This is a genomic window from Mangrovactinospora gilvigrisea (genome assembly GCF_001879105.1).
Classification (GTDB): Bacteria; Actinomycetota; Actinomycetes; order Streptomycetales; family Streptomycetaceae; genus Mangrovactinospora; species Mangrovactinospora gilvigrisea.
In genome coordinates, this window is sequence record NZ_MLCF01000045.1 from 1 (window position 1) to 48,958 (window position 48,958).

Consider the following 48,958-nt stretch of genomic DNA (forward strand, 5'->3'; position numbering starts at 1 on the left):
GGGCGGGGCGGGGGGTGGCGAGGGGGAGCAGCGCGGAGAGGCGGAAGCCGCCGTCCTCCTCCTGGCGGGCCGTCAGGAGACCGCCGGCCGCGCGGATGCGCTCGTCGAGGCCGGCGAGGCCGCGGCCGCCGCCACCCGGGGCGGCCGCGCCCGCGGCGGGCGGCGCCGGGTTGGTGACGGCGACCAGCAGCGCGTCCGCCTCCCAGGTGAGCGTCACGGCGACGGGGGCGGCCGGGGCGTGGCGGGCGGCGTTGGTGAGGCCCTCCTGCACCAGGCGGTAGGCGGCCTCCTCCACCTCCGGGGCGACCGGCCGCGGGCCGCCATCCGTCCGCAGCTCGACCCCGGCGCCGAACTCCCGGGCCAGAGGCGGGATGTCGGCGAGGCCGACGCGCATCCGGGCGACGGCCCGGTGGAGGTCGTCCACGGCCCGGCGCGCGGTCTCGGCGAGCCCGCGAGGGCCGGCGGCGCCGTCCGACTCCGTCTCCAGCGCGGCGGCCTGCACGGCGAGGACGCCGAGGCGGTGGCCGAGGGCGTCGTGCAGGTCCCGGGCGATGCGCAGCCGCTCGCGGGAGGCCGCGGCGGCCCGCTGCTCGGCGAGGAGGCGGGCGTGCTGGGCGAGGAGCCGCCCGGCGAGCAGCGGCAGCACGAGCAGGACCAGCCAGCTCATCACCGTCCCGGTGACGGCCCGGCCGTCGGCGGCCATCGCGAGCCGGGCGCCGAGCCCGGCCGAGGCCGCAACCGCGGCGAGCACCGCGCCGCGCCGGGATGTCCCGGCCCGCCCGAGGCGGAACGCCGTCCACGCCGGCAACGCCACCGCGGAGACCGCGAGTTGGGCGGCGACGAAGCCGGCCGTCGGCCGCACGGCCGCCACCAGGGCGGCCACCAGCGCGGCCAGCCCGGCCAGCGCGGCGCCCCAGACCGGGATCCCCCACGGCCCCACCGCGACCAGCGCGCCATCGACGGCCCCGACCAGCAGGGGCACGATCACCCGACGTCGTCCCATGGGGCCAGCGTACGGGCCGGGTCCCGGTCGTCGGCCGCCGTCGCCCGCCGGAGCCCGCGCGCCCTCCAACGTCAACGCCCCCGTCAACTTTCGGCGGCCGACACCGCGTCGACCGCCTCCTAGCGTCGACGTGGTGATCGAGTTCCAGCACCTCACCAAGCGCTATGCGCGCCACCGCCCCGCCGTCGACGACCTCACCTGCACGGTCGCCGAGGGCAGGGTCACCGGCCTGGTCGGGCCGAACGGCGCCGGCAAGTCCACCGTCCTGCGGACGCTCCTCGGCCTGCACCGCCCCACCGCCGGCCGGGCCCTGATCCGCGGACGCGGCTACGCCGAACTCCGCGCGCCGCAGCGCGAGGTCGGCGCCGTGCTGGACGCCGGCGCCCGCACCGCGCACCCCGGCAGGCGGGTCCGCGACCATCTGCGCTGGCTCGCCCGCGCCGGCGGGCTGCCGGCCTCCCGCGTCCCCGCCGTGCTCGCCGCCGTCGACCTGGACGGGGAGCGCCGCGCCGGAGCGCTCTCGCTCGGGATGACGGCCCGTCTGGCGCTCGCCGCGGCCCTGCTCGGCGACCCCGCGGTGCTCGTCCTCGACGAGCCGTCCAACGGCCTGGACCCGGCCGGCGCCCACTGGCTGCGCGGCACCCTGCGCACGCTCGCCGCGGAGGGCCGCACGGTGCTGGTCTCCAGCCATGCGATGGGCGAACTCGCCCGCACCGCCGACCATCTGCTGGTGATCGCCGGCGGCCGGCTGCGCGCGGACGCACCCGTCGCCGACCTGGCGCCCGACGGCGATCCGGAGACGCTGGAGGCCGCCTTCCTCCGCCTCACGGAGGCCCGATGACCACCCGCGACCTGCTGGCCGCCGAATGGACCAAGGCCGTCACCCTCCGCTCCACCCTCGCCTGCGCCGCCCTCGCGCCGCTGCTCGCCGCCGCCCTCGGCGTCCTGCTGGGGCACGAGTTCGGCGGACACGCCCTGCGCAGCGGGCCCGCCGTCGACCCGCTCTTCCCCTGCCTCTACGGGCTGACGCTCGCCCAGATCCCGCTGGTCGCCCTCGGCGTGCTGCTCACCGGGGGCGAGAACCGCTCCGGAACGATCGGCGCGGCGCTGCTCGCCACCCCCCGCCGCGGCACGCTGCACACCGCCAAGGCGCTCGCCGTCACCGCGATGGCGACGCCGCTCGCCGCCGCCACCGTCGCCGCCTCGTTCCTCGCCGCCCGCGCCGGCCTCGGCCGCCGCGCCCCGGCCTGGACGGATCCGGCGGTGCCGGCCGCCCTCGCCGGAGCCGTCCTCTACCTGGTGCTGATCTGCCTGCTGGGCGCCGCCGCCGGCACCCTGCTGGCCGGCACCGCCGCGCCGCTCGGCGTGCTGCTGCCGCTGCTGCTGCTCGGCTCGCAGGGGCTGGGCAACATCCCCGGCCTGCGCGCCGTCACCCAGTACCTCCCCGACCAGACCGCGCAGCCGCTGCTGCACCTCGCCGGGCCGCAGTCCGTCCCCAACTTCCACCGCGACTACGGCCCCTGGACCGGGCTCGGCCTCACCGCCGCCTGGACCGCGGCCGCGCTCCTCGCCGCGCGTCTCGCGCTGCGCCGCCGCGACATCGGCTGACGCCCACCCGGCGTCCGCCGCGGCTCACCCGCCGCCGGCGTCGGCATCCCGCCGCTCGGTGAGGAACCACCGCCGGGCGGAGGCGAACCACCACACCGCGGCGAACCCGAGCACCACCGCGACCGCCACCGGCGCGTAGTTGAAGTTCGACGCGGTCACCGGCGACGCCGTCGGCAGCATGAAGAGCACCGTGATGACGCCGACCCACACCACCGCCGCGATCCCCACCGGCCGGCTCCACCGCCCCAGGTGCCAGGGCCCGCGCCGGAACTCCGCCCCGCGCCGCAGCCGCAGCAGCGTGGGGATGGCGTAGGCGATGTAGAGGCCGATGGTGGCGATGGACGTCACCGCCGCGTACGCCGTGGAGTTGATGAGGTAGGGCAGGCCCAGCACCAGCGCCCCGCAGGCCGCCAGCCACACCGCGTTCACCGGCACCCGGCTGAGCGAGCGGGTGCGCCGCCACACCCGGGAGAACGGCAGCGCGCCGTCCCGCGAGAAGGCGTAGATCATGCGGCTGTTGGCGGTCACCGAGGCCATCCCGCAGAACAGCTGCGCCCCGATGACGACGAGCAGCAGCAGCTTGCCGCCGGTGGCGCCGAGCGCGTCCAGCAGGATCTGCGCGGGCGGCACCCCGGTCGGGGAGGCGAGCGTCCTGCCGTAGTCCTGGATGGCGAAGGTGAAGCCGAGCAGCAGCACCAGCCCGGCCACCCAGGACACCCAGATGGAGCGGACGATGCCGCGCGGCCCGCTGCGCGCCGCGCCCTGCGTCTCCTCGGTCATGTGCGCGGAGGCGTCGTACCCGGTGAAGGTGTACTGCGCCATCAGCAGCGAGATGAGGCCGACGTAGACGCCGCTGCGGAAGCCGGTGTTGTTGGCGGTGTGGAAGAGCACGAAGGAGAGCGACCGGTGGCGGTCCGGCACGATCGCCAGCACCGCGACGATCAGCAGCACGCCGAGCACGTGCCACCAGACGCTGACGCCGTTGAGGAGCCCGACGATCCGCACCCCGAAGCTGTTGACGAGCCCGTGCAGCACCAGGATCGCGGCGAACAGCAGCATGGTGTGGCCGGGCGTCGCCGAGAGCCCGAACTGCAGGTCGAGCAGGGCGTTGAGGAACTGGGCGGCGCCGAAGTCGATGCCCGCGGTCACCGCGACCTGCCCGAGGACGTTGAACCAGCCGGTGAACCAGGCGAAGGCGGCGGCGCCGCGGGCGCCGTGCTCATGGCCCGGGGAGAGCCGGTGGGCCCAGAAGTAGAGGCCGCCGCTGGTGGGGTAGGCGGAGCAGATCTCCGCCATGGCGAGGCCGACCAGCATGGTCATCGCCCCGACGCCGATCCAGCCCCAGGTGATGGCGGCGGGCCCGCCGGTGTTCATGCCGTAGCCGTAGAGCGTCAGGCAGCCGGAGAGGATGGAGATGATGGAGAAGGAGACGGCGAAGTTGGCGAAGCCGGTCATCCGGCGGGCCAGCGTCTGGACGTAGCCGAGTTGGCGGAGGCGTTCCTCGTCGGTCGGCTCGGCGGCGGCGGTGCCCGCGGTGGCGGGGTCGGGTCCGGGCGGTCGTAAGGCCATGCCCGATGGATGCCCGCGGGTTGTCATGAATGTGCCGAGAGGTGCATCACATTCCGGACAGCGCACCCGTCCCGGGCGATGGCGCCTACGTCCCGCTGCTCTGGTAGTGCCGGATCTGCGTCCGCCACACCAGGTAGGCGAGGGCGATCAGGAGCGGCCCGGCGAGCGGCGCGCACCACGCCACCCAGGGCGCGAGCGCCAACTCCCCGGTGCGGTGCAGCAGCACGTTCGCCGGGAGATAGGCGACGAACGCCACCGGCACCACGAACGTCAGCACGATCCGCGTCACGCTGGGGAAGATCTTCAGCGGATAGCCGCCGAAGTTGTTCATGATGCCGTCGATGAAGAGCCGCAGCGACTGGTTGGAGAGCATCCGAAAGGACAGCGACGCCGCCGCCAGCTGCAGCGAGCCCTCCACCAGCGCCCCGCCCACCACCGCGAGCGCCAGATACAGCAGTGCGCCCGGCGAGGTGTCCAGATCGACCTGCGAGGCGCCCGCGACCAGGATCGCCACCCCGGTCAGCAGGTCCCCGATGGTGGCGAGGTAGACCTCCCTCGACAGCAGCTGCATCAGCGGCCCGGCCGGCCGGGTCAGATAGCGGTCGAACTCCCCGGTGCGGATGGTCAGATCGAGCACGAAGAGCTGGCTGGTGGGGATCATCCACAGGCCGTGCGCGGTGACCCGCAGCCCGTAGAGGAAGGCGATCTCCCCCAGCGACCAGCCGCCGATCGCCCCGAACCGCCCCACCAGGACGGAGACGAACGCCAGCCCGACGCCCTGGTAGGCGATCCCGCCGGCCAGCGTGAGCAGGGTGTTGGAGCGGTACTGCAGCTGCGCGCGCAGCGCCGCGCCGAGCAGCAGCCGATAGGCGCGCCGGCGCGGGATCGGATTCGCCGCGGTCGTTCCGTCAGCCATCGGGTCAGCCTCCCTGGACCACGACGCGCCGCAGGGCCCGCCACCACATCAGCCGAAGCAGCATCAGCAGCACCGCACACCACAGCAGTTGGACGCCGAGCGTCGCCCACACCCCGGCCTGCCCCAGATACACCGCCACCGGCGCGTACGTCGTCGCCTGGAACGGCATCCACTCCGCCAGCACCCGCAGCCACCCGGGCATGAACCACAGCGGCACCAGCGCCCCGGCGAGGAACTGCTGCACGAAGCGGTGGATGACGAAGATGCCGGACGTCTCCAGCGTCCAGAACGCCACCATCTGCACCAGAGTCGTCAGCAGCAGCGAGATCAGCACGGCCGGCAGCAGGCTCAGCAGATAGCCGAACGCCGCCCCCACCGAGGCCGGCGGACGCGCCCCGCCCACCAGCAGCGCGAACGGCAGCGCCACCACCGTGAACGGCAGCTGGGCCGCGACGGCCCCGGCCTGCGCCCACACCATCTGGGAGGGGAAGCGCACCGGACGGGCCAGATCGACGGCGACCGTCCCCTCCCTCACCCGCTGCGGGATGAACCCCATCCCGCCGGAGTTGAGCAGCCAGTTCTGCACCAGCGCCAGCGTCACATAGGCGATCTGGGTGGCCAGCGCGATCCGGTGCCCGCCGTTGCCGGTCGCCGTCCCCGAGGCCGGGTAGACCGCGTCCCACACCAGCCGCAGCATGTAGATGTTGACCAGCAGCCCCAGCAGCCGGAAGAGGAAGTCGCCGCGGTAGACCAGCTGGGTGCGCAGCTGCACGCGCGCCACCCCGGCGTAGGCGGCGAGCCGCTGCCGCGGCGCCAGTCCGTCCACACTCACGTCCCGCTGCTCTTGTAGTGCTTCAGCTGCCCGTACCAGAACTTGTAGGCCGCGGCGAAGAGCAGCGGCCCCAGCAGCGGCGCGCACCAGGCCAGCCAGGGCGCCACCGACAGCTCGCCGGTGCGGTGCAGCAGCACGTTCGCCGGCAGATAGGCGACGAAGGCCAGCGGCAGCAGGAAGGTGAGGGCGAAGCGCATCACCGAGGGGAAGATGGTGAGCGGGTATCCCCCGAAGTTGTTCATGATGTTGTCGATGAAGTTCATCCGCAGCGCATAGGTGGCCTGCAGCCGGAACGACAGCCCGCAGAGGCCCAGTTGGAGCGAGCACTCCACCAGCGCTCCGCCCGCGATCGTGGCCAGCAGGTAGAGCACCGCCGTCGGCGACCAGTCGATCGGCGCCGCGCTGCTCGCCGCCACCAGCACGCCGACGCCGCCGATCAGGTCCCCCAGCGGCTGGATGTTGGTGCTCCAGTTGAGGAACTGGGTGAGCGTGCCGGCCGGCCGGATCAGATAGCGGTCGAACTCGCCGCGCTGCACCATCCAGTCCATCGAGTTCAGCCGGTTGAAGGGGATCGTCCAGGCCGCGTGCGCGGTCAGCCGCACCCCGTAGAGAAACGCCAGTTCGCCCATGCCCCAGCCGCCGACATGCCCGAACTTGGCCACCACGGCCCAGACGAACGCCAGCCCGACCCCCTGGTAGAGCACCCCGCCGATGAGCGTCAGCACCAGATTGCCGCGGTACTGCAGCTGACCCCGCCAGGCGGCGTGCAGCAGCAGCAGGTACTGCCGGTGGGCCGGCACCGGGTTCGACGCGACGGTCGCCATCTCAGCCTCCCTGCACCGTGACGCGCCGCAGCGCCCGCGACCACACCAGCCGCAGCAGCAGCCAGAGCACCAGCACCCACACCGCCTGCACGCCGATCGCCCGCAACGCCCCGCCGAGTTGGCCCAGGTAGACGGCGATGGGGGTGTAGGTGGTGCCCTGGAACGGCAGCCACTGCGAGATGCCGCGCAGCCAGCCGGGCATGAACCACAGCGGCACCAGCGCCCCGGCGAGGAACTGCGACAGCATCCGGTAGACCATCAGGATCCCCTGGATCTCCAGCGTCCAGAACGCCACCATGCCCATCAGCGAGCCCAGCAGCAGCGAGATCAGATAGCCGCCGAGCAGCGAGAGCGCGTACAGCCCCGCGGTGCCGGCGGACGAGGGCGGCTGGGCGCCGCCGACCAGGATCGCGAAGGGCAGCGCCAGCAGCGCGAAGGGCGCGTTGCCGAGGGTGAAGCCCACCTGGCCGAAGAACATCTGGCCGTTGAAGCCCACCGGCCGGGCCAGGTCGACGGCGACCGTGCCGTCCCGCACCCGCTGCGGCACCATCGACACCTGCCACGGGCTGAAGAGGCTGAACTGCACGGTGGCCAGCGTGGAGTAGGCGATCTGCGCGCCCAGGGTGACGGCGTGCCCGCCGGTGGTGGTGCGCCCGTCCGACGGGAAGACGGACGTCCACACCACCCGCAGCAGGAACACCTGCATCAGCAGACCCAGCGAGCCGACCAGGAAGTTGCTGCGGTAGGCCATCACCGTGCGGGAGAGCACTCGGGCGATCCCGGCGTAGGCGCGCAGCCGCCGGCCGAGGTCCAGCCGCTGTGCAGGGAGCGTCGCGTCGAGGGTCACGCCACCGCCTCGCGCGCCGCGTAGATGCGGTGCACGACGCCCTCCAGCTCCGGCTCCACGATGGACAGGTCGGTGACCTGGTGGTCGGCGAGCACGGCGGCTATCACCTCCGCGGAGGCGGCGGTCTCCGGGTCGAACAGCAGCGCCACGGTGCCCGGTTCGGCGTCCTCCTCGGGCGGCGCCTCCTCCACCCCGGGCATCGCCACGCCCCGCCAGCGGGCGCCCTCCGCCAGCTGCACCACCAGCCGGCGGCGCGGCGCGTAGCGGGCCTTCAGCTTCTCCACCGAGCCGTCGTAGAGCACCTTACCGCCGTCGATCAGCACGATGCGGCGGCAGAGCTTCTCCACGTCGTCCAGGTCGTGGGTGGTGAGGATGACGGTGGTGCCCTCGTCCTTGTTGAGGGTGGCGATGAAGGCGCGGATCCGCTCCTTGGCGACCACATCCAGCCCGATGGTGGGCTCGTCGAGATAGAGGATGCGCGGCTCGGGCAGCATCGCGGCGGCGAGGTCGCCGCGCATCCGCTGGCCCAGCGACAGCTGGCGGACGGGGGTGTCGATGAACGCGGCGAGGCCCAGCAGCTCGGTGAAGCGCTCGATGTTGGCCCGGTGGCGGTCGCGCTCCACCCCGTAGAGCTTGCCGATCAGCTCCAGGGAGTCGCGCAGCGGCAGGTCCCACCACAGCTGGGTGCGCTGGCCGAAGACCACCCCGATGTTGCGGGCGTTGCGCTCCCGCTCCTTCCACGGCACCACTCCGGCGACCTCGACGCTGCCCTGGGTGGGCTGCAGGATCCCGGTGAGGATCTTGATGGTGGTGGACTTCCCGGCCCCGTTGGGGCCGAGGTACCCGATCAGTTCGCCCTCGTCGACGGTGAAGTCGATGCCGTCCACGGCGAGCTTGCTGACGTACTGCCGGGTGAAGAGGGTGCGAATCCCCCCGAACGGGCCCTCGATGCGCTTCGGCCGCCTGAACTCCTTGGCGAGGCCCTCGACTTGGATGATCGGCTTCGGCGTCGGCATGCCCGGACCCTGGCAGAGTTCGTTCGGAGATCGCAAGGTGTTTGCGGTGCACATGCAGTGGGGTTCACCACGGGCAAAACCGCATGTACGAGGGCCCCGCACGGGATCCGGTCTCCCGTGCGGGGCCCTCAACCGGCGACTCGCGGGCGCAGAGTCTTCGGAAACGAGCCGCCGGAGTCGGTGCCGCGCTAGCGGCTGTCGCTGCCGCCCGCGCTCTGGACGACCACCGCGCGGCCCGCCTCCAGGCGGGCGATCGGCAGCCGGAAGGGCGAGCAGGAGACGTAGTCGAGGCCGACCTGGTGGAAGAAGTGCACCGAGTCCGGGTCGCCGCCGTGCTCGCCGCAGACCCCGAGCTTGAGGTCGGGCCGGGTGCGGCGGCCGTCCTCGACGGCGCGGGCCACCAGCGAGCCGACCCCGTCGACGTCCAGCGTCTCGAACGGGGAGACCCCGAAGATGCCCTTCTCCAGGTAGGCGGTGAAGAACGAGGCCTCCACGTCGTCCCGGGAGAAGCCCCACACCGTCTGGGTGAGGTCGTTGGTGCCGAAGGAGAAGAACTCGGCCTCCTCGGCGATCTGACCGGCGGTCAGCGCCGCCCGCGGCAGCTCGATCATCGTGCCGAGCTTGATCCGCAGCCGCTTCAGCGCGGACTTGCTGTCCGCGTTCGCCGCGCGCACCGACGCCAGCACCTGCTCGGCCTCGTCCCGCACCAGCTGGAGCTCCTGGACGGTGCCGACCAGCGGGATCATGATCTCCGGCCGGGGGTCGCCGCCCGCCCTGGCCCGCTCCACGGCGGCCTCCGCGATGGCCCGGATCTGCATGGCGAACAGCCCGGGGATGACCAGCCCCAGCCGCACCCCGCGCAGCCCCAGCATCGGGTTGGACTCGTGCAGCTTGTGGACGGCCTGCAGCAGCCGCAGCTCGTTCTCCTGGCTGTCGCCGCGTGCCTCGGCGAGCGCGACGCGCACCGACAGCTCGGTGATGTCCGGGAGGAACTCGTGCAGCGGCGGGTCGAGCAGACGGACCGTCACCGGCAGGCCGTCCATCGCCTCGAAGAGCCGGACGAAGTCCTGCTTCTGCATCGGCAGCAGCTCGCCGAGGGCCTCCTCGCGCTCGGTCTCGCTGTCGGCCAGGATCAGCCGCTCGACCAGCTCGCGGCGCTCGCCGAGGAACATGTGCTCGGTGCGGCACAGCCCGATGCCCTGGGCGCCGTAGCGGCGGGCCCGGAAGGCGTCCTCGGCGGTGTCGGCGTTGGCGCGCACCCGCAGCCGGCGCTTGCCGTCCGCGTGCGCCATCAGCCGGTGGACGGCGCCGACCAGCTCGTCGGCGTCGTCGGCGCCGGCGTGCAGGGTGCCCTCGAAGTACTCCACCACCGGGGAGGCGACGACAGGTACCTCGCCCTTGTAGACATGGCCGGAGGAGCCGTCGATCGAGACGAGGTCGCCCTCCTCGATGACCACCCCGCCGGGGGCGGTGAAGCGGCGCCGCTTGGTGTCGACGTCCAGCTCCTCCGCGCCGCAGACGCAGGTCTTGCCCATGCCGCGGGCGACCACCGCGGCGTGCGAGGTCTTGCCGCCGCGGCTGGTCAGGATGCCCTCGGCGGCGATCATGCCGTTGAGGTCGTCGGGGTTGGTCTCGCGGCGGATGAGGATGACCTTCTCGCCGGAGCGCGACCACTTGACCGCGGTGTAGGAGTCGAAGACGGCCTTGCCGACGGCGGCGCCGGGCGAGGCGGCGATGCCCCAGGCGATGCGGGCGGCGTGCCCGCCGGAGACGTACTCCTCGTCGAACCGCGGGAACATCAGCCGGCCCAGCTGCACGCCGTTGACGCGCTGCAGGGCCTCGTCCATGGAGACGATCCCCTGGTCGACCAGTTGCACGGCGATGCGGAAGGCGGCGGCCGCGGTGCGCTTGCCGACCCGGGTCTGGAGCATCCACAGCTTGCCGCGCTCGATGGTGAACTCGATGTCGCACAGGTCCCGGTAGTGCTTCTCCAGGATGCCCATGATGCGCATCAGCTCGTCGAAGGAGGCCTTGTCGATGGTCTCCAGCTCGGGCAGCGGCAGGGTGTTGCGGATGCCGGCGACGACGTCCTCGCCCTGCGCGTTCTGCAGGTAGTCGCCGTAGACGCCCTGGTGGCCGGTGGCCGGGTCGCGGGTGAAGGCGACGCCGGTGCCCGAGTCGGGGCCGAGGTTGCCGAAGACCATCGCGACGATGTTGACGGCGGTGCCGAGGTCGTGCGGGATGCGCTCCTGGCGGCGGTAGAGCCGGGCGCGCTCGCCGTTCCACGAGTCGAAGACGGCGCGAACGGCCTGGTCCATCTGCTCCCGCGGGTCCTGCGGGAACTCGCGGCCGGTCTCCTTGAGCACGATCTGCTTGAAGGTCTCGACGAGCGCCTTGAGGTCCTTGGCCTTCAGGTCGAGGTCGCTCTTGGCCTTCTTGGCCTTCTTCGCGGCGGTGAGCGCGTCCTCGAAGAGGTCGCCGTCGACGCCCATCACCGTGCGGCCGAACATCTGCAGCAGCCGGCGGTAGGAGTCCCAGGCGAAGCGCTCGTCGCCGGACTGGGTGGCCAGGCCGGCCACCGAGGCGTCGGAGAGGCCGATGTTGAGGACGGTGTCCATCATCCCCGGCATGGAGAACTTGGCGCCGGAGCGGACGGAGACCAGCAGCGGGTCGTCCGCCTGCCCCAGCTTCTTGCCCATCTGCTCCTCGAGGGCGGCCAGATGGGCGCTCACCTCGTCGCGGAGCCCGGCCGGCTCTTCGCCCTCGCCGAGAAAGGCGCGGCAGGCCTCGGTGGTGATGGTGAAGCCGGGCGGCACCGGGAGTCCGAGATTGGTCATCTCGGCGAGGTTGGCGCCCTTTCCGCCGAGCAGGTCCTTGAGGTCCTTGTGGCCCTCCGTGAAGTCGTAGACGAGCTTGGTGTTCTGCTGTTCCGCCACCGGTGGTTCTCCTCGCGCACGGTTGATGCACGTGTGGCCGTCACGGCGGGGGCATGAGGGATCTCGAGGGTGCGCCCGCCGTGCGGCAGCCCTGATGCCGGGAACGGTACCCGGGAAATCGCAGGTTGCCGCCCCACCTCGCCGGTGCGAGGGGCACTGTTCGTCAAGATCGACCCAAGGATTCCAAGGTCCGTTCGGAGCGGAGGCGGATCATCGCGATAGGCTTGCTGTGTTCATGCCTCGAACGCAGGACCCGCCAAGGATGCGCAGGATTCCTCAAGTTGTCGCTTGACAACCATGACATCGGCACTCAGTGCCGTGAATGGTCGCATCCTTAGAGGAAGAAGTCGGGCATAACGGGTGCGTGAGTTTAGGTTTCATCCCCGAGTTTCGGCACTCGGTGCCTACTGATGAGTCATGTCCGGCCCCGCGGAGCCCTCCAGGATGTGGCGTGAATCACGCGGTTCGGGGCGTGGGATGCTCGGTTCCATGCGCCTCCTCTCCGCCCTCTACGCCTCCCCCGCGGACGCGCCCGCCCTCGCCTTCGGCGCGTCCGCGCTCCGCCGGGGCCAACTCCTGGACGCCGCCCACGCCCTGGCCGCGCGCCTGGCCGGCGCGCCCGCGGTCGCCGTGCACGCCGAGGCCGCCGCCGAGACGGCGGTCGCCGCCGTCGCCGCGCTCGCCGCCGGCGTCCCCCTGGTCCCCGTCCCCGCGGACGCCGGCCCGGGCGAGCGCGACCACATCCTCAAGGACTCCGGCGCCGCCCTGCTGCTGGCCCGTCCTGGCGCATGGGACGGAAACGCGCCGGACGACCTTCCCGTCCCCGTGGAACCCGTCCGCCTCAACGGCCCCGCGGGCAACGGAAACCGGCCACTCCCGGCCGAGCCCGATCCGGCCTCCCCCGCGCTGATCCTCTACACCAGCGGCACCACCGGCGCGCCGAAGGGGGTGGTGCTCTCCCGGGCCGCGCTCGCCGCGGACATCGACGCCCTCGCCGCCGCCTGGCAGTGGACCGCCGACGACACCCTCGTCCACGGCCTGCCCCTCTTCCATGTGCACGGCCTCGCCATCGGCACCCTCGGCGCGCTGCGGATCGGCTCCCCGCTGATCCACACCCTCCGCCCCCGGCCCGCGGCGTACGCGGCGGCGCGCGAGGCGGGCGGCACCCTCTTCTTCGGCGTCCCCACCGTCTGGACGCGCCTGGTCCGCGAGCCCGACGCGGCCCGCGCGCTGGCCGGCGCCCGCCTGCTGGTCTCCGGCAGCGCGCCGCTGCCGGTGCCGGTCTTCGAGCGGATGCGCGCGCTCACCGGCCAACCCCCGGTCGAGCGCTACGGGATGACGGAGACGCTGCTCACCGTCTCCACCCGCGCCGACGGCGAGCGCCGCCCCGGCCACGTCGGCCTGCCGGTGGACGGCGTCCGCACCCGGCTGGCCGCCGAGGACGGCGGCGCCGTCCCGCACGACGGCGAGTCGGTGGGCGAACTGCTGGTCACCGGGCCGACGCTGTTCGACGGCTATCTGAACCGCCCCGAGGCGACGGCCGCGGCGCGCACCGCCGACGGCTGGTTCCGCACCGGCGACGTCGCCGTCATCGGCGCGGACGGCTTCCACCGCATCGTCGGGCGGGCCTCCACCGACCTCATCAAGAGCGGCGGCTTCCGGATCGGCGCCGGCGAGATCGAGGACGCGCTCCGCGGGCACGCGGGGGTCGCGGACGCGGCGGTGGTCGGCGTCCCCGACGACGACCTCGGCCAGCGCGTCGTCGCCTACGTGGTCCCCGACGGAGGCGTCACCGCCGAGGAGTTGACGTCCTTCGCGGCGGAGCGCGTGTCGCGCCACAAGGTTCCGCGGGAAGTGGTTTTCGTCGACGACCTGCCGCGGAACGCGATGGGCAAGGTCCAGAAGAGGAAGCTGGTCGAAGGGTCCTAGGACACTCACTGCTCACCCGCGCGGTTCCCCGCGCCCTCATGCGGCAAAACCTCGCGCCGAGCCTGCGGCGGAGGCGCCCCGAAGGGGCGCGGGGAACTGCGCGGGTGACCGCACAGGACCGCGGCTCGGCCGCCCACCCGGCCCCTGCGCTCCTCAGCCGCCGGAGACGTCCGACTCCGCGTCCTCCGAGACGCCGCACGCGTCGTACGGATCGTCCAGCCACCCGTCCGGCAGGACGACCCGCTTGCCGGCCGCGGTCCGGCCCCGCGGCCCGTCCGCCGCCTCCGGCCAGGCCTGCTCCGCATCCAACGCGTCCAGGTACTCGCGCATCTCGGCCAGCGACGACGCCGTCGCCAGCTTCTGGCGGTACTCCGAGCCCACCGAGAACCCCTTGGTGTACCACGCCACATGCTTGCGGAAGTCGACGACGCCGTGCCGCTCGTCGCCGATCCACTCCCCCAGCAGCTGCGCATGACGCACCATCACGTCCGCCACCTCGCCGAACCGCGGCCGCGCCAGCTCCGCGTCCGCGCCGTCCTCGAAGACCGCGACCAGGTCGCGGAAGAGCCACGGCCGCCCCAGGCAGCCGCGCCCGACGACCACCCCGTCGCAGCCCGTCTCGGCCATCATCCGCAGCGCGTCCGCCGCGCTCCAGATGTCGCCGTTGCCGAGCACCGGGATCTCCGGGACGGTCTCCTTCAGCCGGGCGATCGCCGACCAGTCGGCCGTCCCGCCGTAGTGCTGGATCGCCGTCCGCCCGTGCAGCGCGATCGCCGTGACGCCCTCGTCCACCGCGATCCGGCCCGCGTCCAGGTACGTCACATGGTCGTCGTCGATGCCGACCCGCATCTTCATGGTCACCGGCAGCCCGCCCGCGCCGGCCACCGCCTCGCGCAGGATCTCGCGCAGCAGGTTCCGCTTGAACGGCAGCGCCGCGCCGCCGCCCTTGCGGGTCACCTTGGGCACCGGGCAGCCGAAGTTGAGGTCGATGTGGTCGGCGAGGTCCTCCTCCGCGATCATGCGGGCGGCCTTGCCCACCGTCACGGGGTCGACGCCGTAGAGCTGGATCGAGCGGGGCGTCTCGGACGGCCCGAAGCGGATCAGCCGCATGGTCTTCTCGTCCCGCTCCACCAGCGCCCGTGTGGTGATCATCTCGCTGACGAAGAGGCCCTTGCCGCCGGACTGCTCGCGGCAGAGCGTGCGGAACGGCGCGTTGGTGATGCCCGCCATCGGCGCCAGCACCACCGGCGGCCACACCGGACGGGGGCCGATCTGCAGCGGGGCTGCGCTCGCGGCGGGCGCGGTCGTCATGCGGAACACCTTCCGAAGGGGATCACCGACCCACCATTGTCCCGCATCCCGCACGCTCCTCAGTACGCTGCCGTCATGCCGCACGTAGACCCCTCCGACGACACCACCGACGCCGAGGCGCGCGCCCGGGCCCGCGGGCGCCTGCCCAAGGGGCGCGTCCGGGAGATGGACGCCCGCATGCTGCGGGCCCTGGCGCACCCGCTGCGGATCGAGATCCTGGAGGTGCTCCGCTACGAGAGCGCCACCTCCACCACGCTCGCCAAGCGGCTGGACCAGAACACCGGGACGGTCAGCTGGCACCTGCGGCACCTCGCCGAGCTGGGCCTCATCGAGGAGGACGAGGAGCGCGGCACCAAGCGGGAGCGCTGGTGGAAGCCGGCCGCCGGCTCGCTGGTGATGAAGACGCAGGAGCTGCGGCAGGACCCGGGGCTCAGCGGGCAGATCGACACCTATCTGCAGGCGACGCTGCGCGCCTCCTACGAGCGGTCGGCGGCGTTCATGGCGGACCGGAGCTGGTCCGACACCTGGATGGCGGCGTCGGTCGCCTCGGACTGGAACAGCGCGGTGATGACGCCGGAGCAGCTGAAGGCGATGGGCGACGAGCTGATGGACGTCGTCACCCGGCACATCGACGCGGCGACGGGCGAGGAGGAGGACGCCCTGCCGGTCAACGTCCAGCTGCACGCGTTCCCGGCGCGGCACGCGAAGCGCGGGGCGGACGGCGCCGTGGAGTGACGGGCCGCTTCCCGGCCGCACGGTTGTTCTGAGTCGCTCGCGCCGTTCCCCGCGCCCCTGTGCGGCGCAGGGTCGTCGACAAGTTGCAGAGACTTCTCTGCAGAAATGACTATGCAGAGACTCCTCTGCAACATACGCTGTCCCCATGACCGCGACGAACCCCCTGCGCCGCGCCGCCGGACTGCTCGGCCGCAACGACGACTTCCGCCGCCTGTGGACGGGCTCCACCGCCGCCAAGTTCGGCTCGACCGTGAGCAGCATCGCGCTGCCCCTGATCGCCGCGACGGTGCTGGGCGCCGGCCCCTTCGAGGTGGGCGCGCTCTCCGCGGCCGCCTGGGCGCCGTGGCTGCTGATCGGGCTGCCGGCCGGCGCCTGGGTGGACCGGCTGCCGCGGCGGCCGATCATGCTGGCCGCGGACGCCGCGTCGCTGCTGCTCTTCGCCGGGATCCCGGTCGCCGCCGCCCTCGGCTACCTGTCGATCGGGTACCTGCTGGCCACCGCGCTGCTCGGCGGCGTCGCCGCGGTCTTCTTCGAGACCGCGTCCGGCGCGCTGATGCCGCGGATCGTCGAGGAGGAGGACCGCCCGGAGGGCAACGCCAAGCTGTACGGGACGGCGAGCGCCATGCAGATCGCCGGCTACGGCGCCGGCGGCACGGCCGTCCAACTCCTGGGCCCGGCCTATGCGATGGCGGTGAACGCGGCCACCTTCCTGGTCTCGCTGGTCTGCACCTACCGGGTGCGCCACCGCGAGCACCTCGCGCCGCGCGCCGCCGCGACCGCCGACGCGCCCCGCCCCCGGCTGCGCTCCGAGATCGCCGAGGGCATGCGCCTGGCCGCCCGCGACCCGCTGCTGCGCATGCAGGCGGTCTTCGGCGGGCTCGCCAACATGGCGCTGATGGCCTATCAGGCGGTGCTGCTGCTCTTCCTGGTGCGCGAGTCCGGACTGCCGTCCTCGGCGATCGGCCTGCTGATGACCACCAGCGGGATCGGCGGGCTGCTGGGCGCCGTCGCCGGGCGGCGGCTGGCGGCCAGGATCGGGTCGTCCCGCGCCGTGCTCCTGCTGCTGATCGCCGCCCCGGCGCTGGGCCTGCTGATCCCGCTCACCGCCACCGGTCCGCGGCTGGGCTTCTTCCTGGTCGGCTACCCGGCGATCGCCTTCGGCATCGTCGGCGGCAACACCGTCTGGGCGACGTTCAAGCAGCGCTACGTCCCGGCCGACCGCTACGCCCGGCTCACCACCTGCACCTCGTTCCTCAACTACGGCACGATCCCGGTGGGTTCGCTGCTGGGCGGCGCACTGGGCCAGGCGCTGGGCCTGGACACGGCGCTGTGGGTGGGGCTGGCGGCGCTGCCGCTCTCCGGCTGCGTCCTGCTGTTCTCCCCGATGCGCCGGATGCGCGATCTGCCGGACGCGCCCCCGGCGGAGGCCGCCGACCGCGCCCGGGAAATCGGGTGTGGGGTGTCCGAGCGGGGTGCGAGCATCGCCGCATGAGCACCAGGACGAGCATGGGCGACGGGGCGGCCCCCCGGGACGTGGCGGAGCTGGCCGAGCGGACGAGCCGCGGAGAGACCTTCAAGTACCTGCACTTCTGGGGCCACACCCCGAAGAAGGACGGATCGGTCTCCGCGGCGTGCTTCAGCCAGTGGTGGCAGGGGGCGCCGTTCACCGTGGACGGGGTGGAGTACGCCACGGCCGAGCACTGGATGATGGCCGGCAAGGCGCGCCTCTTCGGGGACGCCGCCGCGGAGGCGAAGGCCCTGGCGGCCGGGCATCCGCGGGACGCCAAGTCGGCGGGGCGCGAGGTGCGCGGGTTCGTCGAGGCGGTGTGGGAGCGGGAGCGCTTCCGGCTGGTGGTGGAGGGCAACCGGGCCAAGTTCGGGCAGCATCCGGAGCTCGCCGACTTCCTCGCCGGCACCGGCGCGCGGGTGCTGGTGGAGGCGAGCCCGGTCGACCGGGTGTGGGGGATCGGCCTGGCCAAGGACGATCCGCGGGCGGCGGATCCGTCCCGCTGGCGGGGGCTGAACCTGCTCGGATTCGCGCTGATGGAGGCCCGGGACGAGCCGGGGGCGCCGACCGCGGGGTGAGACGGGGAGGCGCGACGGGTAGTTGTGGGGTTATAACTGTTGTGCGCGCACAACTAACCCGTCAGCACTTCCCCCCGAGGAGATCGTGCCCATATCCTCCGCAGCTCCCCTGACCAAGCGGCGCCGCCTCCTGGTCCTCGCCATCTGCTGCATGTCCCTGCTCATCGTCAGCATGGACAACACGGTCCTGAACATCGCGCTGCCCTCGCTGCAACGCGGCCTGCATGCCCCGATGTCCGGGCTGCAGTGGACGATCGACGCCTACACGCTGGTGCTCGCCTCGTTCCTGCTGCTCTCCGGCTCCACCGCCGACCGCATCGGCCGGCGCCGCACCTTCCAGATCGGGCTCGCGGTCTTCACCCTCGCCTCGCTCGGCTGCTCCCTCGCCCCCTCGCTGGGCTGGCTGATCGCCGCCCGGATGGTGCAGGCCATCGGCGGCTCGATGCTCAACCCGGTCGCCATGTCGATCATCACCAACACCTTCACCGACCCCCGCGAGCGGGCCCGCGCCGTCGGCGCCTGGGGCGCGGTCGTCGGCATCAGCATGTCGGCCGGGCCGATCATCGGCGGGCTGCTGGTGGAGAGCGTCGGCTGGCGCGCCATCTTCTGGATCAACATCCCGATCGGTCTCGCCGCGTTCGTCCTCACCAGGGCCTTCGTCCCCGAGTCCCGTGCCGCGCACGCCCGCCGGCCCGACCCGGTGGGCCAGATCCTGATGATCGCCTTCCTCGCCTCGCTCACCTTCGCGATCATCGAGGCCCCGGCCCGCGGGCTCACCTCGCCGCTCATCGCGGGGTGCGTGGTGCTGGCGGTCGCCGCCCTCGCCGGATTCCTGCTCTACGAGCCGCGCCGCGCCGAACCCCTCGTCGAGCTGCGCTTCTTCCGCAGCGTGCCGTTCTCCGGCGCCACCCTCATCGCGGTCTGCGGCTTCGGCGCCACCGGCGGCTTCCTCTTCCTCAACTCGCTCTACCTCCAGGACGCCCTCGGCCTCGACCCCGTCCACGCGGGGCTCTACATGATGCCGATGGCGCTGATGAACCTGGTCTTCGCGCCGATCTCCGGACGGCTGGTGGGCAGCCGCGGGCCGCGGCTGCCGCTGATCACCGCCGGCATCGCACTGGCCGCCGTCGGCATCGTGCTCGCCTTCACCTACAGTCCCTCGCTGCCCACCGCCGTGCTGCTCGGCTGCTACACGGTCTTCGGCGTCGGCTTCGGCATGATGAACGCGCCGATCACCAACACCGCGGTCTCCGGGATGCCCCGCTCCCAGGCCGGCGTCGCCGCCGCCTGCGCCTCGACGAGCCGTCAGATCGGCCAGTCGCTGGGCGTCGCGGTGATCGGCGCGGTGATGGCCGGCGCCTTCACCGCCGGACGGGCCACCCCGACGTTCACCGCCGACTCGCGCACCGCCTGGTGGATCATCGCCGGCTGCGGGCTCGCCGTCCTCGCCCTCGGTACCATCACCACCGGGCGCTGGGCCCGCGCCACCGCGGCGCGCGCCGCCGGCGACCTGGACCAGGTGCAGCCGACGAAGGAGCCGGTGACGACGCGATGAACCACCCTCACGGGGACGAGGACGAGACCCGCCGCATCTGGCACGACCTGCGGGAGCTGGTCCTCGGCCAGGACATGCGGCGGGCGGTGGCCGACGCCCTCGGCCTGAGCTTCAACCGGGCCAAGGCGCTCACCTACATCGACGCCGACGGCCCGATGCCGCTGCGCGCCCTGGCCGCCCGGATGTTCATCGACGCCCCGTACGCCACGGTCATCGTCGACGACCTGGTGAAGCGCGGGCTCGCCGAGCGCACCGCCAATCCGGCCGACCGCCGCTCCAAGCTGGTCCACGCCACCGCGGAGGGCCGCCGGATCGCCGCCCGGGCGATGCACATCCAGGACACGCCGCCGCCCGGCCTCGCCGCCGCCACCCCCGAGGAGCTGGCGGTGCTGCGGCGGGTCGCCGACCGGCTGCTGAAGGAGGTTCAGGGCCGCGACGAGGGTGCCGCCGACGCGGACGGCGCCCCCGCGCACTCCAGGCAGCCGGTGTAGCCGACCTGCACGGTCCCGCTGTTGACGGTGAGATCGAGCCGGTTGCCGGAGTTCCTGTCCGAGAGACCGGGCGCCACCTGGAGCGTTCCGGTGCCACCGGCCGTCGACAGCTGGAAGCGCGAGCCGCGCGGCACCGTCGCCTGCGCGGTGCCCGACTCGGCGTCCAGGCTCAGCCGGCGCGGCGTGCCGGCCATGTCGAACTGGACCATCCCGGAGTTGGCGGTGCCCGACACCTCGGTGGAGCGCAGCCCGGTGCCGGTGATGGTGCCCGAGGAGGCGACGGCCTTCAGGGTGCCGCCGAGGTTCCGCAGCTGGATGCTGCCGGAGCCGGTGGTCACCCGCAGCGGCGCGTCGGCCGGCATGGTCACCCGCAGCGTCACATCGCAGTCCAGGCTGCTGAAGAGCTTGGAGCTGCGGGCGCAGGACGGCTCGATGTGCAGCGTCCCGGACGGCTCCTGGTCGACGTTCACCCGCGGCGACCGCAGCGTCCAGCCCAGCTGCTGCTGCACCCGCACCCTGCCCGCCTTGCCCGCGCGCACCTCGACCGTCGCCGAACCGCCGTCGATCTCCACCCCCTGCGACGGGCCGAGCGCGTAGTTGTGCGAGTGGGTGGTGGTGCGGTGCATGATCTGCCCGTACACCTGCACGGCGATCGGCAGCACCAGCACCGCCGCGCTCAGCAGCGCGATCAGCAGCCACAGCCGCCGCCGCACCCCGGAGACCGGCCGGGTGGCCGAGCCCTCCCCGGTGTCCGGCCCGTCGGGCACCGCGCCCGGGGGCGGGGCGTCCTCGGGGGTGTCCGGGCGGCCCGCCCTCACGACTCCTCCTCCCCGTCGCCGTCGCCGGAGCGGAACTGCAGCACCGCCAGCACCCGCCGGTGGTCGGTCTCCGCCTTGGGCAGGTCGAGCTTGGCGAATATGGAGTTGATGTGCTTGGCGACGGCGCTCTCCGAGATCACCAGCGCCTCGGCGATCCCGGCGTTGGACCTGCCCTCCGCCATGGACGCCAGCACCTCCCGCTCCCGCTGGGTGAGCCGGTCCAGCGGGTCGTTGCGCCGCCGCACCAGCAGCTGGGCGACGACCTGCGGGTCCAGCGCGGTGCCGCCGGCGGCCACCCGCCGCACCGCGTCGACGAACTCCGCCACGTCCGCGACCCGCTGCTTGAGCAGGTAGCCGATGCCGGCCTGGTACTCCGTCAGCAGATCGGCGGCGTAGCGGCCCTCGACGTACTGGGAGAGCAGCAGCACCGCCGTCCCCGGGAACTGCCGGCGGATCACCAGGGCCGCCCGCACGCCCTCGTCGGTGAAGCCCGGGGGCATCCGGACGTCCACCACGGCCAGCTCGGGCCGGTGCTCCTCGACGGCCCGCAGCAGGCCCTCGGCGTCGTCCTCCTCGGCCACCACGTCGATGCCGGCCGACTGCAGCACCTTGACGACACCGATCCTCAGCAGCAGCGAATCCTCTGCGATCACCGCACGCACGGCAGCTCCACCCTGATCTCCGTGGGCCCGCCCTGCGGGCTCCGCACCGTCAACCGTCCGTCCACGGAGGCCGCCCTAAGGGCCAGTCCCCGCAGCCCGGTGCCGTCGGACGCGTCCGCGCCGCCGACCCCGTCGTCCCACACCCGCACCAGCAGCCGGTCTCCGGTGCCGCGCACCTCGACCTCGGCCTGCTCGGCCTTGGAGTGCTTGGCCACGTTGGCGAGCGCCTCCGAGACCGTGAAGTAGGCGACCGCCTCCACCGTCGGCGGCGGCCGCTGCGGCAGCGTCACCGTCAGCCTCACCGGCACCACCGACCGCTCCGCGATCCCGGAGAGCGCGGCGGACAGGCCGCGGTCGTCCAGCACCGCCGGGTGCAGGCCGCGCACCAGCAGGCTCAGCTCCTCGATGGCGGCCTTCGCCTCGGCGTGCGCCTCCTGGATCACCGTGCGGGCATCCGACGGCAGGTCCGGCATGGTGGCCAGCGCCAGCCCCAGGTTGACCGCCAGCGAGACGAGCCGCTGCTGGGCGCCGTCGTGCAGATCCCGCTCGATGCGGCGGCGCTCGGCGTCGGCCGCGTCCACCACCCCGGCGCGGCTGACCGCCAGCACCTCGACCCGCTTCTCCAACACCTCGGCGCGGTCCGGGCCGAGGAAGTTGCGGCCGGCCCAGCAGTCCAGGCGGGCGACGGCCGCGGAGGCCCACGGCAGCACCGCCAGCACCACCACCCCGCCCACGGTGTTGAGCGTGAAGAGCTTGGGGTTCTCGCTCAGCCGGACGTCCAGCGGCAGCGCGTAGCGCCACATCCAGCAGGTGACCATGGCGACGCCGGCGGCCCAGCCGAGCACCACGGCCGCGCCGAGCGTGCCGATCAGCGGGCCGAGCAGCAGGTGGTACAGGTAGGGCCGCCAGGTCGAGCGCGACCGCAGCCGCGCGAGCAGCCCCTGGGGGTGCCTGGTCGGCGGGATCTCCACGTCGTACAGCACCCGGTAGCGGTCCCGCTGAATCCGCGTCAGCAGCGGGGAGAAGAGCAGCAGCACGACCGCCCCCGCGGGGGTGGGCGGGATGCCGATCGTCAGGAGGACGACGGCCCCGATCGTCGCGAGCGGGAGCCCGGCCGCGAGGAAGACGGTGGCCCGCCAGGGACGGCCCAGGGCGCGCCGGACCCGTCCGAAGTGGCTGTTCTGCACCCCGTAACGGTACGGCCCCGCCAAGTGGCGCGGCCACCTGCCTGGTTACCGGTTGCGGGGTGGCACTGCTGCCACCCCGATTCGGATATCCGCAGGAGGGATCTCCGGCCGCCGGACGGCGACGCTGAGGTGGTGCGGTGCACCGAGTGCCGCGATCGAACCAGGGGGAATCCGATGACCGCCGCAGCCCGGCAGCGACTGACCGACACCGTCCTCGCGGTGAGCGGCCTCGCGCTGCTCCCGTGGATGGCGTACCTGGCGGTGACCCTGCCGGGCACCCCGGGGATCCAGGGCTGCACGCCGCTGTGGCTGGCCATCGACGCGGCGGAGGCGGCGGGGCTGCTCGCCACCGCGCTGCGCCGGGGCGGCGCGGCGGCGCCGTGGACGGCCGCCGCGTTCCTGCTGCTGGACGCCGCCCTGGACACCGCGACGGCCGGCGGCGGCGCGGCGCTCGGCGAGTCCCTCACCATGGCGCTGTGCGCCGAACTCCCCCTCGCGGCCCTCTGCGTTTGGACGGCAGCACGCCGCCCCGGCCCCCACCGAGCCGGACAGCGGCTCGGGCGGGGTGCCGGGGCGGAGCGGCGGCGACAGCGACCGGCGACTACCCGTCAGCAGCCCAGCAGCCTGGACCCCAAGTACTGCTCCACCTGGGAGAGCGACACCCGCTCCTGCTTCATGGTGTCCCGCTCCCGCACGGTGACGGCATCGTCGTCCAGCGTGTCGAAGTCGACCGTCACCGCGAACGGCGTCCCGATCTCGTCCTGCCGCCGGTACCGCCGCCCGATCGCGCCGGCGTCGTCGAAGTCGACGTTCCAGTACTTCCGCAGCGCCTCCGCCAGCCCCTTCGCCTTGGGCGACAGCTTCGGGTTCCGCGACAGCGGCAGCACCGCCACCTTCACCGGCGACAGCCGCGGGTCCAGCCGCAGCACGGTGCGCTTCTCCATGACGCCCTTCGCGTTGGGCGCCTCGTCCTCGGTGTACGCGTCCAGCAGGAACGCCAGCATGGCCCGGTTGACGCCCGCCGCCGGCTCGATGACGTACGGGTACCAGCGCTCGTTGGCCTCCTGGTCGAAGTACGTCAGGTCGACGCCGGAGGCCTTCGCGTGCGAGGCCAGGTCGTAGTCGGTCCGGTTGGCGACGCCCTCCAGCTCGCCGAACTCCGAGCCGCCGAACTGGAACCGGTACTCGATGTCCACGGTGCGCTTGGAGTAGTGCGAGAGCTTCTCCGCCGGGTGCTCGAAGAGCCGGATGTTCTCCTCGCGGATGCCCAGGTCGAGGTACCAGTTCCAGCGCTGCTGGAGCCAGTGCTCGTGCCACTGCTCGTCCTCGCCCGGCTTGACGAAGAACTCCATCTCCATCTGCTCGAACTCGCGGGTGCGGAAGATGAAGTTGCCCGGCGTGATCTCGTTCCGGAACGACTTGCCGATCTGCGCGATGCCGAACGGCGGCTTCTTCCGGGAGGTCTGCTGCACGGCCGCGAAGCTGATGAAGATGCCCTGCGCGGTCTCGGGCCGCAGGTACGCCAGCGACCCGGAGTCCTGCGTCACCCCGAGGTGGGTGGAGAGCAGCCCGCTGAACTGCTTGGGCTCGGTGAAGGCGCCCTTGTTGCCGCAGTTGGGGCAGTTGAGGTCGGCGAGGCCGTTGGCCGGCAGGTGCCCGTGCTTGGCCTCGTACGCCTCCTCCAGGTGGTCCGCGCGGAACCGCTTGTGGCAGGAGAGGCACTCGGTCAGCGGGTCGGTGAAGGTCTCGACATGGCCGGAGGCCTGCCACACCTCGGGCGCCAGGATCACCGAGGTGTCGATGCCCACCACGTCGTCCCGGCCGATGACCATCGACCTCCACCACTGGCGCTTGATGTTGTCCTTGAGCTCGACACCCAGCGGACCGTAGTCCCAGGCGGCGCGCTGGCCTCCGTAGATCTCGCTGCTCGGGTAGACGAAGCCACGGCGCTTGCTCAGGCTGACGATGGTGTCGATCTTGTCGGCGGCCACGGTGCTCTCTTCAATACGGCGGGGGGTCGGTCGAAGTCACCTCAGGTTACCGGCCCCGACCCGTGCGGTTTCAAATCAGCAGCGGACGGCCCCTACGCCTGCGCCGGCACCGCGGACGGCCGCCGCGCCCAGCCCCGGCGGGTCCGCCGCCACCCGACCACCCGGCACACCGCGTAGATCAGGAAGGAGACGGTGGTGACGTACGGGCTGATGGGCACGGACGAACCGATCGCCAGCAGCGTCCCTCCGACCATCGACACCAGGGCGAACACCACGCTCAGCAGCGTGATCCGGACCGGCGAGGCGGTCACCCGGATCGCCGCCGCGGCCGGCGTCACCAGCAGCGACAGCACCAGCAGCGCCCCCACCACCTGCACCGACATCGCCACGGCGAGCCCCAGCACCAGGGTGAAGACCGGCGAGAGCAGCTTGACCGGAACGCCGCGCGCCTCGGCCGCCTCCGGGTCGACGGAGGCGAACATCAGCGGCCGCCACAGGATCGCCAGCGCCGCCAGCACCACCGCGGCCATCCCCAGCAGCCAGGCGGTCTGCGGGTTGTCGACGGCCACCACCTGCCCGGTGAGCAGCCCGAACTTGTTGGCGGCGCGCCCGGAGTAGAGCGCCAGGAAGAGCACCCCGAGCCCCAGCCCGAACGGCATCAGCACCCCGATGAAGGAGTTGCGCTCCCGGGCCCGCACCCCCAGCAGCCCGATGATCAGCGCCGCGACGAGCGAGCCGACCAGCGCGCCCTGGGCGACGCCCACCCCGATCAGCAGGGCGGCCGCCCCGCCGGCGAAGGACAGTTCGCTGACGCCGTGCACCGCGAACGCCAGGTCGCGCATCATCACGAAGACCCCGACGAGCCCGCCGACCAGGCCGAGCGCGGCGCCGACGACAAGGGAGTTGCGCACCAGCGCCAGCAGTTGGCCGTAGTCGGCGTAGTTGAAGATCTCGTGCCACATCAGTGCGCCACCTCCACGGTGTCGTCCAGGTGGTGGGCGTCCTCGGCGGCCGCGGCCTCCGCCCCGGCGACGATGACGCGGCCGCCGGCGCGCACCACCTCGATGCGCGCCCCGTAGAGCTCGGAGAGCACCGGCGAGGTGAGCACCTCGTCCGGCGGGCCGACCCGGAAGCGGCCGCCGGCCAGGTAGAGCACCCGGTCGACGACGCCCAGCACCGGGTTGATCTCGTGGGTCACGAAGACCACCGCGGTTCCCCTGCGCCGCCGCCGCGCGTCCACCAGCGCGGTGACCTCCTGCTGGCGGCGCAGGTCGAGGGAGAGCAGCGGCTCGTCGCAGAGCAGCAGCCCGGGGTCGGAGGCGAGCGCCTGGGCGATCCGCACCCGCTGCTGCTCACCGCCTGAGAGCATGCCGACCGGGATGTCGGCGTACTCGGCGGCGCCGACCTCGGCGAGCGCGGCGTCCACCCGGCGGCGCAGCTCGCGGCCGCGCCCGGGGCGGCCGATGCCCCAGCGGTGCCCGTCCACCCCGAACCGCACCAGGTCGCGGGCCCGCACCGGCACCCCGGCCTGCAGCGTCTTCTGCTGCGGGACGTAGCCGACGGGGGCGTTCACCTCGACCGTGCCGGCCGAGAGCCTGGTCAGGCCGAGGGCGGCGCGCAGCAGGCTGGTCTTGCCGGTGCCGTTGGGGCCGAGCACGGCGAGGAACTCGCCGGGTCGGACGTCCAGGTCGAGGCCGTTCCACAGGGTGCGGTCGCCGTAGCCGAGGGCCGCGCCGCGCAGCCGCAGCGCCGGCTCCGCGCCGGCTTCCTCCGTTGCTCCTTCAGCTGCTGACACCGTCTCATCAACCCTTCAGCGCGGCGGAGATGTGGTCGAGGTTGGCGCTCATCCAGGACTGGTAGTCCTGGCCGGCCGGGAGCGTCTCGGTGACCGGGATCACCGCGACCCCGCCGGCCTTCGCAGCATGCTCCGCCTCCCCGGCGGCGGCGTCGGCGGCCTGGGCGTTGTACAGGAGTGCCGAAACCTTTCCGGAGCCGGCGAAGAGGCCGAGCGTCTGCCGCAGCGCGCCGACGGGGACGTCGTCGCCCTCCTCGACGGCGTGGCTGAACGCCTCGGGCGTCCTGTCGACGAGCCCGATCGCCTGCGTCATGTAGAGCGGCACGGGCTCGGTGACCGCGATGCCGCGCCCGGCGTACTCCTTCTTCAGCCGCGCCTCGCGCTGCTGGAGCGGCTTGAGCTTCGCGGTGAAGGCGGCGGCGTTCCTGCGGTACTCGGCGGCGCCGGCCGGGTCGGCCTCGGCGAGCCGGTCGGCGACGGCGCCGGCGACCTTCTCCGCGGTCCCGAAGTCGTACCAGACGTGCTCGTTGAGGTCGCCGCCGACCGGCTTCTTGCCGGACACCTGCACCGCGTTGACCACCTTGGCCCTGCCGCCGGCGGTCTTGACCATCCTGGCCATGAAGTCGTCGTAGCCGCCGCCGTTCTCGATGACCACGGCGGCCTTGGATATCGCCAGCTGGGTACGGGTGTTGGCCTCGTAGCCGTGCGGGTCCTGGTTGGGGTCGCTGATGATCGAGGTGACGTCGGCGCGGTCGCCGCCCACCTGCTTGGCGACGTCCCCCCAGACATCGGTGGCGGCGACCACATCGACCTTGCCGCCCGCGGTGGCCGACCGGCTGCCGGAGGAGCCGCCGCCGCAGGCGGAGAGCGCCACGGCGAGCGCGGCGGCGCCGCAGACGGCTGCCGCGAGGCGGCTACTGCTGTTGAGCATGGGCACTCCCGAGCGGATCGAGCACGGTCGACGGCCGCGGCCGAACGAAAATGGTGATGATTTTCAGTTTAGACTAGCAGGAGTGCGCAAGGCCGCGTCCCCGGGATCCCCCGCCGCGGCTGGCACAATTGGGCCCGAGCCCTGACGCCCTCAGGCCCACGCCCCCCAGACGACCCGCGCATCCGCGATCGGAGGACAGCCGGTGACCACCGCAAAGCCGCCTGCCCGCGGACGGTCCACCCGTCAGCGGGCTGCCGTCTCCGCAGCCCTCGAAGAGAGTGACGAGTTCCGCAGCGCCCAGGAGCTGCACGACCACCTCAAGCACAAGGGCGACTCGGTCGGCCTCACCACCGTCTACCGCACCCTGCAGAACCTCGCCGACGCCGGCGAGGTGGACGTGCTCCGCACCGACGAAGGCGAGTCCGTCTACCGCCGCTGCAGCAGCGGGCACCACCACCACCTGGTCTGCCGGCACTGCGGCACCGCGGTGGAGGTCGAGGGCCCCGCGGTCGAGACCTGGGCGGAGGCCACGGCCCGCAAGCACGGCTTCGTCAACGTGGCCCACACCCTGGAGATCTTCGGCACCTGCGCCGACTGCGCAGGCAAGGCGTAGCGGCTAACCCTCGGCCTGGGCCACCTGGTTGGGGACCGCACCGCCGTAGCGGCGGTCCCGCTGGGCGAAGGACTCCACCGCGCTCCACAGGTCGACGCGGTCGAAGTCCGGCCACAGGGTGTCCTGGAACACCATCTCGGCGTACGCCGACTGCCACAGCAGGAAGTTCGAGGTGCGCTGCTCGCCGGACGGCCGCAGGAACAGGTCCACATCCGGCATGTCCGTGTTGTACATGTAGCGCGCGATGAGCTTCTCGTTGACCTTCTTCGGGTCGAGGCGCCCCTCCGCCACCTCGGCCGCGATCGCCTTCACCGCGTCGGTGATCTCCGCGCGCCCGCCGTAGTTGACGCACATGTGCAGCGTGATGACGTCGCAGTCCTTGGTCTGCTCCTCCGCGATGCGCAGCTCGTCCACCACGCCCTTCCACAGCCGCGGCGGCCGGCCGGCCCAGCGGATCCGCACCCCCATCGCGCCCAGCTCGTCGCGGCGCCGGCGGATCACGTCCCGGTTGAAGTCCATCAGGAAGCGGACCTCCTCCGGGGAGCGCCGCCAGTTCTCGGTGGAGAAGGCGTAGAGCGAGATGTGCTCGATGCCGATCTCGATGGCGCCCTTCACCACGTCGAGCACCTGCGCCTCGCCGCGCTTGTGCCCCTCGGTGCGGGGCAGCCCGCGCTGCTTGGCCCAGCGCCCGTTGCCGTCCATGACGAGCGCCACGTGCCGCGGCACCAGCTCGGCCGGGATCTTCGGCGGCCGCGCGCCCGAGGGGTGCGGATCGGGGGCTCGGTACTGCCGCTTCCGTGTGCCGAGGATGGTCCGCGCTGCCAAATCGATCACTTCTCCAGGTATTTCAGGGAGCGGATGCCCCGCTCCAGGTGCCACTGCAGGTATGCGGCGACCAGCCCGCTGCCCTCCCGGCAGTGCCGCGGCTCCGCGGCGTCCGCCGTCGACCAGTCGCCCGTCAGCAGCGCGCCCAGCAGCCGCATCGTCTCGGGCGAGGGGACGGCGCAGCCCGCGGGCTTGCAGTCCCCGCAGACGGCGCCGCCGCCCTGCACCGAGAAGAACCGGTTCGGCCCCGGAAGGCCGCACCGCGCACAGGCGTCAAAGCTCGGAGCGTACCCGTTGACGGCCAGCGACCGCAGCAGGAAGGCGTCGAGCACCCCGTGCGCGCGGTGCTCGCCCGCGGCCAGCGTCCGCAGCGCGCCGACCAGCAGCAGATACTGCTGGACGGCGGGCTCCCCCTCGTGGTCGGCGAACCGCTCGGCCGTCTCCAGCATCGCGGTGCCGGCCGTCCACCGGTCGTAGTCGTGGACCAGGATTCCCCCGAACGGGGCGAGCGTCTCCACCTGGGTGCACAACGGCAGGGAGCGCCCCACCAGTTCGCTGCCGCGCGAGAAGAACTGGATGTCGACGTGGCCGAAGGGCTCCAGCCGGGCGCCGAACTTCGACTTGGTCCGCCGCACGCCGCGCGCCACGGCGCGCACCCGGCCGTGGGTGCGGGTCAGCAGCGTGATGATGCGATCGGCCTCACCCAGCTTCTGGGTGCGCAGCACGATGCCGTCGTCGCGGTAGAGGGACACGCCCCTATTGTGCGTCACCGCACGCCCCGCAAGGGGCGCGGCCGTCAGCGCCCCGCCGCCGCCGCTTCGCGCAGGACCTGGCGGATCTGGGCGTCCGGCATGGTCAGCGCATGGCCCGCGGCCATCAGCATCGCCCGCTCGTTGGGGGTGTACGCGCCGTCGGCAAGGGCGACCCGCGCCGCCGTGGCGAGCAGATGCGCGCGCCCCGGCTCGGCGAGGTGCGGCCCCAGCGGCACCAGCGCGGCCCGCAGCCGGGCCGCGGCGGTCGGCGGCAGTCCGTCGACGCGGGTGGCGTCCGGGTCGTCCACCTGCTGCAGCTCGACCATCTCGTCCAGCAGGTTGCCCGGTTGGCACTCGGGGCTGCCCGCCGAGCGGACCGCCGCGCACGCGGCCTCCCGCGACGCGGCGTCGCAGGAGCCGTCGGCGGCGAGCGCGGCGAGCGCCAGCGCGCGGGCCGCGTCCCGGATCAGCAGGACGAAGCCGCGGCAGGTGGGCGCCTCGAGCACCTCGGGGCCGTAGCGCGCCCGGCAGTCCGTGCAGACCACGCGCAGGCCGCGGCGTCCCGGAAGTCTTCCGGTGCGGGCGCGGTAGTTGCGGTCCCCGCCGCAGCGGGCGCAGTAGAACTCGCCGTCTGTCCCCTGCCCCTGGTTGCGTGCCACGGCAGCACCTCCCGCGTCCCGGGCGCGGCCGCCACACTGCGGAAGCGCCGGTGTCCGCGATGTTGCCACAAGGTGTCAGCCTGCGTCAGCAGCGCGTCGGGAAGATTTCGCCGAACGCCCCGAAAGGGGCGCGGGGTCCGCCCCCGTGCGGCTCTGCCGCGGGGCGCGAGTGACCGAGGTCGACCGTGGGGCGCAAGCCGGCCCCGGCACCCGCGGCGGAGGACCCCCGCGCCCGAACCGCGTCAGCGCGCCGCGCGGTTCACGGCGCTGATGACGGCGCGGATCGAGGCGCGGACGATGTTGGCGTCGACGCCGACGCCCCACAGCACCCGGTCGCCCACCGCGCACTCGATGTAGGACGCGGCCTGCGCACCGGCCCCGGCCGAGAGCGTGTGCTCCTTGTAGTCCAGCAGCCGGACGTCCACGTCGATGGCGTGCAGCGCGTCGAAGAACGCCTCGAGCGGGCCGCTGCCGACGCCGCGCAGCTCGACCTCCTCGCCGTCGACGACCGCCGCCACCGAGATGGAGTCGCGGCCGTCCTCGGTCTGCGAGGACTGGTGGGAGCGCAGCGCGATCCGGCCCCAGGGCGCGTCCGGCACCGGCAGGTACTCGTCCCGGAAGACCTCCCAGATCTGCTTCGGGGTGATCTCGCCGCCCTCGGCGTCGGTGCGCCTCTGGATGGTCTGGGAGAACTCCACCTGCAGCCGGCGCGGCAGGTCCATCTGATGGTCGGCCTTGAGGACGTAGGCCACGCCGCCCTTGCCGGACTGGGAGTTGACGCGGATGACGGCCTCGTAGGAGCGGCCCACGTCCTTGGGGTCGATCGGCAGGTACGGCACCGCCCAGGTGTGCTGGTCGACCGGGACGCCGGCCGCCTCGGCGTCGGCCTCCATCGCCTCCAGGCCCTTCTTGATGGCGTCCTGGTGGGAGCCGGAGAAGGCGGTGTAGACCAGGTCGCCGACGTAGGGGTGGCGCTCGTGGACGCCCATCCGGTTGCAGTACTCGTAGGTGCGGCGGATCTCGTCCAGGTCGCTGAAGTCGATCTTCGGGTCGATGCCCTGGCTGAACAGGTTCATCCCCAGGGTCACCAGGTCGACGTTGCCGGTGCGCTCGCCCTGCCCGAACAGGCAGCCCTCGACGCGGTCGGCGCCGGCCATCACGCCCAGCTCGGCGCAGGCGATGCCGGTGCCGCGGTCGTTGTGCGGGTGGACCGAGACGCACACGTGCTCGCGCCGCGTCAGGTTGCGGCTGATGTACTCGATCTGGTCGGCGTAGACGTTGGGGGTGGAACGCTCCACGGTGGCGGGCAGGTTGAGGATGATCTCCCGCCCGGGGCCCGGCCGCCACTCGTCCATGACGGCCTCGCACACCTCCAGGGCGTACTCCATCTCCGTCTCGATGAAGATCTCCGGCGAGTACTCGAAGCCGAAGACCGTCTCCGGGCCGATGTGCTTCTCGGCGTGCTGGATGACGGAGCGGGTGCCCTCGATCGCGATGTCCTTGATCTCCTCGCGGGAGGCGCGGAAGACCACCCGGCGGGAGAGCATCGAGGTGGCGTTGTACAGGTGGACGGTGGCGCGCTTGGCGCCGACCACGGACTGCACGGTCCGCTCGATCAGCTCGTCGCGGGCCTGGGTCAGCACCGAGATGGTGACGTCGTCGGGGATGGCGGCCGGGTCCTCGACGATGGAGCGGACGAAGTCGAAGTCGGTCTGCGAGGCGGCCGGGAAGCCGACCTCGATCTCCTTGTAGCCCATGCGTACCAGCAGGTCGAACATGGCGCGCTTGCGGGCCGGGTCCATCGGGTCGATCAGCGCCTGGTTGCCGTCCCGCAGGTCGGTGGAGAGCCAGCGGGGCGCCTCGGTGATCTGCTTGGACGGCCACTGGCGGTCCGTCACCGGCGGCGCGCCCAGGATCGGGCGGTAGCGCTGGAACGGCATCGGGGAGGGCTGCTGCGCTACGGTGTCGGCGGTGACGGGGGTGGGGCGCTGGAAGAAGTCTGCGGAGGTCATGCGGGGCTCTTTCCTCGATCGGCGGGATCGCTTCGATCAGCCGGGCGGCAACGCCGAACACCGCGATGAGGGAGCCGGCCTGGTGCTACAGGCCCTCACCGCGGCAGATAAGGAGGAGGCTGCCGTCGTATCGCATGACGTGCCGCACATTACCAGAACGGCCGGAGACGCCCTCGGGGCGTCTCAGAATCCGAGCCTGCGCAGCTGCTTCGGATCCCGCTGCCAGTCCTTGGCGACGCGGACGTGCAGGTCGAGGAAGACCTTGGTGCCGAGCAGCGCCTCGATCTGGGCCCGCGACTTCGTCCCCACGTCCTTCAGCCGCGCGCCCTTCGGGCCGATGACGATGCCCTTCTGGCTGGACCGCTCCACATAGACGTCCGCCCGGACGTCGATCAGCGGGCGGTCGGCCGGACGGCCCTCGCGGGGCGTCATCTCCTCCACGACCACCGCGAGCGAGTGCGGCAGCTCGTCCCGCACGCCCTCCAGCGCCGCCTCGCGGATCAGCTCCGCGACCATGACCTGCTCGGGCTCGTCGGTCAGCTCGCCGTCCGGGTAGAGGTCGGGGCCCTCCGGCAGCAGCGGGGCGAGCAGGTCGGCGAGCAGCTCCACCTGGTCGCCGGACTTCGCCGAGACGGGGATGATCTCCGCCCACTCGAAGCCCAGCTCCCGGCCCAGCCGGTCGACGGCCATCAGCTGCTGGGCGACGGCCTCCCGGTTGACCAGGTCGGTCTTGGTGACGATCGCCACCTTCTTGGCCCGCTTGACCTCGGCCAGCTCCTTGGCGATGAAACGGTCGCCGGGGCCGAGCTTCTGATCGGCCGGCAGGCAGAAGCCGATCACGTCGACCTCCGCCCAGGTGGCCCGCACCAGGTCGTTGAGGCGCTCGCCGAGCAGGGTGCGCGGCTTGTGCAGGCCGGGGGTGTCGACGAGGACCAGCTGGGCGTCGGGGCGGTGCACGATGCCGCGGACCGTGTGCCGGGTGGTCTGCGGGCGGTCCGAGGTGATGGCCACCTTGGTGCCGACCAGGGCGTTGGTCAGCGTGGACTTGCCGGCGTTGGGGCGGCCGACAAAGCAGGCGAATCCGGCGCGGTGGGCGGGGGTGGCGTTCATGCCGTCCATTCTCCCCGACGCGGCGGGTGCTCCGGCCCGCCGCTCCGCCCGACGGGGGACGGGACCGCACTGGACCAGGCGTCCGGCTAGCAGACGCTTACCTTCCCCTTCCGCATCCACCGGGCGCTCCCGCCGACCCCTTCCGAGGCGGGGACGGGGCAGGTTGACAGCCGCGCGGCCCCTTGGGAATCACCGTGACGCGAATCCGGCCACATGTGGCCACACCCGCTCCACGACGCTTGTCTTTACAACGTTGTACATCTACAACTCCCGTACCAGGCAAGCGTTTTCGATTGATCGTTTTTCAGGCCCACCTCACCCTCGTCCCCCACCCGGAAGGGACCCCGCGTGGCAGGCACCGCCTCACCGACCCCGCCGCCCGAGACCGGTACCGGCTCCCGCGCTGCCGGCTGGTGGCGCCGCAACCGCTCGCAGCGCGCCCTATGGCTGCTGGCCGTCCCCGGCATCGCCTACTTCGCCGTGTTCCACTACTCGGCGTTCGTCTCCAACATCATCGCCTTCAAGCAGTACGTCCCGTTCGAAGGCATCTGGGCCAGCCCCTGGGCCGGCTTCTCCAACTTCTCCCGGCTCTTCGGCGACCCGTCCTTCTGGGCCGCGGCCTGGAACACCCTCGCCATCTCCGCGCTGCAGCTGGTCTTCTTCTTCCCGCTGCCGATCGCGCTGGCCGTGCTGCTGCACAGCCTCGCCTGGAAGTCGGTCCGCACCGTCTTCCAGTCGATCATCTATCTGCCGCACTTCATCTCCTGGGTGATCGTCATCGCCCTCTTCCAGCAGATCCTGGGCGGCGCAGGGCTGCTCAACGGGCTGCTGTCGGACGGCGGGATGCACGCCGTCAACATCATCTCCAACCCCGGCTCCTTCAAGCCGCTCGCCGTCGCCGAGATCATCTGGAAGGACTGCGGCTGGGGCACGATCATCTTCCTCGCCTCGCTCGCCAACGTCCCCGAGCAGCAGTACGAGTCCGCCGCGCTGGACGGCTGCGGGCCGTGGGGCCGGTTCTGGCACATCACGCTGCCGGCGCTCCGCCCGATCATCATCCTGCTGCTGATCATGCGGCTCGGCGACATCCTCTCCGTCGGCTTCGAGCAGTTCCTGCTGCAGCGCCCGGCGGTCGGCCCGCAGGCCGCGGAGGTCCTCGACACCTTCGTCTACTACCGAGGCGTGCTCGGGGGCGACTGGGGCTTCTCGGCGGCGGCCGGACTCTTCAAGGGCGTCATCGGCGCCATCCTCGTCTACTCGGCCAACAAGATCGCCCACAAGATGGGCGAGGAGGGGGTGTACCAGTAATGGCAACCCTGGACGGGTTCCGCGAGGCCCGAGCCGCCTGGCAGGAGGAGCCGAAGGCGATCACCAAGATCGGCAAGGCCGTCGCCCTGGTGGTCTTCTCCCTCCTGATCCTCATCCCCTTCCTGGAGGTGCTCGCCACCAGCGTCGCCTCCGGCGACCAGATCACCAAGAACGGCGGGTGGGTGCTCTGGCCCGAGCACCCGACCTTCGGCGCCTACAGCCAGATCCTCAACGGCGGCGTCGTCACCAGGTCCATCCTGGTGAGCATCGGCATCACCGTGGTCGGCACGGCCATCTCGCTCTTCGGCACCATCACCCTCGCCTACGCGCTGGGCCGGCCGCACTTCAAGCTCCGCAGGCCGCTCACCCTCGCGGTGCTCTTCACCTTCCTCTTCCCGACCGGCATGCTCCCCGGCTACCTGGTCGTCAAGCAGCTGGGCCTGCTCAACAGCTACTGGTCGCTGATCCTCCCGGTCGCCATCAACGTCTTCAACCTGGTCGTGGTGCGCGGCTTCTTCCAGAACATCCCCGAGGAGCTCTACGAGCAGGCCCGCATCGACGGCGCCTCCGAATGGCAGCAGATGGTGCGGATCGTGCTGCCGCTCTCCCGGGCCGTGATCGCGGTCGTCGGGCTCTTCTACGCCGTCAGCTACTGGAACAGCTTCTTCTCCGCGATCCTCTACCTCAACGACTCCACGAAGTGGCCGGTGCAGGCCGTGCTGCAGCTGTACGTCACGCAGGGCGCCGACCTGTCGGGCTCCACCGCCTCGACCTTCTCCGACTCCGGCTCCGCCCAGGCGCTGCAGTCCACCCAGATGGCCGTGGTGGTGCTCGCCACCCTGCCCGTCCTGCTGGCCTACCCCTTCGTCCAGCGGCACTTCACCAAGGGCGTCCTCACCGGCGCCGTCAAGTCCTAAGGAGCGCGCCGCAGATGACGGACCGCCACCACCTCACCCGACGGGGACTGCTGACCGCCGGCGCGGGCACGGCCGCCGGTGCCGCCCTGCTGCTCACCGGCTGCGACGCGCCCCGCGCCATCCGCGCCACCAACATCGGCAAGAAGCTCGCCGAGTGGCCCGACTACGTGCCCGCCAAGGCGCCGAAGCCCGACTTCCCCGGCAACGACGCCAAGGGCATCCAGTCCGCCTACCTGACCTACCCCACCGACCTGGTCACCGCCGTCCCCGAGAAGCCCGGCAACGGCGAGACGGTCACCGTGGCGCTGGTCACCAACGAACCCGTGCCGCCGCCGCTGGGCCGCAACACCATGTGGCGGGCCGTCAACGAGGCGCTCGGGGTGAACCTCAAGCTCAACTTCATCCCCAGCGCCAGCCTCAGCCAGAAGCTCGCCGTCATGATGGCGAGCGGCGACGTCCCCGACATCATCACCTGCAGCGACGGCGTGCCGACGTTCGAGGACTTCATCGCCACCGACCTCCAGGACCTCACCGACCACCTCTCCGGGTCGGCGATCCGCGACTACCCCAACCTCGCCAACCTGCCGACCTACTCCTGGCAGGGCGTCGGGCTGATCAACGGCGGCATCTACGGCGTGCCCATCCAGCGGCCGCTTCCGACGCCCGAGATGATCTGCAACCTGGACGCCTTCGACAAGGTCGGCGGGCTCAGCGACTGGACGCCCGACCAGTTCACGCAGCGGATGAAGGCCCTCACCGGGAAGAAGCACTGGGCCTCCGGCCCGGTCGGCAAGACCGACGTCGACCGGCACGCCGGCTGGCGCGGCGCACCCAACAGCTGGGTGCTGGACTCCTCCGGCGGCTTCCACCCCACCGAGGCCACCGCCGTCTACAAGGACGCCCTCGCCTACATCCAGAAGCTCGTCAAGGACGGCGTCTTCTACCCCGACCAGGTCGCCACCCCCGAGGCCAAGACCCTGATGTACGGGCAGACGCTGTACAGCATGGCCGACACGCTGCCGGCCTACGCCACCAACGTCGCCGCCGTCGGCAGCCGCTTCCGCTTCGACTTCGGCCGGCCCTACACCATCCCCGGCGTCACCCCCAAGAAGTGGGACGGCCCCGGCTGGGTCAACTACACCGTGCTGAAGAAGGGCACGCCGTCCCGGATCAAGCTGATGCTGCGCATCCTGAACTTCCTGGCGTCGCCGTTCGGCAGCAAGGAGTACGAGCTGATCCGCTTCGGCGTGGAGGGCAAGCACTTCACCCGGGACAGCCACGGCCAGATCCAGCTCTCCAAGCTCTCGCAGGTGGAGAACTTCAACACGCTGCCGCTGCAGTACGTCTGCTCCCCGCCGCTGGTCGCCTACTTCCCCGGGCAGCCGGACGCCGCCCGGCGGGTCTGGAACTACCAGACGGAGACGTCGAAGTACCTGGTGAAGAACCCGTCGGTGGGCCTGCGGACGGCGGCGAAGGACCGCTACGGCACCGTCACCGGGCAGATCCTCAACGACGCGGCCACCAACATCGTCAACGGCCGCGCAAGCGTGAAGTCCTGGGACGACGCCCTCAAGGAGTGGCGCAAGCAGGGCGGCGACAAGATCGCCGCGTCGCTGCGCGAGGAGTACGCGGCGGTGCACGGGCACTGAGTGCGCGCGCCCCGGCCCGCTCCTGTTTCAATGGGAAGCGAACGATCATCCCAGGATTGAGGCAGGAGCGGGCCGTGCACGCAGTAGTGGCAGAGGTGTGGCGAGGGGACTTCCTGGAGTCGGTGCACCACGGCACCGTCCTCGCCGTCCGGGCGGACGGCACGGACGCCGTCGCCGTCGGCGAGCCCGGCGCCGCCTGCTACCCCCGCTCCTCCAACAAGCCCGTCCAGGCCCTCGGCATGCTCCGCGCCGGCCTCGGCCTCGACGGCGAGCTGCTCGCCCTCGCCTGCGCCAGCCACTCGGGCGAGCCCTTCCACGTCGAGGGCGTCCGCAAGATCCTCGCCGGGGCCGGCCTCTCCGAGGACGACCTGCGCAACACCCCGGACATGCCGGTGAACGCCGTCGCCCGGCGCGCCCTGATCGCGGCCGGCCACGGCCCGTCCCGGATCACCATGAACTGCTCCGGCAAGCACGCCGCGATGCTCGCCACCTGCGCCGCCAACGGCTGGGACACCGAGAACTACCTCGACCCGCGCCACCCCCTCCAGGTCCGCCTCCGCGAGACCCTGGAGGACGTCGCCGGCGAGCCCGTCACCTTCACCGGCGTCGACGGCTGCGGCGCCCCGCTCTTCGCCGTCACCTACCGCGGCCTGGCCCGCGCCTTCGCCGCGCTGGCCACCGCCGCCCCCGGCACCCCCGAGCGGCGCGTCGCCGACGCGATGAGCGCCCACCCCGAGTACGTCGGCGGCACCGGGCGGGACGTCACCGAGCTGATGCGGGCGCTGCCCGGCGCGGTCGCCAAGGACGGCGCCGAGGGCGTCTACGCCCTCGCCCTGCCGGACGGCTCCGCCGTCGCCCTCAAGATCGCCGACGGCTCCTCCCGCGCCCGCCCGGTCGCGATGGTGGCCGCGCTGCGCCGCCTCGGCGTCGACATCGACGGCAACGAGGCCCTGCGCGCCCTGGCCCTCGCCCCCGTCCTCGGCCATGGCGAGCGGGTCGGCGACGTCCGCCCCTCGGTGCTCCTCGCCCAGGGGTCCTGAATTCCGCGCCGGGGCGTTGGGGAACACCGTCCGACCGGATACCGTTTTTGTAGAGAGGACAGTGTTCCCGACGACAGAACGGGTGTGATCTGGGCCCTGTGCCCGACACGATGGACGGACCCCGAAAACCCGGTCCCGGCGGCTGCTACCCGAGCCAGACGCCAGGATCGCGAGGCTGCTACCCGCGCCGCGTCCCGCAGGACGACGGCTGCTACCCCCCGCACGACGACACCGAGGACCTGCTGAGCGAGCTCGCCGGTCTGCTGCTGGGCGGCGGTCGCGGCCGCCGCCCGCGCGGAGGTGCCCGTCGTGTCCGGTGACCATATCGGCTGGCTCGTCACCGCGTTCATCGCCTGTGTGGTGGTGGCGTGGATGGCGGCCTGTGCCGAGTCCGCGGTGCCCCGCATCTCCCCGTTCCGCGCCGAGCAGGCCGAGCGGGCCGGGCGCCGCGGGGCCCCCCGACTCAAAGCCGTCGCCGCCGACCCCGTCCGCTACACCACCCTCGCGCTGCTGGTGCGGGTGGTCTGCGAGATGGTGGCGGCGGTCCTGATCACCACGGTGTTCGTGGAGTACTTCGCCTCCATATGGGTGGCGATGCTGGTCTCCGCCGCGGTGATGGTGCTGGTGTCGTACGTGGCGGTGGGCGTCTCGCCCCGCACCATCGGCATCCAGCACCCCGAGGCGACCGCCTCCGCGGCGGCGGTGCTGCTGGTGCCGCTGGGCCGCATCCTCGGCCCGGTGAGCCGGCTGCTGATCCTGCTCGGCAACGCGCTCACCCCGGGCCGCGGCTTCCGCGAGGGGCCGTTCGCGTCCGAGGCCGAACTGCGCGCCATGGTCGACCTCGCCGAGAAGGACTCGCTCATCGAGGACGACGAGCGGCGCATGGTGCACTCCGTCTTCGAGCTGGGCGACACCATCGTCCGCGAGGTGATGGTGCCGCGGACCGACCTGGTGCTGATCGAGCGGAGCAAGACCCTCCGGCAGGCGATGACGCTGGCGCTGCGCTCCGGGTTCTCCCGCATCCCGGTGGTGGGCGAGAACGAGGATGACGTCGTCGGCATCGTGTACCTCAAGGACATGGCCCGCCGCACGCACATCAACCGCGAGGCGGAGGAGCAGCCGGTCGAGTCGCTGATGCGGCCGGCGTCGTTCGTCCCGGACACCAAGGCGGCGGCGGACCTGCTGCGCGAGATGCAGCGGGACCGGATCCACCTGGCGGTGGTGGTCGACGAGTACGGCGGGACGGCCGGCATCGTCACCATCGAGGACATCCTGGAGGAGATCGTCGGCGAGATCGCGGACGAGTACGACCAGGAGGCGCGGCCGGTGGAGGAGGTCGGCGCGGGGCGCTACCGGGTGACGGCGCGTCTGGACGTCGACGAGCTGGGCGAGCTGTTCGGACGAGAGTTCGACGACGAGAACATCGAGACGGTGGGCGGGCTGCTGGCGAAGGCGCTGGGCCGGGTGCCCATCCCGGGGGCGTCGGCGGTGGTGGACGGGATCCGCCTCACCGCGGAGGGCCCCGCCGGCCGCCGCAACCGGATCGCCACGGTGCTGGCGGAGACGGTCACCGCGGCGGCGGAACGGCCCGCGCTCCCCGCGGCGTCCCGGGAACCCGTCGGGTAGGACGTCCTCGCTGTTGCCGCCCCTTCGCCCCGGCACCCCGCCCGGACGGGCTCCGCCCGCCGTCGGGGGCCGGGGCGAAGTACGTGCGGACTTCCCCAGGCCACGCCGAGACCGGAAACCCGCCGCAACCCGGCCGACACCGACCCCCAGGCCAAGCGCCCACCGGCCACGACCCGGCCGCCAACACCAGCCTCCGCGCCCAAGCGCCGACCGGCCACGACCCGGCCCGGCCGGAGCGGCACCGGGCCGCGGCTCGGACCGCTGGTGTCAGGCCCGGTGGGTGGTTTGGAGTTCGCCCTTGGGGTTGGCGAGGAGCAGGGGGGTGCCGGGGCCGCCGAGGTCGCGGACGGCTGCCAGGTCCGCCGCCGACGGTGCGTCGGCGCTCGCCGAGACGACCGCCGCCGCCTCCAGGGACGACGCTCCCGAGGAGGCCGCCGCCGCGACCGCGGCCTGCACGGCCGTCAGGGCGAGCGACGGCAGGGCCACCGTCGCCGCGGTGTAAGTGCGTCCCGTCTCGTCGCGGACGGCCGCGCCCTCCGCCGCGCCCACCCGGGCACGGGACGAGCGGGCCAGCGTCAGCAGCTTGGCGTCCTCGGGGTCGATCGCATCGCTCATGCCGGCAAGATTATCCGGCCCGGCGGGCCCGCCATTCGGCGAGGATCCCGTCCTGGAGGCCGAACATCTCCTTCTTCTCCTCCTCCTCGGCGTGGTCGTAGCCGAGGAGGTGGAGAACTCCGTGCACGGTGAGCAGGTGCAGCTCGTCGTCCATCGAGTGGCCGGCCGTGTCGCCCTGCTTCTTGGCGACCTCCGGGCAGAGCACGATGTCGCCGAGGAGGCCGAGCGGCGGCTCCTCGTCGTCCTTGCCGGGGCGCAGCTCGTCCATCGGGAAGGAGAGCACGTCGGTCGGGCCCGGCTCCTCCATCCACTGGATGTGCAGCTGCTCCATCGCCTCCGCGTCCACGAAGATGACCGACAGCTCGGACTGCGGGTGGATGCGCATGGCGTCCAGCGCGAAGCGGGCGACGTCGAGGACGGCGTCCTCGTCGACGGTCCAGCCGGACTCGTTGTTGACCTCGATGGACATCGGTGCGGTGGGCTCGGCTCTCGTCAGTCCTGCTTGGGCGTGGGCTTCAACGGGCGGCGCCGCTGCTGCTGCTTGGGCGCGGGCGCGCCGCCGTCCCCGTCACCGTACCGCTCGTAGGCGTCGACGATGCGCGACACCAGCTTGTGGCGGACCACGTCGCTGCTGGTGAGCCGTGAGAAGTGGACGTCCTCCACGCCCTCCAGGATGTTCTGCACCTGGCGCAGGCCGCTGGTGGTGCCGCCCGGCAGGTCGACCTGGGTGACGTCGCCGGTGACGACGATCTTGGAGTCGAAGCCGAGCCGGGTGAGGAACATCTTCATCTGCTCGGCCGAGGTGTTCTGGGCCTCGTCGAGGATGATGAAGGCGCTGTTCAGCGTCCGTCCGCGCATGTATGCCAGCGGGGCGACCTCGATGGTGCCGGCGGCCATCAGCCGGGGGATGGAGTCGGGGTCGAGCATGTCGTGCAGCGCGTCGTAGAGCGGGCGCAGATAGGGGTCGATCTTCTCGTAGAGGGTGCCGGGCAGGAAGCCCAGCCGCTCTCCGGCCTCCACCGCGGGGCGGGTGAGGATGATCCGGTCGACCTGCTTGGCCTGCAGCGCCTGCACGGCCTTCGCCATCGCCAGGTAGGTCTTGCCGGTGCCGGCCGGGCCGATGCCGAAGACGATGGTGTGCTTGTCGATGGCGTCGACATAGCGCTTCTGGTTGAGCGTCTTGGGACGCACCGTGCGGCCGCGGCTGGAGACGATGTTCGCGGTCAGCACCTCGGCGGGCCGCTCATCGCCGGAGCCGCGGAGCATGGCGATCGATCGCTCCACGGAGTCCTCCGTCATGGGCTGGCCGGTGCGCAGCACCAGCATCATCTCGTCGAACAGGTTCTGCACGAGGGCCACTTCGGCGGCGTCGCCGGTGGCGCTGATCTCGTTGCCGCGCACATGGATGTCGAGGGTCGGGAAGCCCTTCTCGATGACGCGGAGGAGAGAGTCGCCCGCGCCGAGGACGGTGACCATCGGGTGCTTGGCGGGAACCGTGATGCGGGCGGTGGCAGCGGCCCGGCTGCTGCTGCCTTCGCTCTTCGCGTGTGAGGAAGTCATGGGTCGGCGCTATGGCCTGGATCATCCCAACGTCTGTTCGGACACGCCCTGGGGGCCTGGGGTTTCATGGTAGCCGCGGGCCGCGCCCGACCCCCGGGGATTTTCGGGACGCGCGCCCGCCCGCCGGGGCACCGCTACCCGGGTGAGGTCCTCGGCGACCACGATCTCTCCTGGGAAGAACGCCGACGCCTCGTCGAGGAATTCCCGGGGCTCGGTGTAGCGCTGGGAGAAGTGGGTGAGGACGAGCGTCCTGACGCCCGCGTCGCGGGCGGCGCGGGCCGCGGCGCCGGCGGTGAGGTGGCCGTGCGCGTCGGCGAGGGCGGCGTCCCGGTCGAGGAACGTCGACTCGATGGCCAACAGGTCGGCGCCCTCGGCGAGTCGGTGGACGGCTGCGCACATCCGGGTGTCCATGACGAAGGCGAAGACCTGGCCGGGGCGGGGCTCGCTCACCTCGTCGAGGCCGACGGCGGTGCCGTCCGGGGCGGTCACCCGGCCCTCGCGCTGCAGCCGGCCGACGTCCGGGCCGGCGATGCCCCGGGCGGCGAGGGCCGCGGGCAGCATCCGGTGGCCGTCCGGCTCGGTGAGCCGGTAGCCGTGCGCCTCCACCGGGTGGTCCAGCAGGCGGGACTCCAGCCGGTACGGCGGCCCCTCGGCGAGCACCTGGTGCGCGGCGGCGGACGGCTCCTCGCGCACCTGGATCATCTCGTGGAAGACCGAGGCGTGGCGCAGCCGGGCGATGTACTCGGCTCCGGAGGCCGGGTAGTGCAGCACCAGCGGGTGCGGCACCCGGTCCAGGTTGGCGCGCTGCAGCACGCCGGGCAGGCCCAGGCAGTGGTCGCCGTGCAGATGGCTGACGCAGATCCGGTGCACGTCGTGGGCGGCGACCCGGGCCAGCAGCATCTGCCGCTGGGTGCCCTCGCCGGGGTCGAAGAGCAGGCCCTCACCGTCCCAGCGCAGCAGATAGCCGTTGTGGTTGCGGTGCCGGGTGGGCGCCTGGCTGGCGGTGCCGAGGACGATCAGCTCGCGGGAGGCCACCGGCGGCCCTCAGCCGAGGCGCATGGCGATGCCCTCGCCGCCGAGGACGTGGCAGTGGACATGGAACACGGTCTGGCCGACGCCCTCGCCGGTGTTGAAGACCAGCCGGTAGCCCTTGTCGGCGATGCCCTCGTCGGCGGCGACGGCCGCGGCCTCGCGCAGCAGCTGCGCGGTCAGCTCGGCGTCCGCCTCGGCGAGCGCGGCGGCGTCGGGATAGTGGGCCTTGGGGACGACCAGGACGTGCACCGGCGCCTGCGGGCTGATGTCGCGGAAGGCGAGCGTGGTCTCCGTCTCGCGCACCTGGGTGGACGGGATCTCTCCCGCGACGATCTTGCAGAAGAGGCAGTCGGGCTGCGGCTCGCCGGCCATCGGGAACTCCTCGGGACGAAAGTGCTTGGGGCCGATGCTACCGACGTCCGACGCCGCGTCAGCCCGCGACGGCGTGCAGCGGGGGGCGCGCCGCGGCGAGATGCCGCAGCTTGGCCTCGGTGCCGGAGCCGGGGACGGGCAGGTGCAGCACGATCGTCAGGTCCGGCCGCTCGGGCACCCGCATCCGGGTCGACTCCAGCTCCAGCAGGCCCACCTCGGGGTGGCTGACCTCCTTGCGGGTGGTGCCGCCCTCGGCCACGTCCTGACGGGCCCACAGCTCGGCGAACTCCGGGCACTGCGCGCCCAGCCGGTCGGCCAGCTCGCAGAAGCCGGTGTCGTCGGGGAAGCGGGCCGCGTCGCCGCGGAACTGGGCCACCGAGGCGGCGCCGATCTCCTTCCAGCGCGGGTAGCGCTCCCGGTAGACCGGGCTGGTGAAGAAGCTGACCAGGCAGTTGGAGGTGGGGCCGGTGGCCGGGAAGATCTGCCGCGCCACCGGGTTCATGGCGATCTGCTCCCAGTAGCGGTCCACGATGTTGGCCGGGTTGGGCATCCACGCCTCGAGGATGCGGTCCAGCACCTCGCAGACCCCGTCGCCGGGCGGGCGGCCCTCGTCGGCGTCCGGCAGCGGCGGGTTGAGGCCGGCCAGCACGTAGAGGTGGCGGCGCTCGGCGGGGCTGAGCCGCAGCACCCGCGCCACCGCGTCCAGCACCTGCGGGGAGACGGTGATGTCGCGGCCCTGCTCCAGCCACTGGTACCAGGAGGTGCCCACCCCGGCGAGGACGGCGACCTCCTCGCGGCGCAGGCCCGGGGTGCGGCGGCGGGCGCCGCCGTCGGGGAGCCCGACGTCGGCGGGGCTCACCCGCGCTCTGCGGCTCCTGAGGAACTCCCGCAGATCGGCGCGGCGGCGCGAGACGGTGGCCATGCCCCTCCTCGGATCCCCTGGCTGCTGCCCGGCAGTGCCTTCTGGTGGTGCTGTGCGGTGGTGCTGTCTGGTGGTGCGACCACCAGGATAAGCACCCTCTCCCCACGGGCCGCGGTTCCGCCGGAAGCTCATGGGCATGACGACACAGACCACGACCTCGGATGCGGTGGACGCCCCCGCATCGGCGATCCGACCGCCGGGCGTCGAAGCCCGGTTGGGCCTGCGGGCCAAGCTGGTGCTCGCGGTGCTGTGCGCGGCCCAGTTCGCCATCGCCCTGGACTTCTCCATCCTCAACGTGGCGCTCCCCTCGCTCGGCCGCGACCTGGGCTTCTCGGCCGGCGCGCTGCAGTGGGGCATCACCGCCTTCGCGCTCGCCTCGGGCGGCTTCCTGCTGCTCGGCGGGCGGATCGCGGACCTGGTCGGGCGGCGGAAGGTGTTCCTGGTCGGGATGGCCGCCCTCACCCTCGCCTCGGTGCTCGCCGCGGCCGCCTGGAGCCCCGAGGTCTTCCTCGCGGCGCGGGTGCTGCAGGGCCTCGCCGCGGCCGGCGTGGTGCCGTCCGGGATGGCGCTGCTCACCGCGGCCTTCCCCGAGGGGCCGCTGCGGGAGCGGGCGCTGGGCGTCAGCGGCACCATCATGGCCACCGGCTTCACCACCGGCATGGTGCTGGGCGGAGTGCTCACCGAGGCGCTGAGCTGGCGCTCCACCATGGCGCTGATCGTGGTGATGGGCGTGGTGGTGACGGCGGTGGCGCCGCGGCTGCTCACCGAGAGCCGCAATCCGCACCACTCGCGGCTGGACGTCCCCGGGGCGCTGGCCGTCACCGGCGCGGTGCTGGCGCTGATCTACGGGCTGACGGCGGGCGCGGACGGCGGCTTCGGGCGGCCCCAGGCGTGGGGTTCGCTGGCGGCCGGCGTCGTGCTGCTGGCCGTCTTCGGGCTGGTGGAGTCGCGCTCGGCGGAGCCGATGGTCGATCTGAAGCTGCTGCGGCGGCGGTCGGTGCTCTTCGGCAACCTGGGCGGGTTCACCGCGTTCTCGCTGATGTCGTCGGTCTTCTTCCTGCTGACGCTCTTCCTCCAGGACGCGCAGCACATCTCGCCGCTGGTGACCGGGCTGGTCTTCGGGGTGCCGGGGGCGGCCGCGGCGGTCTCCGGCGCGCTGGCGCCGCGGCTGGTCGGCCGGTACGGGCCGCGAAAGGTGCTGGTCGCCGGGCTGCTGGTGCAGGGCGTGGCGACGGCGCCGCTGATCGCGCTGGGCGCGGCGGAGGCGGCCGGGGGCCGGGCCGGGGTGCTGGTCCTGGTGCTGGTGGGGACGTCGCTGGCGTGCGTCGGGCATCTGTGGGCGATCCCGTCCTACGGGGTGGTGGCGACGTCCGGGCTGACGCCGGAGCAGCAGGGGCTGGGGGCCTCGCTGGTGACGCTCACCCAGCAGATGGGGATGACGGTGGGGACGCCGGTCCTCTCCGCGGTCGCCGCCGCGGCGGGCGGCACGGCGGGCGTCGTCCACGGCGTCCCCGCGGGCCTCGCGGTCGACGCGGCAGCGGTCCTCCTGCTGGCCGCCGCGGTCTGGACGGCCCTCGCCCGGCGGGCTCGCCCCTGACGGGCTTCCCGTCCGCGCCGGCACCCCACCCAGGTGGGGTGCCGGCGCGGAGGGGGATCGGAAATGCTGTTCCGCCCGAGCGCGCGAGCGGTTAGCGTGCCAAGCGTGACCGACGCTTACCTGCGCTTTCCTCATATACGCGACAGCCTCCTCGTCTTCGCCGCCGAGGACGACGTCTGGCTCGCCCCCCTCGACGGAGGCCGCGCCTACCGGCTGACGGCCGATCACGAACCCGTCGACAACCCGCGGCTCAGCCCCGACGCCACCCGCGTCGCCTGGACCTCCCGCCGCGAGGGCGCCGCCGAGGTGCACGTCGCCCCCGTGGACGGCGGCACCGCCCGCCGCCTGACCTACTGGGGCGAGCCCAACACCCGCGTCCTCGGCTGGCTCTCGGACGACCGCGTGCTCGCCGTCTCCACCGTCGACCAGGGCTCCCGCCGCCGCTCCTGGGCGTACGCCGTCCCGATCGACGGCGGCCCCGCCGAGCGCCTGCCCTACGGCCCCGTCGGCGGCGTCGCGCCGAACCCGGCCGGCCCCGGCACCCTGCTGGTCTCCGCGGCCATGAGCCGCGACGCCGCCCAGTGGAAGCGGTACCGCGGCGGCACCGCCGGCAAGCTGTGGATCGACCGCACCGGCGACGGCGAGTTCGTCCGCGTCCACGAGGACCTCGACGCCAACATCGAGTCGCCGATGTGGCTGGAGAACGGCCGGATCGCCTTCCTCGCCGACCACGAGGGCGTCGGCCACCTCTACTCCTCGCTCCCGGACGGCACCGACCTCACCCGGCACACCTCCGGCGACTGGTACGCCCGCAACGCCGCCACCGACGGCACCCGCGTCGTCTGGCAGTCCGCCGGCGACCTCCACCTCCTGGACTCGCTGGACGGCACGCCGCGCAAGCTGGACGTCCGCCTCGGCGGCCCGCGCACCGCCCGCGCCCCGCAGCGCATCGACGCCGCCGAGTGGCTGGGCGACCTGACGGTCGACCGCACCGGCCGGGCCAGCGCCGTCGAGGTCCGCGGCACCGTCCACTGGCTCACCCACCGGGACGGCCCGGTCCGCGCCCTCGCCGACGCCCCCGGCGTCCGCGGCAGGCTGCCCGTCGTCCTCGGCGACACCGGCCGGGCCGCCTGGGTCACCGACGCCGAGGGCGAGGACGCCCTGGAGATCGCGCCCGTCAACGGCACCGCCGTCGACGGGGGTTCGGAGAAGCCGCAGCGCCTCGCCTCCGGCCGGCTCGGCCGCGTCCTGGAGCTCGCCGCCTCCCCCGACGGCACCCGGCTCGCCGCCGCCGCCCACGACGGCCGGCTGCTGGTGATCGACACCGCCACCGGCTCCTCACGCGAGCTCGCCGCGAGCGAGTGGGGCGACGTCGACGGCCTCGCCTTCTCCCCCGACTCGCGCTGGCTCGCCTGGTCGCAGCCCGGCCTCGACCGGATCCGGCAGATCCGCCTCGCCGACCTGCGCGAGGGCACCGTGCTGGACGCCACCCCGCTGCGCTTCCACGACTTCTCGCCGGCCTTCACCGCCGACGGCAAGTACCTGGCGTTCCTCTCCTACCGGGACTTCGACCCGGTCTACGACTCGCACGCCTTCGACCTGTCCTTCCCCGGCGGCTGCCGCCCGCAGCTGCTGGCGCTCGCCGCCGACACCCCGTCGCCCTTCGCGCCCCGCCTGGGCGGACGGCCCTTCGAGGACGAGGACGACGAGCACGGCAAGGACGCCGACCGCGAGGGCGGGAAGAACGACGGCAAGAAGGACGACACCCCGCCGATCACCCGCGTCGACGCCGAGGGCCTCGACCAGCGGGCCGTCCCCTTCCCGGTGCCGGCCGGCCAGTACGACCGGCTGCGCGCCGCCAAGGGCGCCGTCCTGTGGCTGCGCGAGCCGATCACCGGCCGGCTCGGCACCGACCTGGCCGGCCCGGACGCCGACCGGCCGCGCCCCGTCCTGGAGCGCTTCGACCTGGCGGCGCCGCGCACCGAGGAGCTGGTGGACGGCCTCGACGGCTACCACGTCTCCGGCGACGGCACCCGGGTCGCGATCCAGGACGGCAAGCGGCTGCTGGTCCGTCCCACCGCGCACAAGGTGGAGCCGGACGACCACCCGTCGGCCTCCGACGACATCGCGGTCGACCTGGGCCGGATCCGCGTCACCGTCGACCCGGGCGCCGAGTGGCGCCAGGAGTTCGACGAGAACGGCCGCCTGATGCGCGACCACTTCTGGCGCGCCGACCTGGGCGGCGTCGACTGGGACGCGGTGCTGCGCCGCTACCGTCCGCTGGTCGAGCGGGTGGGCTCGACGGCCGACCTGGTCGACGTGCTCTGGGAGACCGTCGGCGAGCTGGGCACCTCGCACGCCTACGTCATCCCGCCGGGGGCCGGAAAGCCGCACCGCGTCCGGCAGGGCCTGCTGGGCGCCGACTGGCGGGTGGAGGACGGGCGTTGGACGATCGCCCGGGTGATCCCCGGCGAGCCTTCCGACCCGCTGGCGCGCTCGCCCCTCACCGCGCCGGGCGTGGCGATGCGCGCCGGGGACGTGGTGGTGGCGGTGGACGGCCGCGCGGTGGACCCGGTCGCCGGGCCCGGCCCGCTGCTGGTCGGCACGGCCGGCAAGCCCGTCGAGCTGACCGTCGACCCGGCGGGCGGCGGCGAGCGGCGCACGGTGGCCGTGGTGCCGCTGGGCGACGAGACGCCGCTGCGCTACCAGGACCGCGTCAACGAGCGGCGCGCGTACGTGCTGGAGAAGTCGGGCGGCAAGCTCGGCTATCTGCACGTCCCGGACATGCAGGCGGTCGGCTGGGCGCAGCTCCACCGCGACCTGCGGACGCAGACCGCCCGGGACGGGCTGGTCGTCGACATCCGGGAGAACGGCGGCGGGCACACCTCGCAGCTGGTGCTGCAGAAGATCTCCGGCACGGTGATCGGCTGGGACGTCAGCCGCGGCTCGGGCACGGAGAGCTATCCGCAGCACGCGCCGCGGGGGCCGGTGGTGGTGGTCACCAACGAGTTCGCCGGCTCGGACGGGGACATCATCGCGGCGGCGGTGCAGAGCACCGGGCTCGGCCCGGTGATCGGCACCCGCTCGTGGGGCGGCGTCGTCGGCATCGACGGGCGCTACCAGCTGGTGGACGGGACGACGGTGACGCAGCCGCGCTACGCCTTCTGGTTCGCGCAGCACGGGTGGGGCGTGGAGAACCACGGCGTCGACCCGGACATCGAGGTGGTCAAGGCCCCGCAGCACTGGGCGGCCGACGAGGACCCGCAGCTGGACCGGGCCATCGAGGAGGCCCTCGCCCGCCTCGAGGC

43 protein-coding genes are annotated in these 48,958 nt (G+C 72.8%); 16 read left to right on the forward strand and 27 right to left on the reverse strand.

What is annotated here, in order from left to right; translation table 11 throughout:
* A partial coding sequence (locus BIV57_RS09985; protein WP_245797522.1) for a sensor histidine kinase occupies positions 1-1,003 on the reverse strand: 1,003 nt, incomplete at its 3' end.
* A gap of 133 nt (positions 1,004-1,136) precedes the next feature.
* Between BIV57_RS09985 and BIV57_RS09990 the strand changes: the two genes are divergently transcribed.
* Together BIV57_RS09990 and BIV57_RS09995 are read left to right on the forward strand one after the other, a co-directional pair.
* On the forward strand, positions 1,137-1,844 hold the full coding sequence (locus BIV57_RS09990) for an ABC transporter ATP-binding protein (protein ID WP_071656387.1): 708 nt from the start codon (positions 1,137-1,139) through the stop codon (positions 1,842-1,844).
* Positions 1,841-2,611, forward strand: a complete 771-nt coding sequence (locus tag BIV57_RS09995) for a hypothetical protein (RefSeq protein ID WP_071656352.1) — start codon at positions 1,841-1,843, stop codon at positions 2,609-2,611. The genes BIV57_RS09990 and BIV57_RS09995 overlap by 4 nt, the downstream gene beginning before the upstream one ends.
* Positions 2,612-2,635: 24 nt before the next feature.
* On the opposite strand, the gene BIV57_RS10000 is transcribed toward BIV57_RS09995, so the two are convergent.
* The 7 genes from BIV57_RS10000 to ppdK form a co-directional block, all read right to left on the reverse strand.
* Complete coding sequence (locus BIV57_RS10000; protein ID WP_071656353.1) at positions 2,636-4,180, reverse strand: amino acid permease; 1,545 nt, start codon at positions 4,178-4,180, stop codon at positions 2,636-2,638.
* Positions 4,181-4,265: 85 nt separating this feature from the next.
* On the reverse strand, positions 4,266-5,096 hold the full coding sequence (locus BIV57_RS10005; protein ID WP_071656354.1) for an ABC transporter permease: 831 nt from the start codon (positions 5,094-5,096) through the stop codon (positions 4,266-4,268).
* 4 nt (positions 5,097-5,100) lie between these two features.
* Positions 5,101-5,928 (reverse strand): ABC transporter permease, encoded by an 828-nt coding sequence (locus tag BIV57_RS10010; RefSeq protein WP_245797524.1) that lies wholly within the window; start codon positions 5,926-5,928, stop codon positions 5,101-5,103.
* Positions 5,925-6,752 carry an ABC transporter permease gene (locus tag BIV57_RS10015; protein WP_071656355.1) on the reverse strand — a complete coding sequence of 276 codons (828 nt, stop codon included), beginning with the start codon at positions 6,750-6,752 and terminating at the stop codon, positions 5,925-5,927. Before BIV57_RS10015 ends, BIV57_RS10010 begins: the two co-directional genes overlap by 4 nt.
* Position 6,753: 1 nt before the next feature.
* Entirely contained in the window at positions 6,754-7,599 is an 846-nt protein-coding gene (locus BIV57_RS10020) for an ABC transporter permease (RefSeq protein WP_245797526.1), read from the reverse strand.
* Positions 7,596-8,615, reverse strand: a complete 1,020-nt coding sequence (locus BIV57_RS10025; RefSeq protein ID WP_071656356.1) for an ABC transporter ATP-binding protein — start codon at positions 8,613-8,615, stop codon at positions 7,596-7,598. The genes BIV57_RS10020 and BIV57_RS10025 overlap by 4 nt, the downstream gene beginning before the upstream one ends.
* A gap of 188 nt (positions 8,616-8,803) precedes the next feature.
* Positions 8,804-11,551 (reverse strand): pyruvate, phosphate dikinase, encoded by a 2,748-nt coding sequence (gene ppdK / locus BIV57_RS10030; protein ID WP_175548718.1) that lies wholly within the window; start codon positions 11,549-11,551, stop codon positions 8,804-8,806.
* A 489-nt stretch (positions 11,552-12,040) separates the two neighbouring features.
* Between ppdK and BIV57_RS10035 the strand changes: the two genes are divergently transcribed.
* Positions 12,041-13,480 carry an AMP-binding protein gene (locus BIV57_RS10035; protein ID WP_071656390.1) on the forward strand — a complete coding sequence of 480 codons (1,440 nt, stop codon included), beginning with the start codon at positions 12,041-12,043 and terminating at the stop codon, positions 13,478-13,480.
* Positions 13,481-13,633: 153 nt separating this feature from the next.
* Here BIV57_RS10035 and dusB read toward each other — a convergent pair whose 3' ends face one another.
* Positions 13,634-14,791, reverse strand: a complete 1,158-nt coding sequence (gene dusB, locus BIV57_RS10040; protein ID WP_071656358.1) for a tRNA dihydrouridine synthase DusB — start codon at positions 14,789-14,791, stop codon at positions 13,634-13,636.
* 75 nt (positions 14,792-14,866) lie between these two features.
* Here dusB and BIV57_RS10045 point away from each other — a divergent pair, with 75 nt between their 5' ends.
* The 5 genes from BIV57_RS10045 to BIV57_RS10065 all read left to right on the forward strand — a co-directional run bounded on the left by BIV57_RS10045 (position 14,867) and on the right by BIV57_RS10065 (position 19,657).
* Positions 14,867-15,526, forward strand: coding sequence for an ArsR/SmtB family transcription factor (locus BIV57_RS10045; RefSeq protein WP_079170197.1), 660 nt, complete (start codon positions 14,867-14,869; stop codon positions 15,524-15,526).
* A 145-nt stretch (positions 15,527-15,671) separates the two neighbouring features.
* Positions 15,672-17,018 (forward strand): MFS transporter, encoded by a 1,347-nt coding sequence (locus BIV57_RS10050; protein WP_071656359.1) that lies wholly within the window; start codon positions 15,672-15,674, stop codon positions 17,016-17,018.
* Entirely contained in the window at positions 17,015-17,611 is a 597-nt protein-coding gene (locus tag BIV57_RS10055) for an NADAR family protein (protein ID WP_175548719.1), read from the forward strand. Before BIV57_RS10050 ends, BIV57_RS10055 begins: the two co-directional genes overlap by 4 nt.
* Before the next feature lie 151 nt (positions 17,612-17,762).
* Positions 17,763-19,166 carry an MFS transporter gene (locus BIV57_RS10060; RefSeq protein ID WP_079170201.1) on the forward strand — a complete coding sequence of 468 codons (1,404 nt, stop codon included), beginning with the start codon at positions 17,763-17,765 and terminating at the stop codon, positions 19,164-19,166.
* Entirely contained in the window at positions 19,163-19,657 is a 495-nt protein-coding gene (locus BIV57_RS10065) for a MarR family winged helix-turn-helix transcriptional regulator (protein ID WP_071656362.1), read from the forward strand. Before BIV57_RS10060 ends, BIV57_RS10065 begins: the two co-directional genes overlap by 4 nt.
* Here the strand turns inward: BIV57_RS10065 and BIV57_RS10070 are convergent.
* From BIV57_RS10070 to BIV57_RS10100, 7 genes are all read right to left on the reverse strand, one after another.
* Positions 19,591-20,475 (reverse strand): DUF4097 family beta strand repeat-containing protein, encoded by an 885-nt coding sequence (locus BIV57_RS10070; protein WP_071656363.1) that lies wholly within the window; start codon positions 20,473-20,475, stop codon positions 19,591-19,593. The genes BIV57_RS10065 and BIV57_RS10070 overlap by 67 nt on opposite strands.
* Positions 20,472-21,137 (reverse strand): response regulator transcription factor, encoded by a 666-nt coding sequence (locus tag BIV57_RS10075; RefSeq protein ID WP_071656364.1) that lies wholly within the window; start codon positions 21,135-21,137, stop codon positions 20,472-20,474. Before BIV57_RS10075 ends, BIV57_RS10070 begins: the two co-directional genes overlap by 4 nt.
* Positions 21,125-22,324 (reverse strand): sensor histidine kinase, encoded by a 1,200-nt coding sequence (locus BIV57_RS10080; protein WP_071656365.1) that lies wholly within the window; start codon positions 22,322-22,324, stop codon positions 21,125-21,127. The genes BIV57_RS10075 and BIV57_RS10080 overlap by 13 nt, the downstream gene beginning before the upstream one ends.
* A gap of 608 nt (positions 22,325-22,932) precedes the next feature.
* A complete protein-coding gene (locus BIV57_RS10085) occupies positions 22,933-24,315 on the reverse strand; it encodes a glycine--tRNA ligase (protein ID WP_071656366.1) in 1,383 nt (460 codons plus the stop codon).
* 92 nt (positions 24,316-24,407) lie between these two features.
* Positions 24,408-25,277 carry a metal ABC transporter permease gene (locus BIV57_RS10090; RefSeq protein WP_071656367.1) on the reverse strand — a complete coding sequence of 290 codons (870 nt, stop codon included), beginning with the start codon at positions 25,275-25,277 and terminating at the stop codon, positions 24,408-24,410.
* Positions 25,277-26,110: a metal ABC transporter ATP-binding protein gene (locus tag BIV57_RS10095; protein WP_071656368.1), complete on the reverse strand. Its 834-nt coding sequence runs from the start codon at positions 26,108-26,110 to the stop codon at positions 25,277-25,279. The genes BIV57_RS10090 and BIV57_RS10095 overlap by 1 nt, the downstream gene beginning before the upstream one ends.
* A 7-nt stretch (positions 26,111-26,117) precedes the next feature.
* Positions 26,118-27,041 (reverse strand): metal ABC transporter solute-binding protein, Zn/Mn family, encoded by a 924-nt coding sequence (locus tag BIV57_RS10100; RefSeq protein WP_071656369.1) that lies wholly within the window; start codon positions 27,039-27,041, stop codon positions 26,118-26,120.
* A gap of 202 nt (positions 27,042-27,243) precedes the next feature.
* On the opposite strand from BIV57_RS10100, the gene BIV57_RS10105 reads away from it, so the two are divergent.
* Positions 27,244-27,654, forward strand: a complete 411-nt coding sequence (locus BIV57_RS10105) for a Fur family transcriptional regulator (protein ID WP_071656370.1) — start codon at positions 27,244-27,246, stop codon at positions 27,652-27,654.
* A 3-nt stretch (positions 27,655-27,657) separates the two neighbouring features.
* Here BIV57_RS10105 and BIV57_RS10110 read toward each other — a convergent pair whose 3' ends face one another.
* The 5 genes from BIV57_RS10110 to era all read right to left on the reverse strand — a co-directional run bounded on the left by BIV57_RS10110 (position 27,658) and on the right by era (position 33,021).
* Positions 27,658-28,479 (reverse strand): isoprenyl transferase, encoded by an 822-nt coding sequence (locus BIV57_RS10110; protein ID WP_071656371.1) that lies wholly within the window; start codon positions 28,477-28,479, stop codon positions 27,658-27,660.
* 5 nt (positions 28,480-28,484) lie between these two features.
* On the reverse strand, positions 28,485-29,231 hold the full coding sequence (gene recO, locus BIV57_RS10115; protein WP_071656372.1) for a DNA repair protein RecO: 747 nt from the start codon (positions 29,229-29,231) through the stop codon (positions 28,485-28,487).
* A 44-nt stretch (positions 29,232-29,275) separates the two neighbouring features.
* Positions 29,276-29,890 (reverse strand): TerB family tellurite resistance protein, encoded by a 615-nt coding sequence (locus tag BIV57_RS10120; RefSeq protein WP_071656373.1) that lies wholly within the window; start codon positions 29,888-29,890, stop codon positions 29,276-29,278.
* 242 nt (positions 29,891-30,132) lie between these two features.
* On the reverse strand, positions 30,133-31,902 hold the full coding sequence (gene leuA / locus BIV57_RS10125; protein WP_071656374.1) for a 2-isopropylmalate synthase: 1,770 nt from the start codon (positions 31,900-31,902) through the stop codon (positions 30,133-30,135).
* 183 nt (positions 31,903-32,085) lie between these two features.
* Positions 32,086-33,021 carry a GTPase Era gene (gene era / locus BIV57_RS10130; protein ID WP_071656375.1) on the reverse strand — a complete coding sequence of 312 codons (936 nt, stop codon included), beginning with the start codon at positions 33,019-33,021 and terminating at the stop codon, positions 32,086-32,088.
* Between the two features lie 339 nt (positions 33,022-33,360).
* Here era and BIV57_RS10135 point away from each other — a divergent pair, with 339 nt between their 5' ends.
* From BIV57_RS10135 to BIV57_RS10155, 5 genes are all read left to right on the forward strand, one after another.
* Positions 33,361-34,320, forward strand: coding sequence for an ABC transporter permease (locus BIV57_RS10135; protein ID WP_079170199.1), 960 nt, complete (start codon positions 33,361-33,363; stop codon positions 34,318-34,320).
* Positions 34,320-35,237, forward strand: a complete 918-nt coding sequence (locus BIV57_RS10140) for a carbohydrate ABC transporter permease (RefSeq protein WP_071656376.1) — start codon at positions 34,320-34,322, stop codon at positions 35,235-35,237. Before BIV57_RS10135 ends, BIV57_RS10140 begins: the two co-directional genes overlap by 1 nt.
* A 14-nt stretch (positions 35,238-35,251) precedes the next feature.
* Positions 35,252-36,886 carry an extracellular solute-binding protein gene (locus tag BIV57_RS10145; protein ID WP_071656377.1) on the forward strand — a complete coding sequence of 545 codons (1,635 nt, stop codon included), beginning with the start codon at positions 35,252-35,254 and terminating at the stop codon, positions 36,884-36,886.
* A gap of 74 nt (positions 36,887-36,960) precedes the next feature.
* The gene (locus BIV57_RS10150; RefSeq protein ID WP_071656378.1) at positions 36,961-37,926 is read left to right on the forward strand and encodes an asparaginase; all 966 of its coding nucleotides are present in this window, start codon (positions 36,961-36,963) and stop codon (positions 37,924-37,926) included.
* A 309-nt stretch (positions 37,927-38,235) separates the two neighbouring features.
* Positions 38,236-39,552, forward strand: a complete 1,317-nt coding sequence (locus BIV57_RS10155; RefSeq protein ID WP_071656379.1) for a hemolysin family protein — start codon at positions 38,236-38,238, stop codon at positions 39,550-39,552.
* Between the two features lie 267 nt (positions 39,553-39,819).
* Here the strand turns inward: BIV57_RS10155 and BIV57_RS10160 are convergent, their stop codons facing one another.
* The 6 genes from BIV57_RS10160 to BIV57_RS10185 are packed head-to-tail and all read right to left on the reverse strand — an operon-like array spanning position 39,820 to position 44,053.
* Positions 39,820-40,167: a hypothetical protein gene (locus BIV57_RS10160; protein WP_071656380.1), complete on the reverse strand. Its 348-nt coding sequence runs from the start codon at positions 40,165-40,167 to the stop codon at positions 39,820-39,822.
* Between the two features lie 10 nt (positions 40,168-40,177).
* Complete coding sequence (gene ybeY, locus BIV57_RS10165) at positions 40,178-40,636, reverse strand: rRNA maturation RNase YbeY (protein WP_071656381.1); 459 nt, start codon at positions 40,634-40,636, stop codon at positions 40,178-40,180.
* Positions 40,637-40,659: 23 nt separating this feature from the next.
* Positions 40,660-41,727, reverse strand: coding sequence for a PhoH family protein (locus tag BIV57_RS10170; RefSeq protein WP_071656382.1), 1,068 nt, complete (start codon positions 41,725-41,727; stop codon positions 40,660-40,662).
* A 21-nt stretch (positions 41,728-41,748) separates the two neighbouring features.
* Positions 41,749-42,762: a ribonuclease Z gene (locus tag BIV57_RS10175; RefSeq protein ID WP_071656383.1), complete on the reverse strand. Its 1,014-nt coding sequence runs from the start codon at positions 42,760-42,762 to the stop codon at positions 41,749-41,751.
* A gap of 9 nt (positions 42,763-42,771) precedes the next feature.
* Positions 42,772-43,131: a histidine triad nucleotide-binding protein gene (locus BIV57_RS10180; protein WP_071656384.1), complete on the reverse strand. Its 360-nt coding sequence runs from the start codon at positions 43,129-43,131 to the stop codon at positions 42,772-42,774.
* A gap of 58 nt (positions 43,132-43,189) precedes the next feature.
* On the reverse strand, positions 43,190-44,053 hold the full coding sequence (locus BIV57_RS10185; RefSeq protein WP_071656385.1) for a helix-turn-helix transcriptional regulator: 864 nt from the start codon (positions 44,051-44,053) through the stop codon (positions 43,190-43,192).
* A 136-nt stretch (positions 44,054-44,189) separates the two neighbouring features.
* Between BIV57_RS10185 and BIV57_RS10190 the strand changes: the two genes are divergently transcribed.
* Together BIV57_RS10190 and BIV57_RS10195 are read left to right on the forward strand one after the other, a co-directional pair.
* The gene (locus BIV57_RS10190; RefSeq protein ID WP_071656393.1) at positions 44,190-45,650 is read left to right on the forward strand and encodes an MFS transporter; all 1,461 of its coding nucleotides are present in this window, start codon (positions 44,190-44,192) and stop codon (positions 45,648-45,650) included.
* A 63-nt stretch (positions 45,651-45,713) separates the two neighbouring features.
* The coding region (locus BIV57_RS10195; protein WP_079170203.1) for a S41 family peptidase at positions 45,714-48,958 on the forward strand (3,245 nt) is incomplete at its 3' end.

Excerpts from the sequence above, each read along its gene's own strand:
- BIV57_RS09995 (WP_071656352.1), top strand. The coding sequence starts at position 1,841 with ATGACCACCCGCGACCTGCTGGCCGCCGAATGGACCAAGGCCGTCACC.
- BIV57_RS10000 (WP_071656353.1), bottom strand. The coding sequence starts at position 4,180 with ATGGCCTTACGACCGCCCGGACCCGACCCCGCCACCGCGGGCACCGCC.
- BIV57_RS10005 (WP_071656354.1), bottom strand. The coding sequence starts at position 5,096 with ATGGCTGACGGAACGACCGCGGCGAATCCGATCCCGCGCCGGCGCGCC.
- BIV57_RS10015 (WP_071656355.1), bottom strand. The coding sequence starts at position 6,752 with ATGGCGACCGTCGCGTCGAACCCGGTGCCGGCCCACCGGCAGTACCTG.
- BIV57_RS10025 (WP_071656356.1), bottom strand. The coding sequence starts at position 8,615 with ATGCCGACGCCGAAGCCGATCATCCAAGTCGAGGGCCTCGCCAAGGAG.
- BIV57_RS10035 (WP_071656390.1), top strand. The coding sequence starts at position 12,041 with ATGCGCCTCCTCTCCGCCCTCTACGCCTCCCCCGCGGACGCGCCCGCC.
- dusB (WP_071656358.1), bottom strand. The coding sequence starts at position 14,791 with ATGACGACCGCGCCCGCCGCGAGCGCAGCCCCGCTGCAGATCGGCCCC.
- BIV57_RS10045 (WP_079170197.1), top strand. The coding sequence starts at position 14,867 with ATGCCGCACGTAGACCCCTCCGACGACACCACCGACGCCGAGGCGCGC.
- BIV57_RS10050 (WP_071656359.1), top strand. The coding sequence starts at position 15,672 with ATGACCGCGACGAACCCCCTGCGCCGCGCCGCCGGACTGCTCGGCCGC.
- BIV57_RS10055 (WP_175548719.1), top strand. The coding sequence starts at position 17,015 with ATGAGCACCAGGACGAGCATGGGCGACGGGGCGGCCCCCCGGGACGTG.
- BIV57_RS10060 (WP_079170201.1), top strand. The coding sequence starts at position 17,763 with ATGTCCCTGCTCATCGTCAGCATGGACAACACGGTCCTGAACATCGCG.
- BIV57_RS10065 (WP_071656362.1), top strand. The coding sequence starts at position 19,163 with ATGAACCACCCTCACGGGGACGAGGACGAGACCCGCCGCATCTGGCAC.
- BIV57_RS10090 (WP_071656367.1), bottom strand. The coding sequence starts at position 25,277 with ATGTGGCACGAGATCTTCAACTACGCCGACTACGGCCAACTGCTGGCG.
- BIV57_RS10100 (WP_071656369.1), bottom strand. The coding sequence starts at position 27,041 with ATGCTCAACAGCAGTAGCCGCCTCGCGGCAGCCGTCTGCGGCGCCGCC.
- leuA (WP_071656374.1), bottom strand. The coding sequence starts at position 31,902 with ATGACCTCCGCAGACTTCTTCCAGCGCCCCACCCCCGTCACCGCCGAC.
- era (WP_071656375.1), bottom strand. The coding sequence starts at position 33,021 with ATGGACGGCATGAACGCCACCCCCGCCCACCGCGCCGGATTCGCCTGC.
- BIV57_RS10140 (WP_071656376.1), top strand. The coding sequence starts at position 34,320 with ATGGCAACCCTGGACGGGTTCCGCGAGGCCCGAGCCGCCTGGCAGGAG.
- BIV57_RS10145 (WP_071656377.1), top strand. The coding sequence starts at position 35,252 with ATGACGGACCGCCACCACCTCACCCGACGGGGACTGCTGACCGCCGGC.
- BIV57_RS10160 (WP_071656380.1), bottom strand. The coding sequence starts at position 40,167 with ATGAGCGATGCGATCGACCCCGAGGACGCCAAGCTGCTGACGCTGGCC.
- ybeY (WP_071656381.1), bottom strand. The coding sequence starts at position 40,636 with ATGTCCATCGAGGTCAACAACGAGTCCGGCTGGACCGTCGACGAGGAC.
- BIV57_RS10170 (WP_071656382.1), bottom strand. The coding sequence starts at position 41,727 with ATGACTTCCTCACACGCGAAGAGCGAAGGCAGCAGCAGCCGGGCCGCT.
- BIV57_RS10180 (WP_071656384.1), bottom strand. The coding sequence starts at position 43,131 with ATGGCCGGCGAGCCGCAGCCCGACTGCCTCTTCTGCAAGATCGTCGCG.
- BIV57_RS10185 (WP_071656385.1), bottom strand. The coding sequence starts at position 44,053 with ATGGCCACCGTCTCGCGCCGCCGCGCCGATCTGCGGGAGTTCCTCAGG.
- BIV57_RS10190 (WP_071656393.1), top strand. The coding sequence starts at position 44,190 with ATGACGACACAGACCACGACCTCGGATGCGGTGGACGCCCCCGCATCG.